Origin of the sequence: Tessaracoccus oleiagri, assembly GCF_900103275.1 — a bacterium.
Taxonomy (GTDB): domain Bacteria; phylum Actinomycetota; class Actinomycetes; order Propionibacteriales; family Propionibacteriaceae; genus Arachnia; species Arachnia oleiagri.
This window is the reverse complement of record NZ_FNGP01000004.1, coordinates 281,468-336,907: the sequence shown is the minus strand read 5'-3', so window position 1 is coordinate 336,907 and position 55,440 is coordinate 281,468. Positions and strand designations below refer to the sequence as shown.

The following is a 55,440-nucleotide window of genomic DNA, read 5'->3' as shown; positions in this document are numbered from 1 at the left end:
GCCGCGCGACGCAGTTGCTCAAGCTGCCACGTCACGTCGGCCTGCGACCAGCCCGCCATCCCGCAGGCGGTGCCGAGGGCGAGCGCGTCCGTCACCCCCACCTCCCGGGTGACCCGCCGGGCGTTGTCGACGAGCCGGTCCGCCGGTTGCCGCTCCGCCGAGGCGGTGTCGACGACCCCCAGCACGAGCGACCGTCCCCGGTCCAACCAGTCGCCCACCTCGTCGAGGTCGACGAGCGCCGCGTCCACGTAGGCCGCGGTGAAGCCCGCGCGCTCTGCGACGTCGAGCCAGCGGCCGCCCGCGCAGCAGTGCAGGAGCGCACCCGCGAAGGGGGCGAGGCCGTCGCGGAGTTCCGCGTCGTCGACGCTGCGGTGCCTGGAGAAACCGGAGGCCGTCGGCACCCTCCCCTCGCGGACGGCGACGAGGGCGGGCTCGTCGACCTGCCACGCCACCTCGACGCCGGGGAGCCTGCGTGCCAGGTCGGTACGCAGCCCCTCCACCCCCTCGAGCAGTGCCTCCCCCAGTTCGCGACGCGCGCCCCGGTCGGCGAGCAGCTTGTCGCCCGTGGGTCGTTCGACGGCGGCGGTCAGGGTCCACGGGCCGGCGACCGCGACCTTCAGCGTCCCCTCGAAGCCCTGCAGCAGTTCCTCGGCGTCGTCCAGGTCCCGGCGCCAGGCCGCCCGGGCGCGCCGGTGCTGCGCGTCGCCGTGGTCGGTGAGGCGCCACCCGGCCGGCTGGAGGTCGAAGGCGAGTCCGTCGATGAGGCCGAGGGCGCGCCCGATCATCGCGGACCCGGGGCCCCGGGCAGGGAGCTCCGGCCACGGCGTCAGTTCGGGGAGGGCCTCGGTCATCGCGGTCAGGGCGCCCCGGAAGTCGGCTCCCGGCAGCGAACCGCCGGCCGTCACCCGCATCCGCGCGCCTCCGCGATCACCGCGCTGCCCACCACGCGGTCGCCGTCGTAGGTCACGACGGTCTGCCCGGGCGCCACGCCGGAGGCCGCCTCGTCGAACCTGACGAGGAGTTCCTCGCCCACCACCTCGATCTCGGCGGCCATGGGCGTCCCGTGGGCGCGGAACTGCGCCTCGCCCCGCCATGGGCCGGGGACGGGATCGAGCGTCCACGTCGGGCGGATCGCGCGCAGTTCCCGCACGGCGAGCTCCTCCCTGGAGCCCACGACGACGGTGTTCGACTTGGGCTCGATCCTCAGCACGTAGCGGGGATTGCCCGCGGGTGCCGGGACCTTCAGGTCGAGCCCCTTGCGCTGGCCGACCGTGTAGCGGTGGTGGCCCCTGTGCTCGCCGAGCACCGCGCCCTCCGCGTCCACGATGCTGCCGCGCTGCTCCCCCAGGTGCTTGCCGAGGAAGCCCTGCGTGTCCCCGTCCGGGATGAAGCAGATGTCGTGGCTGTCCGGCTTCTTCGCGACCCCGAGCCCGAGCTCGCGGGCCTCCTGCCGGACGACCGGCTTCTCCACGTCGTTGAGGGGGAAGAGGCAGTGGGCCAACTGCTCCTGGTTCAGCATGCCGAGCACGTACGACTGGTCCTTGGCTGCGTCGGCCGCCCGGTGCAGCGTGACCCTGCCGTCGGCGCGCCGCTCCAGCCGGGCGTAGTGGCCGGTGGCGACCGCGTCGAAACCGAGCTTCATGCCGCGCTCCAGCACCGCGGCGAACTTGATCTTCTCGTTGCACCGCAGGCAGGGGTTCGGTGTGCGGCCGGCCGCGTACTCGGCCACGAAGTCCTCTACGACGTCGCGGTGGAACTCCTGGGCGAAGTCCCACACGTAGAACGGGATGTCGAGCTTGTCCGCCACCCGGCGGGCGTCATGGGAGTCCTCGAGCGAGCAGCAGCCGCGCGCCCCGGAGCGGTAGCTCTCGGGGTTCTTCGACAGCGCCAGGTGCACGCCTGTCACGTCGTGGCCCTGCGCCACCATCCGGGCCGCGGCGACCGCCGAATCGACGCCCCCGCTCATCGCGGCCAACACTCGCATGGCGCCCTCCTTCCGGCTGGCGAGTCTACCCGCGCGTCAGCGGAACGCCGACTGCGCGAGCGGCACGGTCTCCTCCAGCACCGCCAGGAGCCGCTCGACGTCGCCCGCGGTCGTGGTCCAGCCCATCGAGAAGCGCAGGGTCGACGAGGCCTCGGCCTCCGAGCGGCCCATGGCCAGCAGCACCTCCGACGGCTGGTGGACCCCGGCCCGGCAGGCGCTGCCCACGGAGGCGTAGACCCCGCGCTGGTCGAGCAGGAACAGGAGGTCGTCCGCCCGGGTGCCGGGGAACGTCGCGTTGACGATGTGGGGCGCGTGCGGCGCGGCGTGGCTGTTCACCGTCGCTCCGAGCGCTCGGAGGGCCTCGGCGATCCGGTCGCCGAACGCGCCGAGCCGCGCGGACTCCGTCGCGAGCTCCCCCGTCGCCACGGTGGCCGCCGCGGCGAACGATGCCGCGAGCGCGACCATGCCGGTCCCGGAACGCACCTCGCGCTCCTGCCCCCCACCGAGCCCGACGGGCGCGGGCCTCACCTCCCGGCGGGCCACGAGCGCCCCGATGCCGACGGGTCCGCCCACCTTGTGCGCGGAGAGGCTCAGCATGTCGACCCCGGAGCCGCGGAAGGACAGCGGCACATGGCCCAGCGCCTGCACGGCGTCGGTGTGGAACCAGGCGCCGGATGCCTGGGCGAGGCGCCGGAGCTCCTCCACAGGCTGCACGATGCCGGTCTCGTTGTTCACCCACATGACCGACACGACCGCGACGTCGTCCTGCAGCATCTCGGCCGCGGCGTCGACGTCGACCAGGCCCGCATCCGTGACGGGGATCAGCTCCGCGCCGCGGTCGCGGGCGCCCAGGACCGCCGGGTGCTCCACCGCCGAGACCAGCAGCCGTCCGCCCCGCGCCCGTCGGCCCCCGAGCACCGCGATCGAGTCGGCCTCCGAGCCGCCGGAGGTGAAGATGACCTCGCTGGGATCCGCGTCGATGGCGGCCGCGAGCTCCTCGCGCGCCTCCTCGAGCCGGGCCCGGGCGCGCTGTCCGGCGCGGTGCAGCGCCGACGGGTTCCCCGCCACCGCCAGTGCCGCGCGCAGCGCCTCCGCGGCCTCCGGCCTCAGCTGGGACGTCGCCGCGTGATCGAAGTAGACTCCGTGCTCGCTCATCGCTGACCAAGATACGCCGCACCGCCCACGGTCCCGGCTTTCCGCCGCGGCTCTGGCAGGATGACGGATGGAACGGGTTCGCGCGAGGAGACTCATGACGCTCTACACCAGCGCACCGCTGGGAGCACGCATCGTAGAAGACGGTGCGCGGTTCTCCGTCTGGGCACCCTCCGCCACCAGCGTCAGGCTGGTCCTCGTCACCGACCGCCCCACGCCCTCCGAGCTCGACATGCACCGCTCCGACGACGGCGTGTGGACCCGGTTCGTGCCGGGCGTCCGGCCCGGGCAGCTGTACGGGTTCCGGGCCGACGGCCCGTGGGAGCCGGAGCAGGGACAACGCTTCAACCCGCACAAGTTCCTGCTCGACCCGTACGCCCGCGCCATCATCGGCGGCGTCGACTTCCGCGGCGACATCCGCGGCCACCGCCGCGACGCGCCGCACATCATGGACACCAACGACTCGCTGGGCTCGGTGCCGCTCGGCATGGTGGTCGCCGACACGCCACCGCCCGCGCCGGTCGCCAGGAGGCGGCCCATGTCGGAGTCCGTGATCTACGAGATGCACCTCCGGGGCTTCACCAAGCTGCACCCCCATGTGCCGGACCACCTGCGCGGTTCCTATCTCGGCATTGCGGATCCGGCCGTGGTGGAGTACCTGCTGGGCCTGGGGGTGACCGCCGTGGAGCTGCTCCCGGTGCACCACTTCGTCTCCGAGCCGTTCATCGCGTTGAAGGGGCTCCGGAACTACTGGGGGTACAACACCCTCGGGTTCTTCGCCCCGCACGCGATGTACAAGGCGCACGGCATGGCCGGCGACCAGATCACCCACTTCAAGCAGATGGTGAGCGCCCTCCACGAGGCCGGCATCGAGGTCATCCTCGACGTCGTCTACAACCACACCGCCGAGGGCGGCATCGACGGCCCGACACTGTCCTTCCGCGGGCTCGACCAGCGCTCCTACTACCGGATGAGCAACGACTACGGCTCCGACTACGACGTGACCGGGGTGGGCAACTCCGTGAACACCGCCCATCCCATGGTGCGGCGCCTGATCATCGACTCCATGCGCTACTGGGTGCAGGAGCTGGGCGTGGACGGCTTCCGGTTCGACCTTGCCACCGCCCTGTTCCGCGACTCCGAGCACCACGTCGTGAAGGACCACGAACTCCTCCGCTCGATCAACGAGGACCCCGCCTTCCAGGACATCAAGCTCATCGCCGAGCCGTGGGACATCGGCCCCTTCGGCTACCAGGTCGGCAACTTCGGGGCCGGCTGGAGCGAGTGGAACGACAAGTTCCGCGACCACGTGCGCGACTTCTGGCGCGGCCACGCCGGAGGCGTCAACGAGCTCGCCACCCGACTGGCAGGTTCTCCGGACATCTTCGACCGTCCGGACCGCGGCCCGCAGGCCAGCGTCAACTTCGTCACCGCCCACGACGGCTTCACCATGCGGGACCTGGTCAGCTACGACGTGAAGCACAACCAGGCCAACGGCGAGTCGAACCGTGACGGGACCGACAACAACCGCTCCTGGAACCACGGCTGGGAGGGCGAGACCGAGGACGCGGGCATCAACGCCCTGCGGCGCCGCCAGGTGCTCAACTTCCAGGCGACCCAACTCCTGGCCGTCGGCACGCCCATGATCGTGGCCGGCGACGAGTTCGGCCGGACGCAGCGCGGCAACAACAACGCCTACTGCCAGGACACGCCGGTGTCGTGGGTCAACTGGGACATCGACGACGAGTGGCGCGTCGTCCAGGACAAGGTCAGGGCGCTGATCGCCCTCCGACGCCGGCACCCGGTCCTCCGCAGCGACCGCTACCGCTACCACCGGGAGCTCGTGGACCCCGACGGGGAGCCGCTGTCCCGGATCGACCTCACGTGGGTGGACCGCGACGGCGCGCTGATGAGCCCCAACGCCTGGAGCGACGGGTCGCGCCAGCTCCTCGGGATGTACGTCTCCGACCTCGAGTCGGCGTTCCTGGCCTGGTTCAACGCCGGCGCGGGCGAGGAGGAAATCACGCTGCCGGGGCCCGAGTCGGCGCGCGGCTGGGAGGTCGCCTGGTCGTCGGCGGACGGCTCCGAGCTCACCCCCGGCCCCTACGGGCCGTACGAGGTGGTCACCGTGCCGGCCCGCAGCGTGCTGCTGCTCGCGGGCGACGTGGCGCGCACCGCCGCCGAGCTGGAGGCCGCGAAGGCGGCCGTCACACCGCCGGCGCCCGCCGATCTCGGCGAGTGACTCGACTGACGCACCCCGCCCGGTAGGCTGCTGGGCGTGGAGTTCCCTCACAAGCGCCTGAATCGTACGCCCGGCGGCTTCGGTCGCATCCCGGTCACCGGAATCAGTCCCGTCATCGAGTGCGGCACCTACCCGGTCAAGGCCGTCGTCCATGAACGGCTGCGCATCACCGCCAACGTGTTCCGCGAAGGGCACGACGCGGTGGCCGCCTCCGTCATCCTCACGTCCCCCTCCGGCCGCCAGCGCCGCATCGACATGCGCCAGATCGAGCCCTTGGGCCTCGACATCTGGGAGGCGCACGTCCGCATGGCCGAGGAGGGCGAGTGGAGCTACCGCGTCGAGGGCTGGTCCGACCCGTGGGGCACCTGGGTGCACCACGCGGAGAAGAAGCTGCCGGTCGGCGTCGACGTCGACCTGGTCTTCATGGAGGGCCGTGACCTGCTCGAGCGGGCGGCCACCCACGCCGACCAGGTGGGCGTCCACGGGGCCGCGCAGCTGCTTCGTGGCGCCGCCGACTCCATGTCCGAGGCCGCGAGCGACGCGGACGAGGTACTCGAACTCGTGACCTCGCGGCCCATCATGCGGGCCATGGCCCGGTTCGGTCCCCGCGAGCTGGTCTCGCCGTCGGCCGAGTACCCGATCCGCGTGGAACGCCGCCGCGCGCTCTACTCGTCGTGGTACGAGTTCTTCCCGCGCAGCCAAGGGGCCTGGCAGGACGAACAGGGCAACTGGCACTCCGGCACCTTCGACTCCTCGCACGAACGCCTCGAGGCGGCGGCCCGGATGGGCTTCCACATCGTCTACCTGCCGCCGATCCACCCCATCGGCAGCGCCTTCAAGAAGGGCAAGAACAACACCCTCGACGCCACCGACGCCGATCCGGGATCCCCGTGGGCGATCGGATCCGCAGCCGGTGGCCACGACGCCATCCACCCCGACCTGGGCGACTTCGACGCGTTCGACCGCTTCGTGCAGAAGGCCCACTCGCTCGGCCTCGAGGTGGCCCTCGACTTCGCGCTGCAGGCCTCCCCGGACCACCCCTGGGTGCAGGAGCACCCGGAGTGGTTCACCACCCGCATCGACGGCACCATCGCGTACGCCGAGAACCCGCCGAAGAAGTACCAGGACATCTACCCGATCAACTTCGACAACGACCCCGTCGGGATCTACCACGAGTCGCTGAGGCTCCTGAAGTTCTGGATCGACAAGGGCGTCACGGTCTTCCGCGTCGACAACCCCCACACAAAGCCCGTGGACTTCTGGGACTGGCTGTTGAAGGAGATCCACGCGGACCACCCGGAGGTCATCTTCCTGGCCGAGGCCTTCACCCGCCCCCAGATGATGGCCACTCTCGGCAAGGTCGGCTACCAGCAGTCCTACACCTACTTCACGTGGCGCAACACCAAGTGGGAGCTCACCGAGTACCTCACGGACCTCTCCACCACCATGGCGGACTACTACCGGCCGAACTTCTTCGTGAACACGCCGGACATCAACCCGTTCTTCCTGCAGTCCGGCAATCCGGCCGCCTTCTCGATCCGCTCGGTGCTCGCGGCGACAATGTCGCCCTCGTGGGGCGTCTACTCCGGGTTCGAGCTGTTCGAGCACGAGGCCAACGCGCCCGGCCGCGAGGAGTACCTCGACTCCGAGAAGTACGAGTTCCGCCCGCGCGACTTCGACGCGCAGCCCAACCTCAACCTGCTCATCGGGCGCCTGAACGAGATCCGCGAGGAGCACCCCGCGCTGCAGCAGCTTCGCGACGTGCAGTTCCACCACGTGCCGCACGAGGAGATCATCGCGTTCTCGAAGACCGACGGGGACGACGTGGTGCTCACCGTGTGCAGCCTGTCGCCGGACCACGACGTGTACTCGGAGGTGTACCTCGACTTCGAGGCGCTCGGCTTCGACCGCGACCGGCCGGTCGTCGCCCACGACGAGCTGACGGGCGAGGAGTACCAGTGGGGCGAGCGGAACTTCGTGAAGCTCTACCCCGCGCAGCCCGCGCACATCCTGAGCCTGCGGCAGTGACCATGGAGGCCGCACTCTGGGACCTCGTCGAGAACGCCCGCTGGTTCGGGGGTCGCGGCCGCGAACCGCGGCTGCTCGGGGTCCGTCCCCTGGAACCGGTCGCCGACGTGCGGTCGCTGCTGGTCGACGTCGGCTACGCCGACGGCCAGCAGGAGACCTACCACGTCCCGGTGGTCGAGTCGGAACGCCCCGCCCTCGTGGAGGCGGTCGACGACGGGCTGAAGCTGTGGGAGGCGTTCACCGCCGGCTCCCCGGACCTGGTGCTGCTGGGCACCGGCCCGGCGCCGACCGCGGCCCGTCGCTTCGCGGGCGAGCAGTCCAACACCAACGTCTTCTTCGACAACGGCACCCTCCTGAAGGTGCTCCGACGGGTCGAGCCGGGCGGCGACATCGAGGCCGAGGTGCTCGGCGCGCTCAAGGGCAGCGGGGCGGCGCCGGAGCTGTACGGGACCTGGAAGCACGGCGACGTGGGCCTGGGCATCCTCGTCGAGGCGCTGGCCGACCCCCACGACGGCTACGACATGGCGGTGGAGCACGCCTCCGCGGACCGTTCGTTCGCCGAACACGCGCACGCGCTCGGCGTCGGGCTCGCGACGGTGCACCAGCGGCTCCGCGAGAGCCTCGGCACCGGGACCACCGACCCGACCCGCCTGGCCGCCACGTTCACGTCGCGCTACGCCGCGGCGGCCGCCTCGGTCGAGCAGTTGCGGCCCTTCGGGGATCGCACCGAGCGCACGTTCGGGGCGTTGGCGGGCGTCACCGTCCCGACGCAGCGCATCCACGGCGACTGCCACCTCGGCCAGACGCTGTTCAGCGCGGGCCGCTGGCGCTACGTCGACTTCGAGGGCGAGCCGATGAAGACCGTCCCGGAGCGACGCGAGCTCGACTCCCCGCTCAGGGACGTCGCCGGGATGCTGCGCAGCTTCGAGTACGCGGCGGAGGCCGGGGCGGCGGACGCCGACTGGCTCGCCGGCGCCCGGCGCGCCTTCACGGCCGGATACGGGCTCGAAGAGCCGACGCGGGACCCGCTGCTCACCGCCTACGAGCTCGACAAGGCGATCTACGAGGCGGTGTACGAGGCGCGGTTCCGCCCCCACCTGCTGGACGTGCCGCTCTCCGGCATCGACGCGCTGCTCGGCTCCGCGGGCTGATCTTCCCCGGCCCGACCTCGTGTGAAGGGGCAGGGCGCTAGATTGGTGGACAGCACCTACGACTAGGAGATGTGATGGCGCACGACAAATTCGGCGGCCTGGCCGGCTGGGACTTCGAAGGCTTCCACAGCGGTGGCGACACCGAGATCTGGAAACGGCTCGGCAGCCACCTGGTCACCGTCGAGGACGACGAGCGCGGCACGCTGACCGGGGTCCGGTTCGCCGTCTGGGCGCCGAATGCGCAGCGGGTGCAGGTCGTCGGACCGTTCAACTGGTGGACCGGCGACGACATGGAGCTGATCCCCGGAACGGGCGTCTGGGCGCTGTTCGTACCCGGGCTCGGCGAGGAGACGCTGTACAAGTTCAAGATCCAGGACCGCTCCGGCCATTGGCACGAGAAGGTCGACCCCGTGGCCAAGTTCGCCGAGCAGGCCCCGGCCAACGCGTCGATCGTCTACGAGTCGAAGTACGTCTGGTCCGACGACGACTGGATGGCCCGGCGGCGGGCCTCCCAGGCCCACCAGGAACCGATGAGCATCTACGAGGTGCACCTCGGCGGCTGGCGCAAGGGCAAGTCCTACCTGGAGCTCGCGGAGGAACTCGTCGAGTACGTCACCTGGCAGGGCTACACGCACGTCGAGTTCATGCCGCTGGCGGAGCACCCCTTCGAGCCCAGCTGGGGCTACCAGGTCACCGGGTACTTCTCCCCCACGTCGCGCTTCGGCAAGCCCGACGACCTGCGGTACCTGATCGACCGGCTGCACCAGGCCGGCATCGGCGTGATCATGGACTGGGTGCCGGGCCACTTCCCCAAGGACGCGTGGGGCCTGGGTCGCTTCGACGGGACCGCCCTGTACGAGCACGAGGACCCGCGCCAGGGCGAGCACCGCGACTGGGGCACCTACATCTTCAACTACGGGCGCAACGAGGTGAAGAGCTTCCTCGTCTCCAACGCGCTGTACTGGATCAAGGAGTTCCACGTCGACGGGCTCCGCGTGGACGCCGTCGCCTCGATGCTCTACCTCGACTACTCCCGCGAGGAGGGCGAGTGGGTGCCGAACCAGTTCGGCGGACGCGAGAACCTCGAGGCCATCGACTTCCTGCGCTACGTCAACCGCCACCTCTACGAGCGTGAGCCGGGCATCCTGATGATCGCCGAGGAGTCCACCAGCTTCCCGGGCGTGACGAAGCCCGTCGACGACGGCGGCCTCGGCTTCGGGTTCAAGTGGAACATGGGCTGGATGAACGACACCCTCCGCTACCTCGAACTGGACCCGGTCTACCGGCAGTACGAGCACAACCTGCTCACGTTCGCGATGGTCTACGCCTACTCGGAGAACTTCATCCTGCCGATCAGCCACGACGAGGTCGTGCACGGCAAGGGCTCCATGCTCAACAAGGTGCCCCAGGACGACTGGCGCAAGTTCGCCACGCTGCGCGCCTACTACTCGTTCATGTGGAGCTTCCCGGGCAAGCAGCTCATCTTCATGGGCTGCGAGTTCGGCCAGCGGCCCGAGTTCAACGAGTCCGTCAGCCTCGAGTGGTGGGTGTCCGACCTGTGGGGCCACGGCGGGCTCCAGCGGCTGTTCCGCGACCTCAACCTGGTCTACCGCGAGCACCCGGCGCTGTGGCGGCTGGACAGCGACCCGGCCGGCTTCTCGTGGATCAACGCCGACGACCCCGGCCACAACACGCTCAGCTGGGTGCGCAGCGACGAGGAGGGCAACCACGTCGCCTGCATCACGAACTTCTCGCCCGATCCCCTCCAGGACTACGAGATCGGCCTCCCCACCGACGGCACCTGGACCGAGATCCTCAACACCGACGCCCCTGCCTACGACGGTTCCGGCCAGTACGGCAACCTCGGCGCCGTGCACGCCAAGGCCGAGCCGTGGAGCCACTTCCCGGCGCGCGCGACCGTGACCGTGCCGCCCCTGGGTTCCATCTGGCTGCGCCGCAACGCCGACTGAGATGCGCGACTTCAGGGTCGACGTCCACGTCGGTCAGGGAGGCACGGGGAAGCTGACCTGGTCGGAGCAGACCGTGGACCCGCCGACCCTGGAGCGCGGCATCAGCGTCGCCGCCGACGACGCGATGCTGGCGCACAACCTGCGACGGCTCACGGTCGAGATCCCGGCCGACGACTTCCCCGCCCGGATCGCGCTGCACCGCGCGGGGTTCCGGCAGGAGGGCCGGCTGCGCCAGGCGCTGGTCATGCCGTCGGGAGAGCTCGGCGACATCCTGGTCTACGCGCGCCTGGCCACCGACGTGGTCTACGGGGCGATCGGCTTCTCCAGCGTGATGGACACGGTGCTGCCGACCAAGCGCGTCATCGCCCACGCGCTGTTCACGAACGTCGTGGGCCAGGTGCTGCTCCTCGAGACCAACTACAAGACCGACTGGGAGCTCCCGGGCGGTGTGGTCGAGCCCGGCGAGTCGCCCCGGATCGGCGCGCAGCGCGAGATCCAGGAGGAACTCGGCATCACGGTCGAGCTGGGCCAGCCGGCCATCGTCGACTGGATGCCGCCGTACCTCGGCTGGTCCGACGCGATCGAGTTCCTGTACCACGGCGGGACGCTGCCGCACCCCGTGGCGGAGTCGGTGCGCGTTGCGGACCGCGAGCTCCGGGCGCTGCACTGGGTGGAGCCCGACCGCGTCGGCGAGTTCGTGACGGAACTCTCGGCGAGGCGGATCCTCAAGATACTCTCGGGCGAGACCGGCCACACGGAGGCGGGCTACTGAGCCGTCGAGGTCAGCTGAGCTGCGCCGCGCGCCCCGGCTCGATGCGGTGCAGCAGGGGCTCGCCGGCCAGGTGCCGCTCGATCTCGTCGACGACGCTCCGGCCCTGCAGGAACCTCGCCTCTGTGGTGGCGCCGGCCACGTGCGGGGTGAGGATCACGTTGGGCAGACCGTAGAGGGGCGACGAGGCGGGCAGCGGCTCCTCGTCGAACACGTCCAGGCCGGCCCTGATACGACCCGAGAGCAACTCGGCCTCCAGCGCCGCGCCGTCGACGATCGCCGCGCGCGCGGTGTTGATGAGCACGCCGCCGTCGGGAATGAGCCCCAGCTCGCGGCGACCCACCATGCCCTGTGTCTCGGCGGTCACCGGCGCGTGCAGGGCGACGACGTCGCTCGCCATGGCCTCCTCCAGGGTCCCCAGCCGGACGCCGAGGTCGGCGGCACGCTCCTGCGGGAAGTAGGGGTCGTAGGCGACGACGTCGTCACAGCCCAGCCCACGGAGCATCCGCAAGTGCCAGATGCCGACGCGGCTGAGGCCCACGAGCCCGTGCCGGACCGCCTCGATCGACCGCCCGTACTCGGGATCGCGGCTGGCGGAGTAGTCGCGCGTCGACTGCATCCCGCGGTCGTAGGTGTGGGTGTGGCGGAGCAGCATCAGCGAGAGTGTGAGCGCGAACTCGGCCACGGCCCTGGCCATCGGGTCGCTGCCCGCCTGGGTGACGTGCACGTCACCGGCCAGGACCTCCTCCGTGAGGACGGCGCGCCAACTCCCCGCGCTGTGGGCCACCAGCTTCAGCCGGTCGCCGTCGAGCCGTTCCAGCATCGGCGTGCCCCAGCCGGTGACCAGCACGTCGTACTCCGAACACAGCGACTCGGGCAGGCGCTGCGCGTCTTCGAGGCAGTCGACGCGGGCGAGGCGGTTGAGCCGCGCCCACGTGGGCCGGTCGAAGAGGACGGCGCGGGTGGCGGCGTCGAGCCCGACGAAGACGCGGGCACCGTTCGAGGAGGTCATGGGCCTACCCTAGAAAAGCCTTTCACCAGCGTCAACGCCGACTCGCCGCGCTCAGAAGAGGACGGTGGAGAGCCTGCGGCGCGCCTTCAGCACGAGCGGGTCGGTCCGTCCGATCACCTCGAACAGCTCCAGGAGCCGGACGCGGACCGCCTCCTTCTCGTCGGCGTCCGCCGTCGCGGCGAAGTCGAGCAGGCGGTCGAGCGCCTCCTCGTAGCGGCCCTGGATGACGTCGAGGTCCGCCGCGTCGAGCTGGGCCTGGAGCCCGCCGCCCGCAGCCGCCGCGCGGATCGCGTCGGGATCGAATCCGAGGGAGCGCTCCAGGAGCGCGGCCTGGGCCCGGCCGGCGACCACCTCGGGGTCGCCCGGGGTCTCGGCGAGGAGCTTGTCGAACTCGCGCACCGCGGCGGCGTAGTCGCCGGCCTCCAGCGCGGCATCGGCCGCCTCGAAGCGGGGGTTCGCGACGTGCTCCGCGCCCTGCGCCCCTCCCCCGGCGGCGGCGATCGGCTCCGCCCGGCCGGTGATCCCGTTCGCGACCGCGGCCTGCGACACCTGCGAGAGGAGGTCGGCGATCTCGTCACCGCCCTTCGTTCCCTGGAACAGCGGCACCATCTGGCCGGCGAGGAGTGCGATCACCGTGGGCACGGCCTGCACGCCGAGCGCCTGCGCGATCCGGGGCTCCTGGTCGACGTTGACGCGCGCCAGGAGATAGCGGCCCTCTCCTGCGTTCACCGCCGCGGCGAGCGCCTCGCTGACCGGGCCGCCGTTGGGGTCGCGGGGCGAGTAGAACTCGACGACCACGGGGTGCTGCATCGAGCGCGACGCCACCGTCTCGAACTCGGCCTCGGTGAGCTCGACCACATAGCCGGAGCCCCCCTCCGCAGTGGTGGCCTGCTGGGCCAGGCCGGAGAGGTCGACTGCGCCGGGTCGTGTGAAGTTCTCAGAAGTCATGTGTCTATCTTCGTCTGCCCCGCGCGGCAGTTCAACCGCAATAGGATGACGCCATGGCACATCCACGCGCGGGGCAAAGGGCCCAGGAATCAGACCTGATCGACGTAGACGAGCTCGTCGCGGCGTACTACGACCGTACGCCGGACCCGGCCGACCCCGACCAGATGGTCGTGTTCGGCACCTCCGGGCACCGGGGGTCGAGCCTCGACACGAAGTTCAACGAACTGCACATCGCAGCCACGACGCAGGCGATCGTCGAGTACCGCGCCGCGCAGGGCATCGACGGGCCGCTCTTCATCGCCAAGGACACCCACGGGCTCTCGATCCCCGCATGGCGGACGGCCATCGAGGTCCTCGCCGGCAACGGGGTCGAGACCCTTGCCGAGCGGGAGGACGAGTACACGCCCACCCCGGCGTTGTCGCGCGCAATCATCCGGTACAACCGCGAGCACGAGGCGCAGGCCGACGGCATCGTCGTGACGCCCTCGCACAACCCGCCCCGGGACGGCGGCTTCAAGTACAACCCGCCGAACGGCGGCCCCGCCGACACGGACGCCACCAAGGCGATCGCCGCCCGCGCCAACGCACTGATGGCCGACCCGTCGGGCATCCGCCGCGTCGCCTACGAACGCGCCGACGTCCACCGCTACGACTACCGCACGCCCTACTGCCGGGAGCTGGGCACCGCCCTCGATTTCGACGCGATCAAGGCGGCCGGCCTCAGGCACGGCGCGGACCCGATGGGCGGAGCCGCGGTCCAGTACTGGGAGTTCCTCGCCGACATGGGCCTCCCCATCGAGGTCGTGAACGCGACGGTCGACCCGCGTTGGGCCTTCATGACGCTCGACACGGACGGCAAGATCCGGATGGACTGCTCCTCTCCCGACGCGATGGCGTCGCTCGTCCAGCAGCGCGACCGCTACACCGTCGCCACCGGCAACGACGCCGACGCCGACCGGCACGGCATCGTCACCCCGGATGCGGGCCTCATGAACCCCAACGCGTACCTCGCGGTGGCGATCAACTACCTCTACAGCCATCGCAAGGGCTGGAGCCCCGATGCGGGGATCGGCAAGACGCTGGTCAGCTCGTCGCTCATCGACAAGGTGGCCGCGAAGCTGGGGCGGCGGCTTGTCGAGGTTCCGGTCGGCTTCAAGTGGTTCGTCCCCGGGTTGATGTCGGGCGACATCGGCTTCGGCGGAGAGGAGTCCGCCGGCGCGTCGTTCCTGGACATGGAGGGACGCACCTGGACCACCGACAAGGACGGGATCCTGCTCGCGCTCCTCGCATCGGAGATCATCGCGGTCACGGGCCAGACCCCCAGCGAGCACTACGCGTTGCTCGAGAGCGCGTTCGGCAGGTCCTTCTACGCCCGTGTCGACGCCGACGCGGACCGGGAGCAGAAGGCGCGGCTGGGCCGCCTCAGCCCCGACGACGTATCCGTCCGCGAGCTCGCGGGAGAACCGATCACCGCGGTGCTGTCACACGCCCCCGGCAACGGTGCCGCCATCGGCGGCATCAAGGTGACGACGCAGAACGCCTGGTTCGCGGCCCGCCCCTCCGGCACCGAGGACAAGTACAAGATCTACGCGGAGTCGCTCGTCGGCGCGGACCACCTCGCGCAGGTCCAGGCCGCCGCGCGGGACCTCGTCGACGCCGCGCTCGGCTGATCAGTAGTCCGCGTCGGCCTTCTCGCTGGGCCGCATGGTCCGGCGGAGGCCGGCGCGCTGGATCACGCGCTGGATCGTGAGGTCGCGCTCCTCGGGCCTGCCCACGAAGCGGATGTCGCGCAGGCCCTGGTCCTGGGCTGCGGATTCGAAGGTGAAGTGCCCGTAGTTCCAGATCTGGCCCGCCAGCGGCCGGTGCAGCGAGATGTCGAGGATGCGGGTCATGGGCATCGTCGCGAGCATCTGGTTGAAGACCCCGTGCACGCGGAAGACCCGCATGTTGGTGACCACGAATCGGTCCATGTGCACGACGTGGATCTTCCAGATCGAGGTGAGGAACGCCGCGAGTCCAGCCGCCAGCGGCAGCCAGAAGAAGCGGCCCGCCGGGATCATCAGCGCGAAGATCGGCGTGCTGGCGGCCAGCAGCAAGTACCAGCCGATGCTCGCGGCCCAGTGCTTGCGCACCTCGTCGACGATGATCTCCCCCTCGTCCACGAGCAGGTGCCGTTCCACCTGCGGCTCGAGCAGTCTGGCGAGCATCGCCCTAACTGGCCAGGCTCGTGAAGAACCTGCCCAGCGCCTCGAACGCGCCGAAGAAGGTCTTGACGGCCTCGGCCGCGGCCTCGGGGCGCGTGAACAGGTAGAAGACCACGAACGCCGCGACGAGCACGAGCAGCACGCGCTTGATCCAAGAAACCACAAGTCCTCCTACGATTCGTCGAACATTCTGCCAAGCCTGGCCAAGAGTTCTTCGCCCGGCGCGCCGAGGAGCGGGATTTGCCACCCCGCCGCCGAGGCGCGCGGCGCCGTGTGGAAAGCTCGTGCCATGGAGAATTCTGATCTGTTCATCTGCATCGACCACGTCGGCATCGCCGTCCCGGACCTCGACGAGGCCATCGCCTACCACGCCGAGAAGTTCGGCTGGCGTGAACTGCACCGCGAGGTCAACGAGGAGCAGGGCGTCGCCGAGGCCATGATCGGCACCGGCGAACAGGGCGCCGAGAACGCGAAGATCCAGCTGCTGGCGCCGCTGAACGAGGAGTCCACGATCGCGAAGTTCATCGACAAGAAGGGACCCGGCCTCCAGCAGCTGGCGTACCGCGTGGCCGACATCGACCACGTGAGCGAGGTGCTCCGGAGCCGCGGTGTCCGGCTCCTGTACCCGGAGCCCAAGCGCGGCACGGCCGGGTCGCGGATCAACTTCGTGCACCCCAAGGACGCGGGTGGCGTGCTCCTCGAAATCGTGGAGCTCGCCAACTGAGGATGTTGGGCGAGGCCCGCTAGGCTCACAGTTACGAACCAACCGAAGGAGCCTCGCGATGGTGGATCCGTCCCGCGACCTCGAGTCCGAAGAGACCGGCCTCAACCTCTTCGACGACAAGGCGACCGCCGCCGGCAGCTTCCCGACCTCGATGCTCGGTTACGACCGCCACGCCGTGGACACCTACGTGCGCGAGGTCGAGCACCAGGTGAGCGACCTGAAGCAGCGGGAGCGGGCACTTCGTCGGGAGATGGCGTTCATCCGCGCCGAGGTCGGCGAGACGGACTTCGAGCGCCTCGGGATGCACGCCACACGGCTGCTGAAGGCGGCCGAGGCGCAGGCGCGCGACATCGTCGAACGCGCCGAGCGCGAGGCCGAACGAATCGTCACCGAGGCGCGCCGCTCCGCCAGTTCCCTGAGGGAGTCGGCGCAGCAGGAGGCGGACGACATCCGGCTCACCGGCCTTGCCTCGCTGCGCCAGCTGCGCAGCGAGCAGGCGGCCGCCGGGCAGAACGCCCTCGCCAAGGCCCGCGCGGACGCGGAGCGCACCGTCGAGCAGGGCAGGACCCAGCGGGACGCACTCCTCGCCGGCGCCAAGACGGAGGCCGCGGGGATCGTGGAGGCCGGACGCGCGGAGGCCACGCGACTCCTGGCCGCGGCGGAGCGCGACGCATCCTCCATCCGCGAGGAGACGCAGCGCGAGGCCGAGCGATCGCTCGCCGAGACCAGCCGCGCCGCGCACGAGGCCGCCGAGGCGGTCGCGCGCCAGCTGCGGGCGCACGAGGAGGAGGCCGAGCGTGCCGCGGCTGCGCTCGCGGAGGCGAGGGACGAGGCGGCATCGATCCGCCAGGGCGCCCTGGCCGAGGCCGAGGAGCTGCGCGTCGGCGCCCACCGCGAGGCGGAGATGATCATGACCCACGCCCGCAACAAGGCGGCGGAGGTCCTGAAGCAGCTCGAGGAGCGCGTGGAGTGGCGCAAGGAGCAGTTGCAGCGCTCCGTGAGCACGCTCGAGGCACGGAAGCGGACGGTCCTCGCACAGCTGGCGAACCTCCGCGCCCTCGCCGAGCAGTCGCACAAGGAGTTCGCTCCGGAGGCGGACCTCTTCGACGAGGAGGCCGACGAGCTCGCGCCCCAGCTTCATGAGCCGGAGTCGGACGAGCCCACCGACCGGGTCGCCCACGACGAGACCACGATGATCGTCACGCCGCCCAGAGAGGCCGGTCCGGGCTCCGGCGATTCCCGCTGACCGAACGGGCGCTGATACCTTTGGCCGGGTGAGATTGGTGATCGCCCAGTGCCAGGTGGACTACGCAGGACGGCTCACAGCACATCTGCCGATGGCCAAGCGCCTCCTCCTGGTCAAGGCCGACGGGTCCGTGTCGGTCCATGCCGACGACCGTGCCTACAAGCCCCTCAACTGGATGAGCCCCCCGTGCTCCATGGTCGTGCGCGAGCCCGCACCGGAGTCGGCCGACCTCGGGTTCACCGAGGAGTGGGTCGTCACGTCGCGCGACGGGGACACCCTCCACATCAAGCTCGGTGACGTCTTCCTCGACACCGACCACGAACTGGGGGTCGACCCCGGGCTGGTCAAGGACGGCGTCGAGGCGCACCTGCAGGTGCTGCTCGCGGAGCACCCCCACACGTTCGGCGAGGGCTGGCAGCTCGTGCAGCGCGAGTACATGACCCCCATCGGCCCCGTGGACCTTTTGCTGCGCGACCACACCCAGCGCTACGTCGCGGTCGAGGTGAAGCGGCGCGGCGAGATCGACGGGGTCGAGCAGCTCACCCGCTACCTGGAGCTCATGAACCGCGACCCGCTCCTCGGGCCGGTCCGGGGCATCTTCGCGGCCCAGCAGATCAAGCCCCAGGCGAGGACGCTCGCCCACGACCGCGGCATCGAGACGATGCTCGTCGACTACGACGCGCTGCGTGGGATGGACAATGCCGAGGACCGGCTCTTCTGATGGCCAAGCGCCACTCCAAGCACCTCCGGGCGCCCCGGCCGCTCCTGATGGGCCAGGACGTCCGCCGGAAGCACGTGCGCGGCACGGACTACCTCGTGCGGAACATCCGTGCCGGGCAGTCGCAGAAGGACTATCGTTGCCCCGGATGCAACCAGCCGGTGCGCCGCGGCACCGCGCACGTCGTCGTCTGGCCGGAGACGCCGCCGCTCGGGCACGAATCGGGCGTCGAGTCGAGGCGCCACTGGCACACGTACTGTTGGGAGCGAATTTGAGTATCAACTCGGTGGCCGTCGGTGACGGCCCCATCGAGGTCGTGTTCATGCACGGGCTGTTCGGCCAGGGCAAGAACTGGACCACGGTCGCGAAGGCGATCGGCGACCTCGCGACGTCACACCTCGTCGACCTCCCCAACCACGGCGAGTCCAGTTGGACCACCGGGTTCGACTACGACGAGCAGGCGGAGATCGTCGCCGACTGGCTCCGGGACACCTTCGAGGACCGCCAGGTGGTGCTGGTGGGCCACTCGATGGGCGGCAAGATGGCGATGCGGCTGGCCATCCATCACCCGGACCTGGTCGCCGGCCTCATGGTCGTCGACATCTCCCCCGCGCGCAACGAGTCCGCGCTCTTCTTCACCTCCCTGGTCTCGGGGCTCCGCAGCCTCGACCTGGACACCGTCGCCAGCCGCGGCTACGCCGACCAAGCCCTCGCCGAGCGCATCCCCAACGACACGATCCGCCGCTTCCTGCTGCAGAACCTCCAGCGCGCCGGCGACCGCTGGACCTGGAAGGCCAACCTCGACATGCTCGGCGACGAGCTGCACGCCATCAGCGGTTGGCAGCCCATCGAGGGCAGCTACGACGGCCCCGTCGTGTGGGTGATCGGCGGCAAGTCGGACTACGTCAAGCCCGAGCACGACGCCCCCATGCGCGAGCACTTCCCCTCGCTGAGGGCCATCACGCTCAAGCGGGCGGGCCACTGGGTCCACTCGGAGGACCCGGAGTCCTTCGTGGAGGTGCTCCGGGCCTTCCTGGGCCGAACCGAGTTCTAGCCGACCGTCACGCCCTCGATGCGGGCCTCCGCGATCGGCGACGTGCCGTCCCCGGCGTCCACGCCCTGGGCCGCGATGCCGCGCACCACGTCGAGCCCCGCCTCGTCCATCTGGCCGAACACCGTGTAGGCGGGGTCGAGTTGCGAGTCGTCCCACACGAGGAAGAACTGGGAGCCGTTGGTGTCGGGTCCGCGGTTTGCCATGGCGACGGTGCCGCTCGTGTACTCCAGGTCGTCGCTGACCTCGTCGGCGAAGACGTAACCGGGTCCGCCGCGACCCGTGGCGCTCGGGTCGCCGCACTGCAGGATGAAGATGCCGTAGTCCGTCAGCCGGTGGCAATCCGTCCCGTCGAAGTAGCCCTGCTGGGCCAGGGACAGGAACGAGTTGACCGCGCACGGGGCCTTCTCGCGGTCGAGCGTGATCTCGATGTCTCCCGCGGTGAGCTGGAGCGTCGCCGTCGTCGTGCCCTTGTTCGCCACGTCGGTGGACGGCGGCGGGTCCACCGGCTTCACCGGCTGGCCGTCCTCGGGGTACTCACAGGAGGCAGCCCGGCTGGCCGGCTCGGCCCCGATGCCTGATGAGTCGTTCGCGTCGGAACAGGCCGAGAGGGTCAGGGTCAGGAGGGCCGCGACGAGGACGGCCGGCTGGTTCATGCGCACCAAGGCAGCATAGCGGTCGCTACATTTGGGGGCATGGTCACGCTTTCCAAGATCTACACCCGCACGGGCGACTCCGGCTCCACCCGGCTCTCCGACAACTCCGAGACGCGCAAGACCGACCTACGGGTCGAGGCGTACGGCCACGTCGACGAGGCCAACTCCGCGATAGGCCTCGCGGTGGCGCTGGGCCTGCCCCAACGGGTCGTCGAGATGCTCGGCGTCGTCCGCAACGAGCTCTTCGACGTCGGCGCGGACCTCTCCACCCCCCTGCACCCCTCGCCGAAGTGGCCGCCGCTACGGATCGTCCAGCAGTCCATCGACCGGCTGGAGGCGTTCTGCGACGAGCTGCAGGCCCCCCTGCCCGTCCTGCGGTCCTTCATCCTCCCCGGCGGAACCCCGGGCGGCGCCCAGCTGCACGTCGCGAGGACCGTGGTGCGGCGCGCGGAACGCACCGCTTGGCGCGTCGTCGAGCAGTACGGGACCGAGCCCAGCGAGGAGGAGTCGGCCGGCGGGGTGAACCTGCTGGCAGTCACCTACCTGAACCGGCTCTCGGACCTGCTGTTCATCATGAGCAGGACCGCCAACGGCACCGACGGCGAGACGCTTTGGGTGCCCGGCACCGACCGCGAGCCGCCCCGCGGCCGGGGCTGAGGCTCAGCTCGGGCTCTCCGTGCCCCTGGGCAGGTACGCACCCGGGGGCGCGGACTCGAGCCAGCTCATGAGCGCCACCGCGGAGTCGTTGGACATGGCGAGGTTGTACTCCCGCCCCGTGGCCGCGTCGCTGACGAGCACGATGCAGGAGTCGGCGTAGAGCGAGACCGCCTCGATGGCCCGCGGCGCCCGCCGGCTCACGTAGTGCGTGCGTCCCCGGCGGAACACGAACTTCGGGCGGAGCGACAACGAGAAGGAGCGGAACCACTGGAGCTGGTCGCCGCGGTAGCGCGCCAACCCCAGGGACCACCCGACGCCGGTGTCCTTCCCCAACTGCAGCGCGCAGTCGAACACCCCACCCAGGCCGTGGAGCCAGCGGCGGCGGGCGTAGAGGACCATGAACGGGAGCAGCACGAACAGGACCAGCGCCAGGCCCAGCCACAGCAGCTCCCACCACATCGTCCGACTCCTCCAATCGGTTCAGGGCAGCCTCCACCGAAGTGGAAGCCGCCCTGATCCCAGAAACCGTAACCCTACCGCGCTGCCTTCTCGGCGGCCGCGAGCTGGGCCTTGAGGAGATGCATCCGATGCTGCTCCTCCTCCGTCGCCTCACCATTCTGGTGCTTCAGCGTCAACCCGTCCAGCTCGGCCTGGGCGTCCCGGGCCGAGATCTCCTGGCCCATCCTTGCCTCCTGGGCCAGGACCGACACCCGCCCCTCGGCCACCGAGATGAAGCCGCCGTCGACGAACAGCGCCTCCTGGCGGCCGTCGGCCGTGACGATCTCCACCCGGCTGGGCACGAGCAGCGCCAGAAGCGGCTCGTGCCCCGGGAGGATGCCGATGTCGCCCTCGACGGTGCGCGCGATGAGCTGCACCGCCTCGCCGGACCAGACGACCTTCTCGGCCGAGACGACCTGCACCTTCAGCGGATCGCGATCCACGATCAGCGGTCCTTCTGCATCTTCGAGTAGTTCTCCATGACCATGTCCATGCCGCCGACGTTGAAGAACGCCTGCTCCGGGATGTGGTCCACGTCACCGCGGCAGATCATCTGGAACGACTCGATGGTGTCGGCCAGCGGCACGGTGGAGCCGGGGATGTTGGTGAACTTCTCGGCCATGTAGGTGTTCTGCGACAGGAACTGCTGGATGCGACGCGCACGGTTGACCGTGATCTTGTCCTCCTCCGACAGCTCGTCGATGCCGAGGATGGCGATGATGTCCTGCAGCTCCTTGTTGCGCTGGAGGATCTGCTTCACCTGCACGGCGGTGTCGTAGTGCTCCTGCCCGACGTACTGCGGGTCGAGGATGCGCGACGTCGACGACAGCGGGTCCACGGCCGGGTACAGGCCGCGGGAGGCGATCTCGCGGGAGAGCTCGGTCGTGGCGTCCAGGTGCGCGAACGTCGTGGCCGGAGCGGGGTCCGTGTAGTCGTCGGCCGGCACGTAGATGGCCTGCATCGAGGTGATGGAGTGGCCGCGGGTGGAGGTGATGCGCTCCTGCAGCTGCCCCATCTCGTCGGCCAGGTTGGGCTGGTAACCCACCGCGGACGGCATGCGGCCGAGCAGCGTGGAGACCTCGGAACCGGCCTGGGTGAACCGGAAGATGTTGTCGATGAAGAGCAGCACGTCCTGGTTCTGGACGTCGCGGAAGTACTCGGCCATGGTCAGGGCCGAGAGCGCGACGCGCAGGCGGGTGCCCGGCGGCTCGTCCATCTGGCCGAAGACGAGCGCGGTGTCCTTGAGGACGCCCGCCTCCTCCATCTCGAAGATGAGGTCGTTGCCCTCACGGGTCCGCTCCCCCACGCCGGCGAACACCGAGGTGCCGCCGAAGTTGTGGGCGATGCGGTAGATCATCTCCTGGATGAGGACCGTCTTGCCGACGCCGGCGCCGCCGAAGAGGCCGATCTTGCCGCCCTTGACGTAGGGGGTCAGCAGGTCGAGGACCTTGATGCCGGTCTCCAGCATCTCGGTCTGCGACTCGAGCTGGTCGAACTTCGGCGGGTCACGGTGGATGGGCCAGCGCTCCGTGATCTCGATCGTCGACGGGTCGACGTTCAGCACGTCGCCGGTCACGTTCCACACGTGGCCCTTGGTGATGTCACCGACGGGCACCGAGATCGGGCCACCGGAGTCACGGACCTCCGCGCCGCGGCGCATGCCGTCGGTCGGCTTCAGGGAGATCGCCCGGACGATGTTGTCGCCGACGTGCAGCGCCACCTCGAGCGTGATCGTCTGCTTGGTGCCCATCACGTCGGTGTCGACGTGCAGCGCATTGCCGATCTCGGGGAGCTGATCAGCCGCGAACTCGACGTCCACCACCGGTCCGATGACACGAGCGACGCGCCCAACGGCCGCGGACTGTGCAGTAGTTGCAGTCATTTCCTACCTCATTGATTTCAGGCTGATTCGGACAGCGCAGAAGCGCCACCCACGATTTCTGTGATTTCCTGCGTGATCTCCGCCTGGCGCGCCTGGTTGGCCTGGCGCGTCAGCTGCTCGATCAGCTGCTGGGCGTTGTCCGTCGCGGACTTCATCGCCTGCTGCCGGCTGGCCAGCTCCGAGGCACCGGCCTGCAGGAGCGCAGTGTGGATGCGGTTGCTGACGAACAGCGGGAGCAGCGCGTCGAGCACGGTCCGGGCGTCCGGCTCGAACTCGTAGAACAGCGGCTCGTCGCCGTTCGCCGACGCCGGGGCCTCCTGCTTGCCGTCATCGTCGACGACGACCAGCGGCAGGAGCCTCGTGGCGCGCGGCGTCTGCTTCAGCATGGACTCGAACCGCGTGGAGACGATGTGGATCTCGTCCACGCCGCCCTCCTCCGTCGGGGTCAGGAACCGCTTCACCAGCTCGTCGGCCACCGTCTTCGCGTCGCGGGCGCTCGGGGACTCCGAGAACCCGGTCCAGCTGGCGGCCACCTCACGGCCACGGAACTCGTGGTAGGCGAGGCCCTTCTGCCCGGTGATGAAGAGGTCCACCTCCTGGCCCTCTTCCTCCTCCAGGTACGTGCGCACCTGCTCGCCGAGCTTCAGCACGTTCGCCGAGTAGGCGCCCGCGAGGCCGCGGTCGCTCGTGATCACGAGCAGCGCCGAGCGCCTCGGCTTCTCGGCCTCGACCAGCAAGGGGTGGTCGAGGTCGTAGGCCGAGGCCAGCATGGAGACGGCCTTGGTCAGCTCCAGCGTGTAGGGCATGGCGGCCCTGGCGGCCGCCTGCGCCTTCACGATCCGCGACGACGCGATGAGCTCCATCGCGCGGGTGATCTTCTTGGTCGCCGTGACGGACCTGCGTCGCTGCCTTAGCTCCCTGAGACTGCTGCCCACGATCAACCCCGCTTCTGGCGGACGATCTTCTCCTGATCGATCTCAGACTCGTCGATGGCCTCGACCTCTTCGTTGCCGAGCAGCACGCCGCCGTCACCGGTGCGGAAGAGAGGCTTGAAGTCGTCGAGCGCCTTCAGCGTCGCGTCCTTGTCCTCGTCGGAGAACTGCTTGGTCTCGGCGATGTCCTGCAGCACCGTGGTGTTGTGGCGCAGGTGCTCGAGGAACTCCTGCTCGAAGCGCAGCACGTCGGAGACGGGCACGTCGTCGAAGTGGCCCTCGTTGCCGGCCCAGACGCTGACGACCTGATCCTCCACCGGGTAGGGCGCGTACTGGCCCTGCCTCAGGAGTTCGGTGAGGCGCGCGCCGCGCTCCAGCTGACGACGCGAGGTGGCGTCGAGGTCGGAGGCGAACATGGCGAAGGCCTGCATGTCGCGGTACTGGGCGAGACCGATCTTCAGCGAGCCCGAGACCTGCTTCATGGCCTTGATCTGCGCCGCGCCGCCGACTCGGGACACCGAGATGCCCACGTCGATGGCGGGACGCTGGTTGGCGTTGAAGAGGTCCGACTGGAGGAAGATCTGCCCGTCGGTGATCGAGATGACGTTGGTCGGGATGTAGGCCGAGACGTCGTTCGCCTTGGTCTCGATGATGGGCAGACCCGTCATCGAGCCGCCGCCGAGCTCGTCGGAGAGCTTCGCGCAGCGCTCCAGCAGCCTGGAGTGCAAGTAGAAGACGTCACCGGGGTAGGCCTCACGGCCCGGGGGACGACGCAGCAGCAGCGACATGGCGCGGTACGCCTCGGCCTGCTTGGTCAGGTCGTCGAACACGATGAGGACGTGCTTGCCCTGGTACATCCAGTGCTGGCCGATGGCCGAGCCGGCGTACGGGGCGATGTACTTGAAGCCGGCGGGGTCGGATGCCGGGGCGTGGACGATGGTGGTGTACTCCATCGCGCCGGCCCGCTCGAGCGTGCTCCGGACCTCGGCGATCGTGGAACCCTTCTGGCCGACGGCGACGTAGATGCAGCGGACCTGCAGCTTCGGGTCCCCCGACTCCCAGTTGGCCTTCTGGTTGATGATCGTGTCGATCGCGATCGCGGTCTTGCCGGTCTTGCGGTCGCCGATGATCAGCTGGCGCTGGCCGCGACCGATCGGGGTCATCGCGTCGATGGCCTTGAGCCCGGTCTGCAGCGGCTCGCGCACCTCCTGGCGGTCCATCACGCCGGCAGCCTGCAGCTCGAGGGCGCGTCGTCCGTCGATGCCGGCGATCTCGCCGAGGCCGTCGATCGGGTTGCCCATGGCGTCGATGACGCGACCGAGGTAGCCCTCGCCGACGGGCACGGAGAGCACGTCGCCGGTGCCGTGCACGACGGACCCCTCGTCGATGCCCTCCGAGTCGCCCAGCACGACGACGCCGATCTCGCGCTCGTCGAGGTTCTGGGCGATGCCGAGGGTCCCGTTCTCGAAGCGCAGGAGTTCGTTGGCCATCGCCGAGGGCAGGCCTTCCACTCGCGCAATGCCGTCGCCCGACGTGACAACCCGGCCAACCTCAGTCTTGCTGGCGCCTTCCGGCTTGTACGCCGAGACGAAGTCGTTCAGCGCACTGCGGATCTCGTCTGGACTGATGGTCAGTTCAGCCATTGGGTCCTACTTTCGCGTTAAGAGTTGATGAGCTGGCGGCGGACGTCGTCGAGCCGGCCAGCGACGGTGGATTCGTAGACGTCGTGCCCGATGGCGACGTCGATCCCGCCGATGACGGAGGGGTCGATGTCGACCTGGAGGGTGACGGGGCGACCGACCTGCGCCGACAGCGCGTTGCGCAGGCGGTCCAGGCGACCTTGGTCGAGGGGGCGTGCGACGGTGACCTTCGCCACCACGACGTCGGCGAGCTCGGCCGCGGTCTCGAGGTAGTCCTCGACCGTCGCGGAGAACGTGCGACGGTGACCCTGCACCGCGCGTGACGCGAGGAGCCGCGTGACCGGGTGGGCACGCTCGCCCAGCAGCCGGTCGACGAGTCCGCGCTTGGCGTCGAGCTCGTAGGCTGCGCTCCGGAGCGTCGTGGTCAGCTCTGCCGAGCCGGCCGCCGCGCTGCCGATGCCGTGCAGTTCGGTCGTGACGCGCTCCAGGGAGCCCTCGTCACGGGCGCTCTGCAGTGCCGCGACCACGCCTTCGCGCTCCAGTCCGCGCCGCAGTTCGACGGGGCTGGACGAAGGTGAGCCGACGACCCGCTCCAGGACGGACATCGCCTCCGGCCCGATGCGGGAGCCGAAGAGGCGACGCGCCAGCTCCAGCCGCTGCTCGGGACGTGCCGAGGGGTCGGACAACGAGCGACGCAGCATCGGCTGCCCGGCGAGCACGTCGCTCACCGCGAAGAGTTCGTTCGCTGCGTCGAGCATGGTCATCGGGCCGCGCCCGCCTGCTCGAGCTCGGCGAGGAAACGATCCACGGTCCGCATGGCTCGCTCGTCGTCGGTGAGCGCCTCGCCGACGATCCTGCTCGCGAGTTCGGTGGCCATGCCGCCGACCTCGCCGCGCAGTTCGTGCACGAGCTGGGAACGCTCGGCAGCGAGCTGCTGGCGTCCGGCCTCGAGGATGCGGTCCGACTCCTTCGTGGCGCGGTCGCGGGCCTCGGCCAGGATCTGCGCACTCTGGTTCTTGGCGTCCTCGCGGATGCGTGCGGCCTCTTCGCGGGCCGACGCGAGCTGGTCCTGGTACTGGGCCAGTGCCGCCTCGGCCTTCGCCTCGGCCACTGCCGCGCGCTGGATGCCACCCTCGATCTTGGAGGATCGCTCCTCGTACATCTTCTCGAACGCGGGCACGATGGCCTTCGCGACGATCAGCCAGATGATGAGAAGAAGGACGATGCCGGCGATGACCTCAGACCAGTAATGGGGCGCCAGGGGACCCAAGGTCGCCTGGGGTACCCAAATGGTGGGATTCATTGCGTGGGCCTCAGAGAACGAAGGCGAGCGCGATCGCGATGATGGCCAGTGCCTCGACGACGGCGAAGCCGATGAACGCGGTGCTCATCATCGCGCCGCGGGCCTCGGGCTGGCGGGCGGTGCCGTTGATGACCGATGCGAAGATCCAGGCAACACCGAGCGCCGGCGCGATGGTCGCAATCGCGTAGCCGATCATGTTCAGGCTGCCGGTGATTTCGAGGAGGGTCATTTCTTTCCTTTCGGATGGCTACTTGGGGGTTTTCCCAAGGAGTCGGTTTGCTTTAGTGCGCCTCTGCGATCGAGGTCGACACGTACTGGGCGGTCAGGACCGTGAAGATGTAGGCCTGGAGCGCTCCGATGAAGAGCTCCAGCATCAGGATGATGATCGAGAACAGGAAGCTCACGCCGCCGGCCACGTTGTAGAAGAGGTTGTCGGCGTAGGTGAGGAGGAACCCACCGCCGACCACGAACACCAGCACGACGAGGTGACCGGCGAACAGGTTCGCGAAGAGACGCAGCGCGAGCGTGATGGGGCGGGTGATGAACGTGGCCAGGAACTCCAGCGGGACCACAAGTGGGAGCAGGTAGCCGGGCACGCCCTCCGGGATGAGCGCCTTCTTCAGGAAGCCGGGACCCCACTTGTGGAAGCCGGCGCCGACGTACACGCACCATGACACCAGCGCCAGGCCGTAGGCGTATCCCACGTTCGAGAACGTCGGGTACATGAAGAAGAAGAACTCGCCGAACCAGTTGTTCACCAGCAGGAAGGAGAACAGCGCCAGCAGGTACGGCAGGAACCGGCGGTACTCGGAGTGGAGGATGTCGCGCGCGATGCCGTTGCGCACGAACTCGTAGACGTACTCGAAGAAGAACTGCGCCCGCCCGGGCTGGACCTTCAGCTTGCGGGACCCCAGGTACCAGAAGAGGATCACGAGCAGGGCGCCGATGACCGCCTGCAGGAGTGGCTTGTTCACCCAGTCCGGGAGGACACCCGGCCAGACGGAACCCCATTCGAAATCGTGGGTGCCCGGTGGGGTGTATCCGCCGCCTTCGAGCGGAACGAGTCCAATCGTCACTACACGCTCCCGTATCGCTTATAGATCAGGTAGATGCTACTGATCAGGCCCACGATGAGGCCAACCGGCAACAGCCACGAGGTATTCAGGAAGTGGTCACCAACCCAGCCCAGGCCCCCGTAGAAGATGATTCCCGCGAGGATGTAACTCAGAACAGCCATGCCGTCCTCCCGTCCGCTGGGAGACCGGTCGTCTTCCTGCTTCGGTGGAGGTGTGGTGCCCATGTCGGGAGTGAGCCTAGCAGGAAATCCACTGAAGGCGGATTCGCGCCCGGGCCCGCTCAGGGGTCGTAGACCGGCACCCGCTGGCGGCTGGCCACTACGACGACGCCGGTGACCCAGGCGAGCACGGTGGCCGTGACCGAGGCGACGAGCCAGCCGTCGGAGATCCGCGGCGCCACCTGCTCGAGCGAGAGGATCCCCCACAGCCCCGCCGCGATACCGATGACGCGGACGGCGTAGCTCGTCAGCACGAGCCCCAGCCCCTGCGTGGGCTCCAGTTCGGTGGCCACCACCTCCAGCGCCTGCCCGACGGCGTAGAAGATCACCACCGCCGCGAAGCCGAGCGCTGCCGTGAGGAGCGCGTCGGCGCCGTCGAACGCGAATGCCAGCCCCATGACGGCGAAGCCGGCCAGGTGGGAGAGCACCAGCGCCCCCAGCATCATCTGCCGCGCCCGCACGGTCGCGGCCGTGACCTCACCCCTCCTCGCCACCGGCGGCCACCTCCTGGGTCCGTATCGGACGCACCGTCCACACGAGCACGACGAGCAGCACGGCCAGCACGACCCAGGCGACGGTCGGCGACTCGGTGAGCCCGATGGCCACCAGTCCCCCGCTCACCACCGCGGTCCACGAGTACATGAGCAGGACCGCGCCGCGGATGCTGTGGCCCCTGTCCACCAGTCGATGGTGGATGTGGGCCTTGTCCGGGACGAACCAGTACTGGCCACGCATCGTCCGGCGGATGTAGGCGAGCGTGAGGTCGAGGAACGGCAGCAGCAGCGCGGCGAACGGGAGCAGGATGGGCAGCAGCGCCGGGAGCACCTCCGTGCTGCCGCCGGTGAGCGCCGCAGGGTCGAGCTGGCCGGTGAAGGAGATGGTGCTCATGGCCATGAGGAGGCCGAGCAGCATGGCCCCGGAATCCCCCATGAACATCTTGGCCGGGTGCCAGTTGTGCAGCAGGAAGCCGAGGCACACGCCGAGGGTGGCCACGGTGAGCAGCGAAGCGGTGGTGGCGCGGACGAGCTCCTGCTCGTACGCCAGGAAGTAGGCGTAGGCGAAGAAGGAGCCCGAGCCGATGGCCACCACGCCCGCGGCCAGCCCGTCGAGTCCGTCGACGAAGTTCACCGCGTTGGTGCACAGGGCGATGAAGAAGACCGTGATGAGGATGCTCGTCGCGTCGTCCAGCGCGATGATGCGGTCGGGCAGCGGGATCCAGTAGATCCGGACGCCCTGCAGGACGGCCACCCCCGCGGCGAGCACCTGGCCGCCGAGCTTCACCAGCGCGGGAAGGTCGTACTTGTCGTCCAGGACCCCGACGAGGCAGATGACGAGCCCCGCCTGCATCACGGCGAACGCGTCGTGGGCGACGATGGGGTGCCGCCCGAGGAAGGGCATCCCGACGGCGAAGAGCAGCGCAACCGCGAGGCCGAGGAACATGGCGACCCCGCCCAGGTACGGGATGGGCACCGTGTGCACGTCGCGGCTGCGCACTCGCGCGTAGGTGCCGGTGCGGACGGCGACGTGCCGGAACAGGCCGGCGGTGAGGAAGGTCACCGACGCCGCCACGAGCAGCGTCAGCAGGTACTCACGCATCCGGGGCGGGCTCCGCCGCGGGAGCGCCCGCGGCTTCCTCGCCCTCGACCGATGCGTCCGCGTCACCCACCGCCTCGTCGGAGGCGTCGACCGGCGCCTCGGGAGTCGGGTCGGGCCGCCTGACGGTGTCCACGACCTCCCTGAGCCGTTCGAGGCTGAGGACGCCCTCGCGGAGGACCACGCCGCCCTCGTCGCCCGAGAAGTCGACGATGGTCGACGGCACCATGCCGGGGGTGTCGCCTCCGTCGAGGTAGACGGCCACCGAGTCGCCCAGCTGCGCCCGCGCGTCGGTGCAGTTCGTGGCGGCGGGCTGCCCGCTGAGGTTGGCCGAGCTCACGGCCAGCGGGCCGGTGCGGCGCAGGAGCTCACGTGCACCGTCGTGGTCGGGGACGCGGATCGCCACGGTGCCGCCGGTCTCGCCCAGGTGGAAGCCGAGGCTCTTCTGTTCCTTCAGGATCAGCGTGAGCGGCCCCGGCCAGAACGCGGCGGCCAGCTCCTTGGCGCCGGCCGGGACGTGCGCGACGAGGGCGCGCAGCATGGAGCGCTCGGCGATCAGCACGGGGGGCGGCATGTCGCTCCCCCGCTGCTTCGCCGCGAGCAGCCCCTGGACCGCGGGCTCAGAGAACGGGTCCGCCCCGATCCCGTAGACGGTATCGGTGGGGAGCACGATGGCCGCTCCCTCCGCGACGGCCGCTACGGCGGCCTCGAAGCCTTCCTCGGTCAGCTGGAACTCAGTCGTCACGGCGTCCATCTTGCCACGTCGCCGCCGTCCGACTGCCCGCGCAGCGCGGTGGCGTACCTGTCCCGGCCGGTGAGGTCCACGTGGCCCCGGACGTCGGTGAAGCCCGCCTCCGTCAACAGCGCGAGCACGGCCGGCTGGTGGGTGTCGTCGTGCTCGACGACGAGCGCGCCCCCGGGGCGGAGCAGCCGCTGCGCGACCACCGCCACCTCACGGATGCTGGAGAGGCCGTCCTCCCCGGCGAACAGGGCCTCGTCGGGGTCGTGGCCCACCACGTCGGGCGGCAGCACGCCGCGCAGTCGGGTCGGGACGTAGGGCGGGTTCACGACCACGAGGTCGACGCTGCCGTCGAGCTCGCCGAACGCGTCCCGCATCCCGCCGATCCCGACGGTGACGGGCATCCCATCGAGGTTCTCACGCAGATAGGCCTCGGCGCGGGTGGATCGCTCGTTGGCGAAGGCGTCGACGCCGGCGACCTCGCGGACGATCGACCGGATGATGGCACCGGAGCCGGCGCAGAGCTCGACGACCCGCCTCGCTGCGCGGGGGCGTCCGGCGAGCCAGTCGATGGCCCATCCGGCGACGAGCTCGGTCTCGGGTCGCGGGATGAAGACCCCGGGCCCGACGCGCAGCGTCTCGTGCCGGAAGTGTGCCTCACCCGTGATGTGCTGCACGGGTTCCCCGGCCTCACGACGGGCGACCATCGCCCCTGCGCGAGCCAGCACGTCGTCGTCGACCTCCCACATCGCCAGCAGGCCGCCCACGGTGGTGCCGGCCGCATGGGCCAGCAGGATGCGGGCATCGGCGCCGGGGCTCGGGAGGCCCGCAGCGGCGAGGCGTTCGGCGTAGGCGTGCAGCGCGTCGGACGGACGCGTCACTTGCCCACACCGGCGAGGCGCTCCGCCAGGTCCTGTTCCGCCAGCGCGTCCAGCACCGGCGCCAGCGCGCCGTCGAGCACCTGGTCGAGGTTGTGCGCCTTGAACCCGATCCGGTGGTCGGTGATCCGGTTCTCGGGGAAGTTGTAGGTGCGGATGCGCTCGGAGCGGTCGACCGTGCGCACCTGCGACTTGCGGTTCTGGGACGCCTCTGCAGCCGCCTGCTCCTCCGCGATCGCGATCAGCCTCGCCCGCAGCATGCGCATGGCCGACTCCCTGTTCTGGATCTGGGAGCGCTCGTTCTGGCAGCTGACCACGACCCCGCTCGGGAGGTGGGTGATGCGGACGGCGGAGTCGGTCGTGTTCACGCCCTGGCCACCGGGGCCGGAGCTGCGGAACACGTCGATGCGGAGGTCGTCAGGGTTGATCTCCACCTCGTCGGCCTCGATGTCCGGCGACACGAGCACACCGGCGGCGGAGGTGTGGATCCGGCCTTGCGTCTCGGTGACGGGGACGCGCTGGACCCGGTGGACCCCGCCCTCGAACTTGAGGCGGCCGTAGGGCGTGAACTCCGCACCGCTGCCGCCCTTGATGGCCAGCGTGATCGTCTTGTAGCCACCGAGGTCGGTCTCCTGGGAGTCGAGCACCTCCACCTTCCAGCCAGCCTGCTCGGCGTATCGGCTGTACATCTTGAACAGGTCGCCGGCGAAGAGCGCGGACTCCTCGCCCCCCTCACCGGACTTGATCTCGAGGATCGCGTCCGCGTCGTCGTTGGGGTCCCGGGGGGCCAGGAGCCGCGTGAGCTTCGCCGTCGCCGTCTCCAGCTGCGCGTCGAGCTGCTCGACCTCCGCCGCGAACGCCTCGTCCTCGTCAGCCAGTTCCCGCGCGGCGTCACGGTCCGCCAGGAGCCGCTCGTAGTCGTGGATGCCCTCGACGATGGGCCTGAGCGCCGCGTACCGGCGACCGACCTTGCGCGACTTCGAGAGATCGCTCAGGACCTCGGGGTCCGCAAGTTGCTGCTCGAGCTGGTGGAACTCCTCCACGAGCGGTGCCGCGTTCTCGAACACGTGTGCTTCTCTCCTGATCGGCGGGCTGGAATGGAAAAAGGACGCTGGTGGGATTCCAGCGTCCTTTCCTGTCGACGCTGCGCGTCGCCGGATGGTTCAGACCTGACCCCGGCGACGCTCCGCGTCGCGCGGGGTCACCTCCCTGCGAAGGCCGCAGAAGGTCTCGACCTGCCTCGCTTCGCTTCGGCGCTCGACCTGACCCCGGCGACGCTTCGCGTCGCGCGTGGTCACTTCTTGGCGTAGCGGCGCTCGAAGCGGGCCACACGGCCGCCGGTGTCGAGGATCTTCTGCTTGCCCGTGTAGAACGGGTGGCACTCGGCGCAGACGTCGGCGCTGAGCGAGCCGCTCTTGTTGGTGCTCTTGGTGGTGAACGTGTTGCCGCACGTGCAGGTGACGGTCACGTCCTGGTACTCGGGGTGGATACCCTGCTTCATCTGAATTCTCCTTAGCGTGTTTTCCCCGGGTCGCGGAGGGTCCCGCGTGAACCGGCACGGCTATCGATTATGCCTCGGCGGCACACGATAACCAAGTTGGACGGTCAGCCCTCGGATGCGGGCGTGGTCTTGAGCACCGACAACAGGAACTCGTGGTTGTTCTGCGTCTTGCGCATCCGCGACAGGAGCGTCTCGAGTGCACCGGAGTCGTCCAGGCCGGAGAGCGCGCGGCGGAGCTTCCAGATGATCGTGAGCTCGTCGCGGCCCAGGAGCAGGTCCTCGCGGCGGGTGCCGGAGGCGTCCACGTCGATCGCGGGGAAGATGCGCTTGTCGGCCAGCTCGCGGCGGAGGCGCAACTCCATGTTGCCCGTGCCCTTGAACTCCTCGAAGATGACCTCGTCCATCTTTGAGCCCGTCTCGATGAGCGCGGTGGCAAGGATCGTCAGCGAGCCGCCGTTCTCGATGTTGCGCGCGGCGCCGAAGAACTTCTTGGGCGGGTACAGCGCGGCCGAGTCGACGCCACCGGAGAGGATGCGGCCGGACGCGGGCGCCGCGAGGTTGTAGGCGCGGCCGAGCCTCGTGATGCCGTCGAGCAACACGACCACGTCATGGCCCAGCTCCACCAGCCGCTTCGCGCGCTCGATGGCGAGCTCGGAGATCATCGTGTGGTCCTCCGCAGGGCGGTCGAACGTGGAGGCGATGACCTCACCCGAGACGGTGCGCTGGAAGTCCGTGACCTCCTCCGGGCGCTCGTCGACGAGGACCACCATGAGGTGCACCTCGGGGTTGTTCGCCGCGATCGCGTTGGCGACGGCCTGCATGACCATCGTCTTGCCCGCCTTGGGCGGGGAGACGATCAGTCCTCGCTGGCCCTTGCCGATGGGGGCGACCAGGTCGATGATGCGGCCGGTGTAGGCGTTCTGGGCGGTCTCCATGCGGAGCCGCTCCTGCGGGTACAGCGGCGTGAGCTTCGCGAACTCCGGCCGGTTCTTGGCCTTCTCCGGGTCGTCGCCGTTGATGGAGTCGATGCGGACCAGCGGGTTGTACTTCTCGCGACGCTCGCCCTCCCGGGGCGAACGGATGGCGCCGGTGATCACGTCGCCACGGCGCAGTCCGTACTTGCGCACCGACCCCATGGAGAGGTACGCGTCGTTCGACCCCGGCAGGTAGCCGCTGGTCCGCACGAACGCGTAGTTGTCGAGGATGTCGACGATGCCGCTGATGTTGGCGAGCACGTCGCCCTCGGCGACCTGCGGCTCGCTCTCCATGCGCTCCATGCCGCCCGCGCCGCCACGACGGCGGGTCTGGCGGTCGCGGTTGCGGCGACGCCGGTTGCGGCGCGACCCGCCCTGCTGGTCGTCGTCGTCATCGAAGTGCGGGGTGGGGTCGTTCTGCGGCTGGGCGACCGGCTGCTGCTTGGCCACGGGCGCCTCGCCCATGGCCGCGGCGAGGAGCTCGCCCACCTCGTCGATCGTCTCTTGCGGCACCGACTGCTCCCGCTCCCCGCGGTTGCGGCGGCGGCGGGCGCCGCGGGACTCCCGCTGGCCGCCACTGTTCCCGTCGCGACGGGTCTCGCCGGACTCGGGCGAGCGTTCTGCGGCGGCCGGCTTCTCGTCGGAGCGCGCCTGCTGGGGCTCGGCCACGGGCCGGGTCCGCTCGGGCGCCTCGCGCTTGGTCTGCTCGTCGGCGGCCGGCTGGGCGTCGCCCCGCGCGGGCCGCTCCTGCGTGCGCCCGTTGGCGGCACCGTTGCGGCCGCCCTCGATCGCCGCGATGAGTTCGGCCTTGCGCATTCCGGAGATGCCCTTGATGTTCATGCCGGAGGCCATGGATTTGAGGTCAGCAAGCTTGAGGCTGGCCAGGGATTCGGTCACGAAGTGTCCTTCCGCACGCCTCAAAGGGGCGTGGCCGGGTGATGATCTGTCGGTCCCCGGTTGCGTTTTTCAAGGTGGGTTTGGCCCTCACGCACACGCAATTCCCACGGGAACCTCGCAACAGCCTAGCACCCGCCCGCCCTGCTGCCCAAGCGGGACACGGAACGTCAGCGGCGCAGTTCCACTCCGTGCCCGAGAGCCAGGTCGCGAACGACGAATCCGTCGTGCGCCACCGAGTCCCCCGAGCGGAGCTGTTCCGGGGTGCCGATGGCGAACACCGTGGGACCGGCGCCAGAGATCGCGGCAGGGACCCCAGCGTCGCGAAGCCCCAGCATGAGCGCGTGGCTCGTGGGCATGAGCTCGGCGCGGAACGGCTGGTGCAGGCGGTCGGTGGTCCCCCGGAGCAGCAGCTCGGGGCGGGACCCGAGTCCCAGCACGAGCGTTGCGGCCGCAGCGGCCTGCGCCACCGCGTCCGTCCGTGAGATCCGCTCCGGCAGCACGGCCCGGGCGCCCTTGGTCGGCACCTCGAACTCCGGGATCCAGACCCGGACACGCAGGTCCGGCGCGACGGGCAGTTCGTGGATCGCGACCTGGCCGTCCTGGATCCAGCCGAGGGTCGCGCCACCGAAGACCGCGGCGGCGGCGTTGTCGGCGTGGCCCTCCAATAGGCTGGCCAGTCGGCCGAGTTCCGTTCGGTCGGGGTCGCCGCCACGGGCGATGCCCCATGCGAAGGCGAGGCCGGCGACGATCGCGGAGGCGGACGAGCCCAGTCCGCGCGAGTGCGGGATCGTGTTGTGGCTACGGAGCACGAGCCCGGGCAGCCGCCCTTCGCCCCACTCCTCCAGCCCGCGGCGGATGCTGGCGACGACGAGGTGGGACTCGTCCAGCGGCACCTGTCCCGCGCCCTCCCCCGTGACCTCCAGTTCGACGCCGCTGCCCCGGACCTCGAGTTCGAGTTCGTCGTACCAGTCGATCGCGATGCCGATGCAGTCGAAGCCGGATCCCACGTTGGCCGTCGTGGCCGGGACCCGAACCCGCAGCCGCATCAGGAGCCTTCGATGCGCATGAAGCGCACGTTGGGCCCGACGAAGTCGGCGGCCTTCAGCTCGGAGACCACCGCAGCGAGGTCGGACTCGACGGCCTCGTGGGTCATGAAACCGAGACGTGCGGAGAAGCCGTCGCGGCGCTCCAGGCCCTCCAGGTAGGACTGCTGCACGGTCTGCACCGAGACGTTGTGCGAGGCGAAGACCGCGGCGCACTTCGCGAGGATGCCCGGGCGGTCCTCCACCTCGAGGGAGATGAAGTAGCGCGTCCGGGTGTCCCCGATGTCGGAGACCTGTCGCTGCCGGTAGCTGGACGACGACGTGGTGCGGCCGCCGCGGACGATGTGCCGCGCGACGGTGACCACGTCGCCCATCACCGCAGAAGCGGTCGGCGCGCCACCGGCGCCGGGACCGAGGAACATGAGCTCGCCGGCTTCCCTGGAGGTCACGAAGACCGCGTTGTAGGCGCCGGACACGCTCGCCAGCGGGTGGGTGAAGGGCACCATCGCGGGGTGGACCTTCACTGCCACCTGGTCGCCGTTGGTCCGAGCCACCGCGAGCAGCTTCACCGTGCAGTTCATCGCCTTGGCGGACTGGATGTCCTGCTTGGTGATCTCGGTGATGCCCTCGCAGTACACCTGGCTGCCCTTGACGTCGCTGTGGAAGGCCAGCCCGGCCAGGATCGCGGCCTTGGCGGCGGCGTCGTGGCCGCCGACGTCGGCGGTGGGGTCGGCCTCCGCGTAGCCCAGGCCCTGGGCCTGGCGGAGGGCCTCGTCGAACTCCAGCCCCGAGGTGACCATCTTGTCGAGGATGTAGTTCGTGGTGCCGTTGACGATGCCCATGACGCTGTTCACCTCGTCGCCGACGAGCGACTCGCGCAGCGGCCTCACGATCGGGATCGCGCCCGCGACCGCAGCCTCGAAGTAGAGGTCGGCGTTGTTGTCGTCGGCGAGGATCGAGAACTCGGCAAGGTGCTCGGCGAGGAGGGCCTTGTTGGCGGTGACAACCGAGGAACCGCGCGACAACGCGCGGCGGACGAGCGCTCCGGCCGGCTCCATGCCGCCCATCACCTCGATGACGACCGAGGAGCGGTCCACCACGGACTCGAGGTCGTCCGTCAGCAGCGCCGGGTCGATCCCCGGGCGCTCCTTGGTGAGGTCGCGGACCCCGACGCCGACGAGTTCCAGACGCCGCCCGACGCGAGCCTCCAGCTCTCCCGACTGCTCGGCCAGGATGCGGGCCACCTGGCTGCCGACGACGCCCGCGCCCAGCAGGCCCACCTTGAGGGAATCAGACATGGTCACTCTCCAACATCGAGTCGCATGAGGTCGTCCAGGGTCTCGCGCCGCAGGAGCACGCTGCTCCGGCCCTCGCGGACGCCGATCACCGGGGGCCTCGGGACCTGGTTGTAGTTGCTGGCCATCGAGCGGGCATAGGCGCCCGACCCCGGCACGGCGATGAGGTCACCGACGGCGACGTCGGCGGGCAGGAACACCGAGCGGATCAGGATGTCGCCGCCCTCGCAGTGCTTCCCGACGACGCGGCACAGCACCGGTTCGGCGTCGGAGGTCCGGTTGGCCAGCGCCGCGGAGTACTCCGCGGCGTAGAGGGCGGGCCGGATGTTGTCGCTCATCCCGCCGTCGACGGAGATGTACGTGCGGGTCCGGCCGCCCTCCAACTCCACCGCCTTGACGGTCCCGACGGTGTAGATGGCGACACCCGCGGGCCCGCTGATCGCCCGGCCGGGCTCGATCGACAGGGACGGGCGGCGCAGCCCGAAGGCGCGGCACTCGTGGTCGATCATCTCCTCGAACGCCGCGGCGAGCTCCGTCGTCGGCTTGGGGGTGTCCGCCTCGGTGTAGGCGATGCCGAACCCGCCGCCCAGGTCGAGTTCGGGGAGCTCGACGCCGGTCGCGGTCTTGAACTGGTGGGCCAGCTTGAGCGTGCGGCGGATGGCCACCTCGAAGCCCATCGTCTCGAAGATCTGGGACCCGATGTGGCTGTGGATGCCCTCGAGGTCCATGTAGGGCGAGTGGTGGCAGCGCACCAGCCCGGCGAGCGCCTGGCCGCCGGTGATCGAGAGGCCGAACTTCTGGTCCTCGTGCGCCGTGGCGATGTACTCGTGGGTGTGCGCCTCGACGCCGGTGGTGACGCGGACCATCACCTTCGCCCGGTGTCCCCCGGCCTCGCACGCCGCCTCGATCCGCTCGATCTCGTGGAAGGAGTCGACGATGATCCTCCCCACCCCCTGCTCGAGCGCGAACTCGATCTCCTCCGCCGACTTGTTGTTGCCGTGGAAGCCGAGCCGCTCCGCGGGCATGCCGCCCGCGAGCGCGATGCGCATCTCGCCCATGGTGGTGACGTCGAGGCTCAGCCCCTCCTCCGCCACCCAGCGGGCGATGGTCCTGGTGAGCAAGGATTTGCCCGCGTAGTAGATCTTCCAGCCCGGGAACGCCTCACGGAAGTCGGCGCAGCGCGCGCGGAAGTCGGCCTCGTCGATGAAGTACGCCGGCGTGCCGTGCTCAGCGGCGAGATCGGTGAGCCTGGCACCGCCCACGACGATCCGTCCCTGCTCGTCTCGGTGCGTCCCGGTGGGCCAGAGCTTCTCCTCCAGCGCGTTCAGGTCGTCGGGCCACTGCAGCCACTGCGGCTGCAGGCCTGAGTAGTCGGCGTGGATCGAGCCGGCGATGTGCGTATGGGTCATAGTGGCTCAAGCCTGCCAGAAGTTGCCTAACCGACGCTCACGTCGACCGTCTGGTGGCCACGCAGGCGGAGGTTCACGGGGTCGTCGACGGGCTCCCCGTCCGCCAGGACCTGCAGGCCCGAACAGTGCGAGGCGAGGCAGTCGCCGTCGAAGCGCACCCCCCAGAGCGTGAAGAAGTGACCGAGGGTCGCGACGTCGTTGCCCTCCCCCTCCAGCCAGACGACGCCGTCCGCGTCGTGGGTGTGGACGACCGCCTGGACCGCTCGCACCCCGTCGACCCCGATCTTCGCGGGCACCGGCACCGGCCGGCCGGCGACCTCCACGGAGAGGTCGAGGACCCAAGGGTCGGTGTCCTCCCCCAGCGGCCGGCGGTCCAGCCCCGCGGCGTCGATGTACGACACCGCATCACGGGGGGCGTCCCACGGCGGCGCCGACTCGCGCATCACCGCCGGCTCCGGGTCGGGGCGGGACACGCACGCGGCGAGCAGAAGGACCGACACCAGGACGAGGACTTTCCGCACCCGCCCAAGGTAGCCGAATCCACCGGGGTGAAATGTTTGCTAGTGTTTCCCGGGTTCGGTTGTTGCACAACCGCCAGCCCCCGTAGCTCAGGGGATAGAGCACCGCCCTCCGGAGGCGGGAGCCGAGGTTCGAATCCTCGCGGGGGCGCAGTTGACCCGGTTGGAGTGGCTGTGACGCGAATCAAGTACATGGTGCCGGTCGCGCTCGCAGCCCTCTTCCTGGCTTCGCGGGCCCTCACCTACGTGCTCTGGCTGCGGCCGGACGTCACCTTCGTCGCCAACGACGTCTCCTACTACGGCTACCACCTCTACCAGCTCGAGGCCGGCGCCGACGACGTCATGCGCGAGTACCCGCCACCCGCCGTCTGGGTCCTGCACGCGCTCTACCGCCTCGGCGGCGGCTGGCAGACGTGGTTCGGCCTCTACGCCGGCTTCTTCCTCGCGCTCGACGCCGTGGTCGCCATGACCCTGTACCGCAAGGACAACTGGCGGGCGTCCCTGTTCTGGATCCTGTTCACCGGCGCCAACGGGGCGATCGTGTGGTTCCGCTTCGACCTGCTCCCCGCCGCGCTCGTCGCCTGGGCCTGCCTGTGGCTCGCCGGCAGGCCGCGCGTGGCCGGCGCCATGGTGGGAGTGGGCGCGGCCATCAAGTTCTGGCCGGCCCTGCTCATCGCACCGATGCTCGCGCCGGATCCCCGGCGACGCCCAGCGCTCGACCGCCTCCTCGGCTTCCTCGCCGCCGGACTGGGCCTGGCCGCGATCTCGCTCGCGCTGGAGGGTTGGCGACGCAACACCGATCCCCTGACCTGGCAGGGCGACCGCGGCCTGCAGATCGAGTCGATCCCGGCCACGCCGCTGATGTGGCTGCGCACCTACACCGACACCCCGTCGTGGGACATCAAGCTCTCCCAGTTCAACGCGCTCGAGATCTATGGTCCCGGGGTGGACGCCATGTTGGCCGTCTCGTCCGTGCTCACGGTGCTGTCGATCCTCCTCACGCTGGGGCTGACGGCGCTGCTCATCCGGCGCCGGGCCGGCACCAGCTCGATCCTGCTCGCCATCCTCGCCATCGTCCTCGCGACCATCGTCGCCAACAAGACCCTCTCGCCCCAGTACGTGCTGTGGCTGGGCGGGCCGGTCGCCGCACTGTTCCTGCACGCCGACTCGGCGTGGCTCAGGCGGCACGTAGGGGTGATCGCCTGGTCCCTCATCGTCGTGGGGCTACTGACGCAGTACACCTATCCCTGGGGCGCCTACGGGATCATGGCGATCCCGCTCGGTTCCGGGCCCGAGACGTCGGTGCTCGTGCTGCGCAACCTCCTCCTCCTCGTCCTCACCGGCTACGTCAGCGTCCTCGCCGCCCTGTCCACGCGGACGGGTGCCCGCCCCGTCTACCGATCGGAGCGCCCCCAGCATCCGGTTTCAGAATTGGCTAAGCTCTGAACAGCAGCCGCAGGAGTCTGCGGAGAACCACTCACGAAGGGGATGTGGCAGAGCCACACGCACAGATGTCTACAGTTGATTCCAGCGATGATTTCGGCGCCAATGCTTGGTTGATCGACGAGATGCGGGAGGCTTATCAGGAGGACCCACAGTCCGTCGACGAGTCCTGGCGGACCTACTTCGCCAAGGAGAGCGGGGGCGGCGCCACCGAGGGCGCGAAGCCAGTCGAGAAGCCGACGCCCAAGGCCGCCGAGCGCCCCGCGGTGAGATCCGAGGAAGAGACGGTACCGCAGCCGAAGCCGGCCACCAAGGCATCCCCCAAGCAGGCCGAGCCCCAGAAGGTCCCGGCAGCGGAGCAGAAGCCCGCGAGCAACGTGCCGAAGACCGAGAGCGTCAAGGTCTCCAGCGAGTCGCCCGCCCAGCCCGGGTCGGGCGCCGGCCTCTCGGCCAATGCACCGAACCCGTCGGTGCGCCCCGAACCCTCGGCGAACGAGCCGAAGTACACGGTCCTTCGCGGCGCCCCGATGCGCACGGCCAAGAACATGGACGCGTCGCTGACGGTCCCGACCGCCACGTCGGTCCGCTCCGTCCCGATGAAACTCGTCATCGACCAGCGCACCAACATCAACGACTTCCTCCGCACCTCGAAGGGCGGCAAGGTCTCCTTCACGCACCTCATCGCCTACGCGATGGTGCAGGCGCTCAAGGCGCTCCCGTCGATGAACAACGCGTACGAGGTCGTCGACGGCAAGCCGAACCTGGTCGAGAACCCCATGATCAACCTGGGCATCGCGATCGACGTCAAGAAGAACGGCCAACGCCAGCTCCTCGTCCCGAACATCAAGGGCTGCGAGTCGCTGAACTTCGCCCAGTTCTGGTCCGCCTACGAGAAGATCGTCTCCAAGGCGCGCAACAACGAGCTGACCGTCGACGACTTCGCGAAGACCACCGCCTCGATCACCAACCCCGGCGGCATCGGCACCAACCACTCCGTGCCGCGGCTGATGAACGGCCAGGGCATGATCCTCGGGGTCGGGAACATCGACTACCCCGCGGAGTTCCAGGGGATGTCGCAGACGAAGCTCACCGAGCTCGGCGTCTCGAAGATGACCACCCTGACCTCCACCTACGACCACCGGGTCATCCAGGGCGCCGAGTCGGGCGAGTTCCTCAAGGTCATCCACGGCCTGCTGCTCGGCGAGAACAACTTCTACGACGAGATCTTCGAAGCCCTCCGGATCCCCTACGAGCCGCTGCGCTGGTCACCAGACGTCTCCGCGCACCGCGACAACCAGGTGTCGAAGCACGCCCGGGTTCTCGAGCTCATCAACGCCTACCGGACCTTCGGCCACTCCGTCGCCGACGTGGACCCGCTGGAGTACCGCGCCCGCTCGAACGAGGACCTCCGCCTCGAGACCCACGGCCTCTCGATCTGGGACCTCGACCGCGAGTTCGCGGTCGGCACCTTCGGCGGGGAGCCCCGTCGCTACCTGACGCTGCGCCAGATCCTCGCCACCCTGCAGAACTCCTACTGCCGCACCCTGTCGGTGGAGTACATGCACATCGGCGACGGCTCGCAGCGCGCCTGGTTCCAGGAGCGGATGGAGCGCCCGCACAGCCCGCTGACGCACGAGGAGCACATGCACGCCCTCGACAAGCTCAACGAGGCCGAGGTCTTCGAGACGTTCCTCCAGACCAAGTTCGTGGGCCAGAAGCGCTTCTCGCTGGAGGGTGCGGAGTCGCTCATCGTGCTCCTCGACGAGATCGCCCAGAACGCCGCCAACGACTCCCTCGAGGAAGTCATCATCGGCATGCCGCACCGCGGACGGCTGAACGTGCTCGCGAACATCGTCGGCAAGAAGTACGGCCAGATCTTCCGCGAGTTCGACGGCACCACCGACACGAGCGGCACCGGCGACGTGAAGTACCACCTCGGCAACGAGGGCACCTTCGTCGCGAGCAATGGCCGGACGATCCGCGCTTCAGTGGCCGCCAACCCGTCGCACCTCGAGGCCGTGAACCCGGTGGTCATGGGCATCGCCCGGGCCAAGCAGGACGTCCTCGGCACCGACGACTACCCGATCCTCCCGCTGCTGCTGCACGGCGACGCGTCGTTCGCGGGCCAGGGTGTGGTGTTCGAGACCCTGCAGATGAGCCAGCTGCGCGGCTACAAGGTCGGCGGCACCATCCACGTCGTGGTCAACAACCAGGTGGGCTTCACCACCGCCCCCGTCGAGAGCCGTTCGTCGACCTACTCCACCGACGTCGCGAAGGCCATCTCTGCCCCGGTGCTGCACGTGAACGGCGACGACCCCGACGCGTGCGTCCGGGCCGCGAGGATCGCCTTCGAGTACCGCCAGAAGTTCAACAAGGACGTCGTCATCGACCTCGTCTGCTACCGCCGCCGCGGCCACAACGAGGGCGACGACCCGAGCTTCACCCAGCCCAAGATGTACGACCTCATCGAGCAGAAGCGGTCCACGCGCCGTCTCTACGCGGAGTCGCTGATCGGCCGCGGCGACATCTCCGTCGCCGACGCCGAGGACGTCATGAACCGCTTCCGGGAGCGCCTCGAGGGCGTGTTCCGCGAGATGCGCGAGAACAAGGACGCCATCGACGACGACTACCGCAAGGTGCCCTACTACCCCACCAAGCCGACCGACCGGCTGACCGAGATCAGCCCCGAGGCCATCCAGCGGATCGCCGAGGTCTACTCCGAGTTCCCCGAGGGGTTCACGGTGCACCCCAAGGTGCGTCCCCAGCTGGAACGTCGTGCGAAGGCGATGCTCGAGGGGCCGATCGACTGGGCCACCGCCGAGATGCTGGCCATCGGCTCGCTCCTCATGGAGCAGCGGCCCGTGCGGCTGGCGGGGCAGGACTCGCGACGCGGCACCTTCTCGCAGCGGTTCGCCGCGATCGTCGACCGCGTGAACAACGAGGCGTGGGTGCCGCTCAAGCACCTCACGGACGACCAGGGGACCTTCGACGTCTACGACTCGCTGCTCAGCGAGTACGCCGCCCTCGGATTCGAGTACGGCTACTCGGTGGCGCGTCCCGACGCGTTGGTCATGTGGGAGGCGCAGTTCGGTGACTTCGCCAACGGCGCACAGATCATCTCCGACGAGTTCGTCGCCTCCGGCGACGCGAAGTGGACCCAGAAGTCCGGCGTCGTGCTCCTCCTGCCCCACGGCTACGAGGGCCAGGGCCCGGACCACAGCTCGGCCCGGATCGAGCGCTGGCTCCAGCTGTGCGCGGAGGGCGCGCTGGCCGTCTGCCAGCCGTCCACCCCGGCGAGCTACTTCCACCTGCTGCGCCAGCACGCCTACGTCAACTGGCACCGCCCTGTGGTCATCGCCACGCCGAAGTCCATGCTGCGCAACAAGATGGCCATGTCGTCGCCCGACGAGTTCACCTCCGGCCAGTGGCGCCCCGCCCTCGACGACCCGACGATCGAGGACGCGTCGAAGGTGGAGCGGCTTATCCTGTGCTCCGGCAAGATCCGCTGGGAACTGGTGTCGCGCCGCGAGAAGCTGGGGTTGCAGGGCAAGGTCGCGATCGTCGCCCTCGAGCGGCTCTACCCGCTGCCCGCGGAGGAGCTCGCCGAGATCCTGGAGCGCTACCGCCACGTCTCCGACGTCCGGTTCGTGCAGGACGAGCCCGAGAACCAGGGCGCCTGGCCGTTCATGGCCATGCACCTCCCGGGCGCCGTCAAGGAGCACCTGCCCGGGTACCAACTGGACATGAAGCTCGTCTCCCGCCCGTGGTCGTCCGCGCCCTCCGTCGGCTCGGTGAAGCGCCACCTGGCGGAGGAGGACGAACTGATGAAGGCCGCGCTGGAGGACTGACGTGTATTTCACCGATCGGGGTCTTGAGGAACTGGTCGACCGTCGCGGGGAGGAGGAGGTCTCCTTCGAGTGGCTCGCCGAGCAGTTCCGCACCTTCGTGGACCTGAACCCGGAGTTCGAGACCCCGGTCGAGCGCCTCGCGTCCTGGCTCGCCCGTCTCGACGACGAGGAGGACTGATGGCCCCTGAGCCATCACTGCTGGCTGAGGAGTTCCGGCGGTTCGCCGGTCAGGACCCCGAGGGCTTGTGGTTCGGCCCCGGCCGGGTCAACCTGATCGGCGAGCACACCGACTACAACGAGGGCTTCGTCCTCCCCTTCGCGATCGAGCAGCGCGCGGTGGTCGCCGCGGCCCGGCGCGACGACGGGCGGTTGGTGCTGCGCTCGCTGGAGGTCTACGGCGACGTCGACCTCGCGCTCGACGGACTCCGCCCCGGCGGCGACGCGGGGTGGTCGGCCTACCTCGCCGGCGTGCACTGGGCCCTCTCGCGGGCCGGGCACGAAGTCGGGGGCGCGACCATGGTGCTCAGTTCCGACGTACCCCTGGGCGCCGGCCTGTCCAGCTCCGCCGCCATCGAGTGTGCGGCGATGGCCGCGCTCGTCGACCTCTACGGCCTGGACGTGGCGGCGCTGGACAGGGCCAAGCTGGCCCAGGTGGCGGAGAACGCCTACGTCGGCGCACCCACCGGAATCCTCGACCAGGCGGCGAGCACCCTGTGCAAGGAGGGCCATGGGCTCTTCATGGACTGCCGCACGCTGGAGACCCGCGACGTGCCGCTCCCCCTCGCCGACCACGGGCTCGAGATCCTCGTGCTGGACACCCGGACACCGCACAGCCACGTCGACGGGGAGTACGGCGCGCGCCGCGCCGCCTGTGAGGAGGCGGCCCGCCTGCTGGGTGTCCCCGCGCTCAGGGACGTGACCGACCCCGCGGCGGCGCTCCAGCAGCTCGACGACCCGCTGCTGCGGAAGCGGGTCCGGCACGTCGTGACCGAGAACCAGCGGGTCCTCGAGGCGGTCGCAGTGGCCCGGGACGGGGACCTGGAGCGTTTGGGCCCCCTGCTGGACGCGTCGCACGCGTCGATGCGCGACGACTACGAGATCACGGTGCCGACGGTGGACCTCGCCGTGGACGTGGCCCGTGAGGAGGGCGCCCTCGGCGCACGCATGACCGGAGGCGGGTTCGGTGGCTGCATCATCGCCCTGGCGCCGTCCGGGGCGGGTGATCCGATGGGTCGGCGCATAGCGGAGGCGTTCGCGATCCGCGGCCACGCCGAGCCGCGCTGGTTCGTCGCGTCCCCGTCGGCGGGCGCCGGTCGGCTCGCCTAGCGGCCGCGGTCCATCGCGAGTCTGGTGGCGGGCAGGATGGCCGCGACGCCGGCGACAACGGTGACCACCAGCAGCGCGGCCATGCCGTAGCGCTGCGCGGCGTCCTGGGTCTCGAGGAAGCTGCCGACGGTGAAGGCGTTCAGGAGCGCGGTGGCCACCAGCAGGCCCCAGGCCCATGCGAAGCGCCGGTAGGCGGCCCAGGTGACGGCGAGCATCATCGCCCCGTAGACGATGAGCATGACCCCCACCCCCAGGCCGAAGCGGCTGAACTGCGACGCGATGGCGGCGAATCCCGCGACTACCGCCGCGAGACCCATGAGCCCGGTTAGAGTGGTCGCGAGACCGAGGCTCACCGGCTGGAAGAGTCGTTGCGGCGTCGACGTCATGGAGCAAGCATGGCGTAGTGGCAACGGGTCAGCAACCTGGTCGATCCGGTTCGTCCCCTTGTTGAAACCGCACTGAGAGAGTATGTTTCAGTAGCTCGACTTCTACGCGAACCCCCCACGAAAGGAAGTGCAATCGAATGGATTGGCGTCATAAGGCTGCGTGCCTGACGGAGGATCCTGAGCTCTTCTTTCCTGTGGGTAACACCGGTCCCGCACTCGCGCAGATCGAGGAGGCCAAGAAGATCTGCCAGCGCTGCGAAGTGATCGACCAATGTCTGGCCTGGGCCCTCGAGGCCGGGCAGGACCACGGCGTCTGGGGCGGCATGAGCGAGGACGAGCGCCGCGCCATCAAGCGGCGCAACGCGCGTTCCCGCCTGCGCAACAGCTAGCCCGCCGCCTTCTTCCGCAACTGGTCGAGCGGCAGCTCGATCACTGCCTCCGTGCCGGGCCCCTCGTCGCACGGCCTGAGGTCGAACGACCCGGCCATGTCCCCCACGAGCGTGGTGATGATCGAGAGCCCGAGGCTCGTCTGGGCGCCGAGGACGAAGTCGTCCGCCAGGCCCACCCCGTCGTCGACGATCCGTATCGTCAGGTGGTCGTCGGTGCGCTCCGGGATCACGGTGACGTGCCCGGAGGAGCTCTGCAGGCCGTGTTCAATGGCGTTCTGGCAAAGTTCGGTGACCACCATGGACAGGGAGGTCGCCGCGTCCGCGGGAATGACCCCGAAGCTCCCGACGCGCCGCGCGACGACCGTGCCGGAGGCAGCGGCGAGGTCGCCCACCATGTCGAGGATCTTGTCGCAGATCTGGTCGAAGGCCACGTCCTCCGTGAGCGACTGGCTCAACGTCTCGTGCACCACGGCGATCGAGCTCACCCGACGCATGGCGTCGCGGAGCGCCTCCTTGCCGTCGGCGGACTCGAGCCGCCGCGACTGCATCCGCAGCAGTGCCGCGACCGTCTGCAGGTTGTTCTTCACGCGGTGGTGGATCTCGCGGATGGTGGCGTCCTTGGTCACCAGCATGCGGTCACGTCGCCGCAGGTCCGTGGTGTCCCTGCACAGCACCAGCATGCCGGCGGAGCTGCGCTCGAGCCACAGGGGCAGGAGGAGGAACCGCATCGACGCGTTGCGCTGCTCTATCTCGAACTCGAGGCTCAGCGTCCCGTCGAGGTCCTTGCCCACCGTCTGGCCGACGGACTCCACGCCCTGCCGCAGCGAGCGCGTGAGGTCCCGGAAGTTCTCCCCCTCGATGTCCCCGAGCGCGCCGAGGCGGCGGAAGCCGGTGACCGCGTTGGGGCTCGCGTAGGAGATCACGCCGTTGGGCAGCACGCGCAGCACCCCGTCGGCCACCTTGGGGGCCAGCGCCTTGTCGGTCGGCTGCATCAGCGGGAACTCGCCGCGCTGCAGCATCTGGGTGAGGATGTCCGCGATCTCCAGGAAGTTCTCCTCCAGCGCGCCGGTGGCCCGCACCCCCATCTGGTTGGTGTGCCGCTCGACCACGGCGATCGGGCGCTCGTTGCGCAGCACCGGGATGGCCCACACGTCGACCGGTATCCCGGCCGAGAGTGCGTTGTCGCTCGTCTCGGCGATCTCGTGGGACATCCAGGCGACGACGACGGGATGGTCCGCCTCGTGGCCGATCCGTTCGCCGACGACGTCGTCCTCCAGCGCCGTCGGGCCGGTCACCGGACGGATCTGGGCCTTGCACTCGAAGGTCTCCGCCGTCTCGTCGGTGGGGAGCCAGAGCACCAGATCCGAGAAACTGAGGTCCGCGAGGAAGTGCCACTGCCCTTCGAACGCTTCCAGCCATTGCTCGTCCGACAGGCTGTGGGCATCTTTCATGGGGCCAACTGTGCCACAATGGGGCGTTGCACCCTCAAAGCCAAGGAGTAGATATGGGCAAGACTGGACGCAAGCGCCGCGCTCGTCGCAAGAACAAGGCGAACCACGGCAAGCGCCCCAACAGCTGAGGTCCGCGGTCGGCCGCAGCCGGCCGCAGCGCCGACACGAAAGCCCCCGGAAGCCGGGGGCTTTTCTTCATCCCTGGAACTCAGGTGCGCTTGATCCTGAGGCTCATGACCCGGGACACCAGCGTCTCGGGCGGGTGCACCGCGCGGTGGGCGCGCTTGATCATCTCGTTGATGGTGGCTTCGATCTCGAAGTTCTCCATACATCGCTCGCAGGCGTGCAGGTGGTGACGGATCGCGTCGGCGTCCGCGTCGGGCATCTCGCCGTGCAGGAAGGCGTGCACCTGCGTGAGCGCGGCGACGCACTCGTCCATCTCGTCGTGCCCGTGGGCCGCCTCACTCACCGTCGGCCTCCCTCCGGCTGCGGCCGATGCCCCGCTCGGCGGCGTACTCGGCGAGCGACTCGCGGAGCTGTGCGCGGCCGCGGTTCAGCCGGCTCATGACCGTCCCGATGGGCGTGTCCATGATCTCGGCGATCTCCTTGTAGGAGAAGCCTTCGACGTCGCTCAGGAGGACGGCGACGCGGTAGTTCTCGCTGAGTTCGGCGATGGCGTCGGCGACGACGCTGTCCGGCATCGACTCGAGCGCCTCCATCTCGGCCGACCGGAGGCCGCGCGAGTCGTGCGACGCGGCGCTGGCCAGCTGCCAGTCCTCGACCTTCTCGTCGCTGCTGATCCTCGGCGAACGCTGGGCCTTGCGGTAGTGCGAGATGTAGGTGTTGGTGAGGATCCGGTAGAGCCAAGCCTTGAGGTTCGTGCCCGGCTGGAACGAGTCCTGCGCGGCGAAGGCCTTGGCGTACGTCTCCTGGACGAGGTCCTCGGCGTCGGCGGGCTTCCGCGTCATGCCGAGCGCGGCGCCGTAGAGCCGATCGACCAGGGCGAGGGCCTCGGTTTCGAACGCGTCCACGTCGTCGGCGGGCACCGACGTCTCCAGATCAGCCTTCGCGTTCATCACCCCGAACAATAGCGCGCCGACGACCCGGGCCAGGCGAAGGTCCGGCGAGAGGGCCGTGGGGGCGATCATGCCCTCCCTAACGCCTCTCGGCGTCGATCTATTCCGCCAGCGGCTCGATCAGTTCCGGCCCGTCGTTGCCCACGGTGCTGACCGCCCGCGAGACCTTGTGCGGGCGTGTCAGGTCCGGCTGGGCGAGCAGCGAGACCGCGCGGTACCCGTCGGTCATGCCGGGGTCGAGCCAGTCCGCGACGGCGTCGGGGGGCACCGTCATCGGCATCCGGTCGTGGACCCAGCCGTACTCGTCGGTGGCCTCGGTGGTGAGGATGGACGTGGTGCGGATCCAGCCCTGGTCCGTGCGGTGGAACTCGAAGATCCCGGCCATCGCGAGCGAGCCCTTCCGGGCCCTCATGAAGTAGGGCTGTTTGACCGTCCGCCGGCCGTGCGGCTCCGAACGCCACTCGTAGTAGCCGAGCGCCGGCAGGATGCACCGCCTCGCCCTCACCGCACCACGGAAGGAGGGTTTCTCGTTGACGGTCTCGACGCGGGCGTTGATGAGCCGCATCGGCTTCTCGCTGCGCCAGGGCGGGATCAACCCCCACGCGCTGGTCCCCAGCTCCCGGCGCAACCGCCCGTCCCGTTCGTCGACGAAGACGGTGGCCACCGGGTCCGTGGGCGCGATGTTGTAGCGCGGTGCGGCGACCTGCTCGACGTCGCCGACGAACTCGATGTCGAACTCCTCGACGAGCTCATCGGGATTGGCAGAGGCTGCATATCTTCCGCACACGTTGTCACCTTAGCCGGGTAGTCTCGGCACATGAGTCTTCTGCGTTTCGCTGCACGATCCATGTTCGCCAGCTACTACATCGTCGACGGCATCAAGGCCGCCACGAAGCCTTCGGAGACTGCGCCGGAGGCCGAGGCATTCACCAAGAAGGCGGTTCCGCTGGTCCAGCGCATCGCGCCCGCCTCCTACTCGTCGAGCATCCCCGAGTCCGCCGAGACCTGGGTCCGCCTGAGCGGGATCGTCAAGGTCGTCGGGGGCGCGATGTTCGCCCTCGGCATCGGCCGCCGGCTGGGTGCCTTCCTCCTGGCGAAGGCGACGGTCATGGACATCGCGATGGCGTGGCCCTCGAAGGACGCCCCGGCCGACGAGCGCAAGGCCGCGCAGAAGGAGGCCCTCAAGCACGTGGCGCTCCTGGGCGGCGCGCTGCTGGCCTCCCGCGACCTGCAGGGACGCCCCAGCCTCGGCTGGCGCGCAGAGCAGAAGTCGAAGCTGGCCGCCCGGCAGGCCCACGAGCTCGGCGAGCGCGCCGGCAAGATGACCAAGCGCGCCAAGCGCCGCGCCAGCAAGCTGGCCAAGGAGATCGGTCGTTGATCGTCTCCCTCCCCCATGCCCCCGAAGGGGTGCATGGTCGGGTCGTCGTGCCCGGATCGAAGTCTGAAACCAACCGTGCCCTCGTCATGGCGGCCCTGGGCGATGGACCCAGCCACATCTCGGGCGCGCTCGCGTCACGCGACTCCGCACTCATGATCGACGCGCTCCGCGCGCTCGGCGTCGGGGTCGACGACCTGGGTGGCGGACGGCTCATTGTCACTCCCGGACCCGTCACCGGTGGAGCCACCATCGACTGCGGTCTCGCCGGCACGGTGATGCGGTTCGTCCCGCCGCTCGCACTCCTCGCGGACGGACCCGTCCGGTTCGTCGGGGACCCACACGCCAGCGAGCGACCCATGGCCGGGCTCCTCGACGGGCTCCGCCAGCTCGGCGCCGGCGTGGACGCCGACCGGCTCCCGTTCACGGTGACGCCCCCGGAGCAGTTGCGCGGTGGCGACGTCACCATCGACTCCTCCGCGAGCAGCCAATTCGTGTCGGGCCTCCTCCTGGTGGGGGCACGCCTTCCCGGGGGCCTCACCGTGCGGCACGCAGGTGACACCCTGCCGTCGCGGCCGCACATCGCGATGACCACGACCATGCTCGCGGACCGGGGGGTGCGCGCCCGGGAGCTCGACGAGCGCACCTGGCGGGTCGACGAAGGCCCGGTGCGGGCGCTGGACAGCCAGGTGGAGCCCGACCTCACCAACGCGTCGGTCTTCCTGGCGGCCGCGGCGGTGGCGGGGGGCCGGGTCTCCGTCCCCGGCTGGCCCGCGACGACCACGCAGCCAGGGGCGCTCTTCCTCGACGTGGCTCGTCGGATGGGCTGCGAGGTGGAGACGGCCGACGGTGTGGTCACCCTGGGCCGCGGCGAAGCGCTCCGTGGCATCGACGTCGACCTCCACGCGGCCTCGGAACTCACCCCGGTGGTGGCCGCCCTTGCGGCGGTCGCGGAGGGTGGGACCACCATCCGCGGCGTCGGACACATCCGAGGGCACGAGACGGACCGGATCGCGGCCCTCGCGACGGAGCTGACGAGGGCCGGCATCGCCGTCGAGGAACGGCCGGACGGACTACGGATCACGGGCGGCACGCCGTCCCCGAGCGTGTTCGAGACCTATGCCGACCACCGCATGGTGCACTTCGCCGCCCTGCTGGGCCTCGTGGCGGCGGGCTCGTCGGTCACGGACATGGAGTGCGTGTCCAAGACCATGCCCGACTTCCCCGACCTGTGGTCGGCGCTGGCGTGAGCATCTACCGCGACGACCACGAGGGCTTCGACCGCCCCCGCCGCCGCACCCGGCCCAGGACCAAGGACCGGCCCAACTACGCGGACGCCCCCGTGGCGCGCGTCGTCGCGATCGACCGCGGCCGTTATCGGTGCATGCTCGAGGACCGGATCGTCACCGCTGTCCGGGGCCGCCTCATCCCGAGGAAGGGCGTCATCGTCGGGGACAACGTCCGGCTCGACGGGGACGTCTCCGGCGAGGAGGGCACGATGGCGCGCATCGTACAGGTCGAACCGAGGTCGACGATGCTGCGCCGCTCCGCCGACGACGCGGACACGTTCGAGCGGCCGATCGTCGCGAACGCCTCGCAGCTCATGATCGTCACCGCGCTGGCCGACCCCACGCCCCGCGTGGGGATGATCGACCGGATCCTCGTCGCCGCCTACGATGCCCGGATCCAGCCGATCCTGTGCCTCACGAAAGCCGACCTGGCATCCCCCGACGAGCTGAGGGAGGCGTACGAGCCGTTGGGCATCCCCATCGTCGTGACGGACCCCGAGGCCGACCTCGACCCGATCCGGCACCTGCTCGAGGACGAGGTGACAGTGCTCGTCGGTCACTCAGGTGTGGGCAAGTCCACCCTCGTCAACCGCCTCGTCCCCGGCGCCAACCGGGTGACCGCCGAGGTGAGCGAGCTCACCGGCAAGGGCCGCCACACCTCCACTTCCGCCATCGCCATGGAACTCCCGACGGGCGGCTGGATCATCGACACCCCCGGGGTCCGCTCCTTCGGCATCAGCCACGTCGAGCCGAGTTCGATCGTCGGGGCCTTCCCCGACCTGACCGCCTTCGTGGACGACTGCCCCCGCGGCTGCACCCACGGATCGGCCGAGCCGGAGTGCGCGCTGGACGCGGCGGTCGAGGCCGGCCGCCTCTCGCCGGAGCGCCTCGGCAGCTTCCGTCGCATGGAGCGCGCCTTCTCCTGACCCTTGTTGGCGGACCACCCGCTCGGGTACCGTCGGAACGTGTCCGAGGCGCGGGTGGGGCCCAGAAGACTGATCGCCGTCCTGGCGATGGCGTTGGTCGCCGTCGTGGGCGCGGTCGCGTGGTGGCCCCGCGGGACACCGGACGCCGCCGAGCCCCTGCCGGTGTCCACCGGTTCGGTCACGTCATCGCCATCTCCCACCACGGATCCGACTCCCTCGCGGACCGGCCCGGTCACCGTCGCCTCCCCGACCCCGTCGGCGTCGCCGGCACCGTTGCCGACGCCGGTGGGCAGGTACAGCCCTCCCCCTTCCCCTTCGGCGACGCCCGCTACCACGCAGCCGGCGGCCGGCACCGGTGTCGCCGGGCAGCAGTGCGCCACCCCCGCGTCGTCCTTCGTGCCGACCCGCTACACGATCGAGCGGCTCGGCGTGCACGAACGCGTCATCGCCATGCCCACCACCGGCAGCGGCCAGGTACCGTCCCCGCCGAAGAACGACCGCCGGTCCGCCGGTTGGTGGAGCGACGGGCCGAGGCCGGGGGCGGGGAAGGGCAAGGCCGTGATGACCATCCACACGTACCGTCCGAGCCTGCGCCCGGCGCTGGGCAACGAGCTGTACCGGGGCGGGAGATCCGCGCTGCGGCCCGGCGACATCATCAAGCTCCACGGCAGCGGCGGCCAGGTGGCCTGCTACCGGTTCACGGAGGCACCCAAGATCTGGGTGCGCGACTACGACCCGTCCTCTCGGCTGATGGTCGACCCGAACGGGGCACCTTCCCTGGTCATCGTCATCTGTTGGGACTTCAACGGCCGCACCGGCGACTGGGACTCCCGGGTGATGTTCCAGTTCGAGCAGGTCTGAGTCAGGCCAGTTCGAGGTCCGTCTCGCACGTCTCCGCGTCGGCGCCTGTCGAGACCGGGCCCGTGGCCGAGCGACCGTCGTACTCGACGGTGATCCGCCCGGTGATGTCGCGTGGGAGCCACAGGCCCGCGAACCCGTTGTCCTGGGTGGTGACCGCGCCCTCGAAGACCGTGGCCCCCGCGTCGTCGACGATAGTCACGTCGAGCTCGGCCGAGCGGAGCTCGCCGACGCAGGTCGTCAGGCTGTGGAAGCCGCAAGGGTGCGTCCGGCTCACGTACGGGGCGATCGAGAGGTAGAACTCGTCCTCCGGCAGCGGGACGGTCGTCTCCCGCTCCGTCTCGAGGTCGGTGACCACCACGTGGTCCGCGCGGACCGAGGCGATGAATTCATCGCGGCGATCCTCGAGCGGCGTCGCCTCGAGTTCATCCACGAGGGCCCGCCCGGTCACGCCGTCGAGGCCGAGCTTCGCGAGGACGTCGACCTCCTGGGCCGCGGTCGCCCCGTCGGCGGGCGCGTCGGGGGAACACCCCGTGACCGTGAGGAGTGCGAGTACGGCTGCGGCGGTCAGCAACACCGGTTTCTTCGGCAACTTCATGCCCCAGACGGTAGCAAAGCGTCACCTCGGTGCGTCGCCCGGGGGCGGATCGGCCGCGTGTCCGTCGACCACCTTGCGCAGCAGCGCGGCGAGTGACCGCCGCTCCTCCTCGTCGAGGCCCCCGAACAACTCCTCGGCGGTGGCGTCCCGGCGGGCCTTGGCCTCCTCCAACTGGTGGGAGCCGGAGTCGGTCACGGTCAGCACCTTCGCCCGGCGGTCGTCGGGATCCGCCGCGACACCGACCAGTCCCGATTCGACGAGCGCGTCGACCACGTCGGTGACGGCCCGCGGCGTGATCCCAAGGGTCTCCGCCAACCGCGCGGGCCGGATCGGGCCGTCGGCGATGTGGCGCAGTGCTCGCAGGTGGTGCGGGGGCATGCCCATGCCCCGGGCGCCGCGGCGCAACTCCCGGACCACATGCAGCATGAGCTCGCCCAGTTCCACGGCAGTCGTTCCCATGCCGGGAATGCTATCAGCCGTCCGTGAGTTATCATCATAGTGAAGTAACCTCATATTCACCCTCATCGACGAAGGGATGCCCATGGCCTACGACCACCCGGAGCGCGGCGCGCTCCGCAAGCGACCCGAGGACGTCGCGCAACTCCGGTCCTCCCCCGTCGACGCCGTGCGCGTCCTGCGGCTGTTCCGCCCGCACGTCGGCGCGATCGGCGCCGTCGTCGGGTTGATCGTGCTGACCGCCGGGCTGACCGTGGTCCAGCCCTTCCTTGTCCGGCGCACCGTCGACGACGCCATCCCGAGCCAGGACGTGCCGCTGCTCGTCCAACTCGTCCTCGCGATGGTGGCGGTGGCGATCGTGACGCAGGCGGTGGGCGTCGTCCAGACCTGGATGAGCGCCCGCGTCGGGCAGCAGATCATGCACCGGCTCCGGATCGACGTGTTCGGGAACCTCCAGCGCCAGTCGATGCGCTTCTTCACCACCCACCGCAGTGGCGAGGTCCAGTCACGACTCACCAACGACATCGCGGGCATGCAGTCCGTCGTGACGACTACCGCCACCTCGATCGCGTCGAACCTCACCATGTCAGTGGCGATCGTCGCCGCCATGCTGGCCCTCAGCCCGGTGCTGTCCCTGCTGTCGCTGCTCGTCCTGCCGCCGGCCGTCTGGCTCACGCGCAAGGTCGCGCTCACCCGTCGCGCGGTGACCGACAAGCAGCAGCGTGCGCTGGCCGACATGCAGCACACCGTTCAAGAGACGTTGTCCGTCTCTGGCGTGCGGCTCTCCAAAACGCTCGGCGCCCAGGAGCGGGCGCACCAGGAGTTCTCCACGGTCTCGCACCAACTGATCGAACTCGAACTCGAGTCCCAGCTCGCGGGCCGCTGGCGGATGGCGACCATGCAGGTGGTCTTCGCCATCATCCCGGCCCTCGTCTACCTCGTCGGCGGGTTGCCCGCCACGTCGGGCGGCATGACGATCGGCACCCTGATCGCGTTCACCACCCTCCAGTCGCAGATCTTCCGCCCCATCACGGGGCTGCTCAACGTCGGCGCCCAGTGGGTCGCCTCGATGGCCCTGTTCTCCCGCATCTTCGAGTACCTGGACCTCGAG

The 55,440-nt window shown here is 69.8% G+C and carries 59 protein-coding genes and 1 tRNA gene (2 of these 60 only partly in view); 24 read left to right on the top strand and 36 right to left on the bottom strand.

Features of this window, described 5'->3' with window-relative positions; all coding sequences use genetic code 11:
- The 3 genes in view from BLR46_RS12180 to BLR46_RS12170 are tightly spaced (at most 36 nt apart) and all read right to left on the bottom strand, a layout consistent with a single transcriptional unit that may run on beyond the window.
- Positions 1-911, bottom strand: the 5' portion of a protein-coding gene (locus tag BLR46_RS12180) for a uroporphyrinogen decarboxylase/cobalamine-independent methonine synthase family protein (RefSeq protein ID WP_093252603.1). It extends 28 nt beyond the left edge of the window; only the first 911 of its 939 coding nucleotides appear in the window; the start codon lies at positions 909-911; its stop codon lies off the left edge, out of view.
- Complete coding sequence (gene mnmA / locus BLR46_RS12175) at positions 902-1,984, bottom strand: tRNA 2-thiouridine(34) synthase MnmA (RefSeq protein ID WP_093252601.1); 1,083 nt, start codon at positions 1,982-1,984, stop codon at positions 902-904. The genes BLR46_RS12180 and mnmA overlap by 10 nt, the downstream gene beginning before the upstream one ends.
- A 36-nt stretch (positions 1,985-2,020) precedes the next feature.
- A complete protein-coding gene (locus tag BLR46_RS12170) occupies positions 2,021-3,139 on the bottom strand; it encodes a cysteine desulfurase family protein (RefSeq protein ID WP_093252599.1) in 1,119 nt (372 codons plus the stop codon).
- 94 nt (positions 3,140-3,233) lie between these two features.
- On the opposite strand from BLR46_RS12170, the gene glgX reads away from it, so the two are divergent.
- From glgX to BLR46_RS12145, 5 genes are all read left to right on the top strand, one after another.
- Complete coding sequence (gene glgX, locus BLR46_RS12165; protein WP_093252596.1) at positions 3,234-5,378, top strand: glycogen debranching protein GlgX; 2,145 nt, start codon at positions 3,234-3,236, stop codon at positions 5,376-5,378.
- Between the two features lie 36 nt (positions 5,379-5,414).
- The gene (locus BLR46_RS12160; RefSeq protein WP_176761767.1) at positions 5,415-7,406 is read left to right on the top strand and encodes an alpha-1,4-glucan--maltose-1-phosphate maltosyltransferase; all 1,992 of its coding nucleotides are present in this window, start codon (positions 5,415-5,417) and stop codon (positions 7,404-7,406) included.
- A gap of 2 nt (positions 7,407-7,408) precedes the next feature.
- The gene (locus tag BLR46_RS12155) at positions 7,409-8,557 is read left to right on the top strand and encodes a phosphotransferase (RefSeq protein ID WP_093252592.1); all 1,149 of its coding nucleotides are present in this window, start codon (positions 7,409-7,411) and stop codon (positions 8,555-8,557) included.
- 74 nt (positions 8,558-8,631) lie between these two features.
- Entirely contained in the window at positions 8,632-10,527 is a 1,896-nt protein-coding gene (gene glgB, locus BLR46_RS12150; RefSeq protein WP_093252591.1) for a 1,4-alpha-glucan branching protein GlgB, read from the top strand.
- Position 10,528: 1 nt separating this feature from the next.
- Positions 10,529-11,299: an NUDIX hydrolase gene (locus BLR46_RS12145; protein WP_093252590.1), complete on the top strand. Its 771-nt coding sequence runs from the start codon at positions 10,529-10,531 to the stop codon at positions 11,297-11,299.
- 10 nt (positions 11,300-11,309) lie between these two features.
- Here the strand turns inward: BLR46_RS12145 and BLR46_RS12140 are convergent, their stop codons facing one another.
- Both BLR46_RS12140 and BLR46_RS12135 read right to left on the bottom strand, forming a co-directional pair.
- On the bottom strand, positions 11,310-12,308 hold the full coding sequence (locus BLR46_RS12140; RefSeq protein WP_093252589.1) for a hydroxyacid dehydrogenase: 999 nt from the start codon (positions 12,306-12,308) through the stop codon (positions 11,310-11,312).
- Between the two features lie 51 nt (positions 12,309-12,359).
- The gene (locus BLR46_RS12135) at positions 12,360-13,256 is read right to left on the bottom strand and encodes a tetratricopeptide repeat protein (protein WP_093252586.1); all 897 of its coding nucleotides are present in this window, start codon (positions 13,254-13,256) and stop codon (positions 12,360-12,362) included.
- A gap of 53 nt (positions 13,257-13,309) precedes the next feature.
- On the opposite strand from BLR46_RS12135, the gene pgm reads away from it, so the two are divergent.
- A complete protein-coding gene (gene pgm / locus BLR46_RS12130) occupies positions 13,310-14,926 on the top strand; it encodes a phosphoglucomutase (alpha-D-glucose-1,6-bisphosphate-dependent) (RefSeq protein WP_093252584.1) in 1,617 nt (538 codons plus the stop codon).
- Here pgm and BLR46_RS12125 read toward each other — a convergent pair whose 3' ends face one another.
- Both BLR46_RS12125 and BLR46_RS15115 read right to left on the bottom strand, forming a co-directional pair.
- The gene (locus BLR46_RS12125; protein WP_093252581.1) at positions 14,927-15,463 is read right to left on the bottom strand and encodes a PH domain-containing protein; all 537 of its coding nucleotides are present in this window, start codon (positions 15,461-15,463) and stop codon (positions 14,927-14,929) included.
- Positions 15,464-15,467: 4 nt separating this feature from the next.
- Positions 15,468-15,623 carry a hypothetical protein gene (locus BLR46_RS15115; protein ID WP_176761766.1) on the bottom strand — a complete coding sequence of 52 codons (156 nt, stop codon included), beginning with the start codon at positions 15,621-15,623 and terminating at the stop codon, positions 15,468-15,470.
- Between the two features lie 126 nt (positions 15,624-15,749).
- On the opposite strand from BLR46_RS15115, the gene mce reads away from it, so the two are divergent.
- The 5 genes from mce to BLR46_RS12100 are packed head-to-tail and all read left to right on the top strand — an operon-like array spanning position 15,750 to position 19,202.
- Positions 15,750-16,184 carry a methylmalonyl-CoA epimerase gene (gene mce, locus BLR46_RS12120; RefSeq protein WP_093252579.1) on the top strand — a complete coding sequence of 145 codons (435 nt, stop codon included), beginning with the start codon at positions 15,750-15,752 and terminating at the stop codon, positions 16,182-16,184.
- Between the two features lie 58 nt (positions 16,185-16,242).
- Positions 16,243-17,430 carry a DivIVA domain-containing protein gene (locus tag BLR46_RS12115; RefSeq protein WP_093252577.1) on the top strand — a complete coding sequence of 396 codons (1,188 nt, stop codon included), beginning with the start codon at positions 16,243-16,245 and terminating at the stop codon, positions 17,428-17,430.
- Positions 17,420-18,151 carry an endonuclease NucS gene (nucS, locus tag BLR46_RS12110; RefSeq protein ID WP_425441401.1) on the top strand — a complete coding sequence of 244 codons (732 nt, stop codon included), beginning with the start codon at positions 17,420-17,422 and terminating at the stop codon, positions 18,149-18,151. The genes BLR46_RS12115 and nucS overlap by 11 nt, the downstream gene beginning before the upstream one ends.
- The gene (locus tag BLR46_RS15460; protein WP_176761765.1) at positions 18,151-18,423 is read left to right on the top strand and encodes a hypothetical protein; all 273 of its coding nucleotides are present in this window, start codon (positions 18,151-18,153) and stop codon (positions 18,421-18,423) included. The genes nucS and BLR46_RS15460 overlap by 1 nt, the downstream gene beginning before the upstream one ends.
- Positions 18,420-19,202: an alpha/beta fold hydrolase gene (locus BLR46_RS12100; RefSeq protein WP_176761739.1), complete on the top strand. Its 783-nt coding sequence runs from the start codon at positions 18,420-18,422 to the stop codon at positions 19,200-19,202. Before BLR46_RS15460 ends, BLR46_RS12100 begins: the two co-directional genes overlap by 4 nt.
- Here BLR46_RS12100 and BLR46_RS12095 read toward each other — a convergent pair.
- Positions 19,199-19,855, bottom strand: a complete 657-nt coding sequence (locus BLR46_RS12095; protein ID WP_093252572.1) for a peptidylprolyl isomerase — start codon at positions 19,853-19,855, stop codon at positions 19,199-19,201. The two genes, BLR46_RS12100 and BLR46_RS12095, sit on opposite strands and share 4 nt — an antisense overlap.
- A gap of 39 nt (positions 19,856-19,894) precedes the next feature.
- Between BLR46_RS12095 and BLR46_RS12090 the strand changes: the two genes are divergently transcribed.
- Complete coding sequence (locus BLR46_RS12090; protein ID WP_093252570.1) at positions 19,895-20,512, top strand: cob(I)yrinic acid a,c-diamide adenosyltransferase; 618 nt, start codon at positions 19,895-19,897, stop codon at positions 20,510-20,512.
- 3 nt (positions 20,513-20,515) lie between these two features.
- Here the strand turns inward: BLR46_RS12090 and BLR46_RS12085 are convergent, their stop codons facing one another.
- The 21 genes from BLR46_RS12085 to BLR46_RS11990 form a co-directional block, all read right to left on the bottom strand.
- Positions 20,516-20,971: a DUF2550 domain-containing protein gene (locus tag BLR46_RS12085; RefSeq protein WP_093252567.1), complete on the bottom strand. Its 456-nt coding sequence runs from the start codon at positions 20,969-20,971 to the stop codon at positions 20,516-20,518.
- Positions 20,972-21,045: 74 nt separating this feature from the next.
- Complete coding sequence (locus BLR46_RS12080; RefSeq protein ID WP_093252564.1) at positions 21,046-21,453, bottom strand: F0F1 ATP synthase subunit epsilon; 408 nt, start codon at positions 21,451-21,453, stop codon at positions 21,046-21,048.
- 2 nt (positions 21,454-21,455) lie between these two features.
- Positions 21,456-22,892 (bottom strand): F0F1 ATP synthase subunit beta, encoded by a 1,437-nt coding sequence (atpD, locus tag BLR46_RS12075; RefSeq protein ID WP_093252562.1) that lies wholly within the window; start codon positions 22,890-22,892, stop codon positions 21,456-21,458.
- A gap of 17 nt (positions 22,893-22,909) precedes the next feature.
- Positions 22,910-23,827: a F0F1 ATP synthase subunit gamma gene (locus BLR46_RS12070; RefSeq protein WP_093252719.1), complete on the bottom strand. Its 918-nt coding sequence runs from the start codon at positions 23,825-23,827 to the stop codon at positions 22,910-22,912.
- Between the two features lie 2 nt (positions 23,828-23,829).
- Complete coding sequence (gene atpA / locus BLR46_RS12065; RefSeq protein WP_093252560.1) at positions 23,830-25,467, bottom strand: F0F1 ATP synthase subunit alpha; 1,638 nt, start codon at positions 25,465-25,467, stop codon at positions 23,830-23,832.
- A 17-nt stretch (positions 25,468-25,484) separates the two neighbouring features.
- Positions 25,485-26,228 (bottom strand): F0F1 ATP synthase subunit delta, encoded by a 744-nt coding sequence (locus BLR46_RS12060; protein WP_093252557.1) that lies wholly within the window; start codon positions 26,226-26,228, stop codon positions 25,485-25,487.
- The gene (locus BLR46_RS12055; RefSeq protein ID WP_425441400.1) at positions 26,225-26,755 is read right to left on the bottom strand and encodes a F0F1 ATP synthase subunit B; all 531 of its coding nucleotides are present in this window, start codon (positions 26,753-26,755) and stop codon (positions 26,225-26,227) included. Before BLR46_RS12055 ends, BLR46_RS12060 begins: the two co-directional genes overlap by 4 nt.
- A gap of 22 nt (positions 26,756-26,777) precedes the next feature.
- Positions 26,778-26,996: an ATP synthase F0 subunit C gene (atpE, locus tag BLR46_RS12050; protein ID WP_093252553.1), complete on the bottom strand. Its 219-nt coding sequence runs from the start codon at positions 26,994-26,996 to the stop codon at positions 26,778-26,780.
- Positions 26,997-27,048: 52 nt separating this feature from the next.
- Positions 27,049-27,843: a F0F1 ATP synthase subunit A gene (gene atpB, locus BLR46_RS12045; RefSeq protein ID WP_093252551.1), complete on the bottom strand. Its 795-nt coding sequence runs from the start codon at positions 27,841-27,843 to the stop codon at positions 27,049-27,051.
- Entirely contained in the window at positions 27,843-28,067 is a 225-nt protein-coding gene (locus tag BLR46_RS14905; RefSeq protein ID WP_143008291.1) for an AtpZ/AtpI family protein, read from the bottom strand. The genes atpB and BLR46_RS14905 overlap by 1 nt, the downstream gene beginning before the upstream one ends.
- 56 nt (positions 28,068-28,123) lie before the next feature.
- Positions 28,124-28,555: a hypothetical protein gene (locus BLR46_RS12040; protein WP_093252548.1), complete on the bottom strand. Its 432-nt coding sequence runs from the start codon at positions 28,553-28,555 to the stop codon at positions 28,124-28,126.
- Positions 28,539-29,657, bottom strand: coding sequence for an MraY family glycosyltransferase (locus BLR46_RS12035; protein ID WP_093252546.1), 1,119 nt, complete (start codon positions 29,655-29,657; stop codon positions 28,539-28,541). Before BLR46_RS12035 ends, BLR46_RS12040 begins: the two co-directional genes overlap by 17 nt.
- Positions 29,650-30,399 (bottom strand): L-threonylcarbamoyladenylate synthase, encoded by a 750-nt coding sequence (locus BLR46_RS12030; RefSeq protein WP_245701680.1) that lies wholly within the window; start codon positions 30,397-30,399, stop codon positions 29,650-29,652. Before BLR46_RS12030 ends, BLR46_RS12035 begins: the two co-directional genes overlap by 8 nt.
- Positions 30,396-31,274 carry a peptide chain release factor N(5)-glutamine methyltransferase gene (gene prmC, locus BLR46_RS12025; protein ID WP_093252540.1) on the bottom strand — a complete coding sequence of 293 codons (879 nt, stop codon included), beginning with the start codon at positions 31,272-31,274 and terminating at the stop codon, positions 30,396-30,398. The genes BLR46_RS12030 and prmC overlap by 4 nt, the downstream gene beginning before the upstream one ends.
- Positions 31,271-32,338, bottom strand: coding sequence for a peptide chain release factor 1 (gene prfA / locus BLR46_RS12020; protein ID WP_093252536.1), 1,068 nt, complete (start codon positions 32,336-32,338; stop codon positions 31,271-31,273). The genes prmC and prfA overlap by 4 nt, the downstream gene beginning before the upstream one ends.
- Before the next feature lie 227 nt (positions 32,339-32,565).
- Complete coding sequence (gene rpmE / locus BLR46_RS12015; RefSeq protein ID WP_093252533.1) at positions 32,566-32,772, bottom strand: 50S ribosomal protein L31; 207 nt, start codon at positions 32,770-32,772, stop codon at positions 32,566-32,568.
- Positions 32,773-32,876: 104 nt separating this feature from the next.
- Entirely contained in the window at positions 32,877-34,643 is a 1,767-nt protein-coding gene (gene rho / locus BLR46_RS12010) for a transcription termination factor Rho (protein ID WP_281230839.1), read from the bottom strand.
- A gap of 167 nt (positions 34,644-34,810) precedes the next feature.
- Positions 34,811-35,689, bottom strand: a complete 879-nt coding sequence (thrB, locus tag BLR46_RS12005) for a homoserine kinase (protein ID WP_093252528.1) — start codon at positions 35,687-35,689, stop codon at positions 34,811-34,813.
- Positions 35,689-36,984: a homoserine dehydrogenase gene (locus BLR46_RS12000; protein ID WP_093252524.1), complete on the bottom strand. Its 1,296-nt coding sequence runs from the start codon at positions 36,982-36,984 to the stop codon at positions 35,689-35,691. The genes thrB and BLR46_RS12000 overlap by 1 nt, the downstream gene beginning before the upstream one ends.
- A 2-nt stretch (positions 36,985-36,986) precedes the next feature.
- On the bottom strand, positions 36,987-38,390 hold the full coding sequence (lysA, locus tag BLR46_RS11995) for a diaminopimelate decarboxylase (RefSeq protein ID WP_093252521.1): 1,404 nt from the start codon (positions 38,388-38,390) through the stop codon (positions 36,987-36,989).
- A 26-nt stretch (positions 38,391-38,416) separates the two neighbouring features.
- Positions 38,417-38,911: a hypothetical protein gene (locus BLR46_RS11990; RefSeq protein ID WP_093252519.1), complete on the bottom strand. Its 495-nt coding sequence runs from the start codon at positions 38,909-38,911 to the stop codon at positions 38,417-38,419.
- A gap of 76 nt (positions 38,912-38,987) precedes the next feature.
- On the opposite strand from BLR46_RS11990, the gene BLR46_RS11985 reads away from it, so the two are divergent.
- The 5 genes from BLR46_RS11985 (at position 38,988) to galK (ending at position 45,525) form a co-directional block, all read left to right on the top strand.
- Positions 38,988-39,059, top strand: a tRNA-Arg gene (locus tag BLR46_RS11985).
- 23 nt (positions 39,060-39,082) lie between these two features.
- Positions 39,083-40,354: a glycosyltransferase family 87 protein gene (locus BLR46_RS11980; protein WP_093252516.1), complete on the top strand. Its 1,272-nt coding sequence runs from the start codon at positions 39,083-39,085 to the stop codon at positions 40,352-40,354.
- Between the two features lie 65 nt (positions 40,355-40,419).
- Positions 40,420-44,199 (top strand): multifunctional oxoglutarate decarboxylase/oxoglutarate dehydrogenase thiamine pyrophosphate-binding subunit/dihydrolipoyllysine-residue succinyltransferase subunit, encoded by a 3,780-nt coding sequence (locus BLR46_RS11975; RefSeq protein WP_093252514.1) that lies wholly within the window; start codon positions 40,420-40,422, stop codon positions 44,197-44,199.
- 1 nt (position 44,200) lies between these two features.
- Positions 44,201-44,377 carry a DUF6104 family protein gene (locus BLR46_RS15110; RefSeq protein ID WP_093252512.1) on the top strand — a complete coding sequence of 59 codons (177 nt, stop codon included), beginning with the start codon at positions 44,201-44,203 and terminating at the stop codon, positions 44,375-44,377.
- Positions 44,377-45,525, top strand: coding sequence for a galactokinase (gene galK / locus BLR46_RS11965; protein ID WP_093252511.1), 1,149 nt, complete (start codon positions 44,377-44,379; stop codon positions 45,523-45,525). Before BLR46_RS15110 ends, galK begins: the two co-directional genes overlap by 1 nt.
- On the opposite strand, the gene BLR46_RS11960 is transcribed toward galK, so the two are convergent.
- Positions 45,522-45,911: a hypothetical protein gene (locus tag BLR46_RS11960; RefSeq protein ID WP_093252509.1), complete on the bottom strand. Its 390-nt coding sequence runs from the start codon at positions 45,909-45,911 to the stop codon at positions 45,522-45,524. The two genes, galK and BLR46_RS11960, sit on opposite strands and share 4 nt — an antisense overlap.
- Positions 45,912-46,048: 137 nt before the next feature.
- Here BLR46_RS11960 and BLR46_RS11955 point away from each other — a divergent pair, with 137 nt between their 5' ends.
- Positions 46,049-46,300, top strand: coding sequence for a WhiB family transcriptional regulator (locus BLR46_RS11955; RefSeq protein ID WP_093252508.1), 252 nt, complete (start codon positions 46,049-46,051; stop codon positions 46,298-46,300).
- Here BLR46_RS11955 and BLR46_RS11950 read toward each other — a convergent pair.
- Positions 46,297-47,751: a sensor histidine kinase gene (locus BLR46_RS11950; RefSeq protein WP_093252506.1), complete on the bottom strand. Its 1,455-nt coding sequence runs from the start codon at positions 47,749-47,751 to the stop codon at positions 46,297-46,299. The genes BLR46_RS11955 and BLR46_RS11950 overlap by 4 nt on opposite strands.
- Before the next feature lie 53 nt (positions 47,752-47,804).
- On the opposite strand from BLR46_RS11950, the gene BLR46_RS15615 reads away from it, so the two are divergent.
- On the top strand, positions 47,805-47,879 hold the full coding sequence (locus tag BLR46_RS15615) for a 50S ribosomal protein bL37 (protein WP_385901511.1): 75 nt from the start codon (positions 47,805-47,807) through the stop codon (positions 47,877-47,879).
- Between the two features lie 80 nt (positions 47,880-47,959).
- Here the strand turns inward: BLR46_RS15615 and BLR46_RS11945 are convergent, their stop codons facing one another.
- From BLR46_RS11945 to BLR46_RS11935, 3 genes are all read right to left on the bottom strand, one after another.
- On the bottom strand, positions 47,960-48,220 hold the full coding sequence (locus tag BLR46_RS11945) for a zf-HC2 domain-containing protein (protein WP_093252504.1): 261 nt from the start codon (positions 48,218-48,220) through the stop codon (positions 47,960-47,962).
- Complete coding sequence (locus tag BLR46_RS11940) at positions 48,213-48,827, bottom strand: sigma-70 family RNA polymerase sigma factor (RefSeq protein WP_093252716.1); 615 nt, start codon at positions 48,825-48,827, stop codon at positions 48,213-48,215. Before BLR46_RS11940 ends, BLR46_RS11945 begins: the two co-directional genes overlap by 8 nt.
- A gap of 100 nt (positions 48,828-48,927) precedes the next feature.
- Positions 48,928-49,614 (bottom strand): SOS response-associated peptidase, encoded by a 687-nt coding sequence (locus BLR46_RS11935; RefSeq protein WP_093252502.1) that lies wholly within the window; start codon positions 49,612-49,614, stop codon positions 48,928-48,930.
- 30 nt (positions 49,615-49,644) lie between these two features.
- Between BLR46_RS11935 and BLR46_RS11930 the strand changes: the two genes are divergently transcribed.
- From BLR46_RS11930 to BLR46_RS11915, 4 genes are read left to right on the top strand one after another with little or no spacing between them, the layout of a single operon-like run.
- Positions 49,645-50,205, top strand: coding sequence for a DoxX family protein (locus tag BLR46_RS11930; protein WP_093252500.1), 561 nt, complete (start codon positions 49,645-49,647; stop codon positions 50,203-50,205).
- Entirely contained in the window at positions 50,202-51,452 is a 1,251-nt protein-coding gene (aroA, locus tag BLR46_RS11925; RefSeq protein ID WP_093252496.1) for a 3-phosphoshikimate 1-carboxyvinyltransferase, read from the top strand. The genes BLR46_RS11930 and aroA overlap by 4 nt, the downstream gene beginning before the upstream one ends.
- Entirely contained in the window at positions 51,449-52,417 is a 969-nt protein-coding gene (rsgA, locus tag BLR46_RS11920) for a ribosome small subunit-dependent GTPase A (RefSeq protein ID WP_093252714.1), read from the top strand. The genes aroA and rsgA overlap by 4 nt, the downstream gene beginning before the upstream one ends.
- 39 nt (positions 52,418-52,456) lie before the next feature.
- Positions 52,457-53,278 carry a class F sortase gene (locus BLR46_RS11915; RefSeq protein WP_143008290.1) on the top strand — a complete coding sequence of 274 codons (822 nt, stop codon included), beginning with the start codon at positions 52,457-52,459 and terminating at the stop codon, positions 53,276-53,278.
- A 1-nt stretch (position 53,279) separates the two neighbouring features.
- On the opposite strand, the gene BLR46_RS11910 is transcribed toward BLR46_RS11915, so the two are convergent.
- Together BLR46_RS11910 and BLR46_RS11905 are read right to left on the bottom strand one after the other, a co-directional pair.
- Complete coding sequence (locus BLR46_RS11910; protein WP_093252491.1) at positions 53,280-53,873, bottom strand: CueP family metal-binding protein; 594 nt, start codon at positions 53,871-53,873, stop codon at positions 53,280-53,282.
- A gap of 21 nt (positions 53,874-53,894) precedes the next feature.
- Complete coding sequence (locus BLR46_RS11905; RefSeq protein WP_176761764.1) at positions 53,895-54,332, bottom strand: MarR family winged helix-turn-helix transcriptional regulator; 438 nt, start codon at positions 54,330-54,332, stop codon at positions 53,895-53,897.
- Between the two features lie 82 nt (positions 54,333-54,414).
- Between BLR46_RS11905 and BLR46_RS11900 the strand changes: the two genes are divergently transcribed.
- Positions 54,415-55,440: the 5' portion of an ABC transporter ATP-binding protein gene (locus BLR46_RS11900; RefSeq protein WP_093252485.1), read on the top strand. 783 nt of this gene lie beyond the right edge of the window; only the first 1,026 of its 1,809 coding nucleotides appear in the window; the start codon lies at positions 54,415-54,417; its stop codon lies off the right edge, out of view.

What these genes read in the sequence shown, in the direction of transcription:
- mnmA (WP_093252601.1), bottom strand. Translation starts at nt 1,984, where the DNA reads ATGCGAGTGTTGGCCGCGATGAGCGGGGGCGTCGATTCGGCGGTCGCC.
- BLR46_RS12170 (WP_093252599.1), bottom strand. Translation starts at nt 3,139, where the DNA reads ATGAGCGAGCACGGAGTCTACTTCGATCACGCGGCGACGTCCCAGCTG.
- glgX (WP_093252596.1), top strand. Translation starts at nt 3,234, where the DNA reads ATGACGCTCTACACCAGCGCACCGCTGGGAGCACGCATCGTAGAAGAC.
- BLR46_RS12155 (WP_093252592.1), top strand. Translation starts at nt 7,409, where the DNA reads ATGGAGGCCGCACTCTGGGACCTCGTCGAGAACGCCCGCTGGTTCGGG.
- glgB (WP_093252591.1), top strand. Translation starts at nt 8,632, where the DNA reads ATGGCGCACGACAAATTCGGCGGCCTGGCCGGCTGGGACTTCGAAGGC.
- BLR46_RS12145 (WP_093252590.1), top strand. Translation starts at nt 10,529, where the DNA reads ATGCGCGACTTCAGGGTCGACGTCCACGTCGGTCAGGGAGGCACGGGG.
- BLR46_RS12140 (WP_093252589.1), bottom strand. Translation starts at nt 12,308, where the DNA reads ATGACCTCCTCGAACGGTGCCCGCGTCTTCGTCGGGCTCGACGCCGCC.
- BLR46_RS12135 (WP_093252586.1), bottom strand. Translation starts at nt 13,256, where the DNA reads ATGACTTCTGAGAACTTCACACGACCCGGCGCAGTCGACCTCTCCGGC.
- pgm (WP_093252584.1), top strand. Translation starts at nt 13,310, where the DNA reads ATGGCACATCCACGCGCGGGGCAAAGGGCCCAGGAATCAGACCTGATC.
- BLR46_RS12125 (WP_093252581.1), bottom strand. Translation starts at nt 15,463, where the DNA reads ATGCTCGCCAGACTGCTCGAGCCGCAGGTGGAACGGCACCTGCTCGTG.
- mce (WP_093252579.1), top strand. Translation starts at nt 15,750, where the DNA reads ATGGAGAATTCTGATCTGTTCATCTGCATCGACCACGTCGGCATCGCC.
- BLR46_RS12115 (WP_093252577.1), top strand. Translation starts at nt 16,243, where the DNA reads ATGGTGGATCCGTCCCGCGACCTCGAGTCCGAAGAGACCGGCCTCAAC.
- BLR46_RS15460 (WP_176761765.1), top strand. Translation starts at nt 18,151, where the DNA reads ATGGCCAAGCGCCACTCCAAGCACCTCCGGGCGCCCCGGCCGCTCCTG.
- BLR46_RS12095 (WP_093252572.1), bottom strand. Translation starts at nt 19,855, where the DNA reads ATGAACCAGCCGGCCGTCCTCGTCGCGGCCCTCCTGACCCTGACCCTC.
- BLR46_RS12090 (WP_093252570.1), top strand. Translation starts at nt 19,895, where the DNA reads ATGGTCACGCTTTCCAAGATCTACACCCGCACGGGCGACTCCGGCTCC.
- BLR46_RS12085 (WP_093252567.1), bottom strand. Translation starts at nt 20,971, where the DNA reads ATGTGGTGGGAGCTGCTGTGGCTGGGCCTGGCGCTGGTCCTGTTCGTG.
- atpD (WP_093252562.1), bottom strand. Translation starts at nt 22,892, where the DNA reads ATGACTGCAACTACTGCACAGTCCGCGGCCGTTGGGCGCGTCGCTCGT.
- atpA (WP_093252560.1), bottom strand. Translation starts at nt 25,467, where the DNA reads ATGGCTGAACTGACCATCAGTCCAGACGAGATCCGCAGTGCGCTGAAC.
- BLR46_RS12060 (WP_093252557.1), bottom strand. Translation starts at nt 26,228, where the DNA reads ATGACCATGCTCGACGCAGCGAACGAACTCTTCGCGGTGAGCGACGTG.
- atpE (WP_093252553.1), bottom strand. Translation starts at nt 26,996, where the DNA reads ATGACCCTCCTCGAAATCACCGGCAGCCTGAACATGATCGGCTACGCG.
- BLR46_RS14905 (WP_143008291.1), bottom strand. Translation starts at nt 28,067, where the DNA reads ATGGGCACCACACCTCCACCGAAGCAGGAAGACGACCGGTCTCCCAGC.
- BLR46_RS12035 (WP_093252546.1), bottom strand. Translation starts at nt 29,657, where the DNA reads ATGCGTGAGTACCTGCTGACGCTGCTCGTGGCGGCGTCGGTGACCTTC.
- rpmE (WP_093252533.1), bottom strand. Translation starts at nt 32,772, where the DNA reads ATGAAGCAGGGTATCCACCCCGAGTACCAGGACGTGACCGTCACCTGC.
- thrB (WP_093252528.1), bottom strand. Translation starts at nt 35,689, where the DNA reads ATGCGGCTGCGGGTTCGGGTCCCGGCCACGACGGCCAACGTGGGATCC.
- BLR46_RS12000 (WP_093252524.1), bottom strand. Translation starts at nt 36,984, where the DNA reads ATGTCTGATTCCCTCAAGGTGGGCCTGCTGGGCGCGGGCGTCGTCGGC.
- lysA (WP_093252521.1), bottom strand. Translation starts at nt 38,390, where the DNA reads ATGACCCATACGCACATCGCCGGCTCGATCCACGCCGACTACTCAGGC.
- BLR46_RS11975 (WP_093252514.1), top strand. Translation starts at nt 40,420, where the DNA reads ATGTCTACAGTTGATTCCAGCGATGATTTCGGCGCCAATGCTTGGTTG.
- galK (WP_093252511.1), top strand. Translation starts at nt 44,377, where the DNA reads ATGGCCCCTGAGCCATCACTGCTGGCTGAGGAGTTCCGGCGGTTCGCC.
- BLR46_RS11960 (WP_093252509.1), bottom strand. Translation starts at nt 45,911, where the DNA reads ATGACGTCGACGCCGCAACGACTCTTCCAGCCGGTGAGCCTCGGTCTC.
- BLR46_RS11955 (WP_093252508.1), top strand. Translation starts at nt 46,049, where the DNA reads ATGGATTGGCGTCATAAGGCTGCGTGCCTGACGGAGGATCCTGAGCTC.
- BLR46_RS11950 (WP_093252506.1), bottom strand. Translation starts at nt 47,751, where the DNA reads ATGAAAGATGCCCACAGCCTGTCGGACGAGCAATGGCTGGAAGCGTTC.
- BLR46_RS11940 (WP_093252716.1), bottom strand. Translation starts at nt 48,827, where the DNA reads ATGAACGCGAAGGCTGATCTGGAGACGTCGGTGCCCGCCGACGACGTG.
- BLR46_RS11930 (WP_093252500.1), top strand. Translation starts at nt 49,645, where the DNA reads ATGAGTCTTCTGCGTTTCGCTGCACGATCCATGTTCGCCAGCTACTAC.
- BLR46_RS11910 (WP_093252491.1), bottom strand. Translation starts at nt 53,873, where the DNA reads ATGAAGTTGCCGAAGAAACCGGTGTTGCTGACCGCCGCAGCCGTACTC.
- BLR46_RS11905 (WP_176761764.1), bottom strand. Translation starts at nt 54,332, where the DNA reads ATGGGAACGACTGCCGTGGAACTGGGCGAGCTCATGCTGCATGTGGTC.